The sequence below is a fragment of the Streptomyces sp. NPDC036822 genome (genome assembly GCF_055609145.1).
On sequence record NZ_JBVJPY010000014.1, the window covers coordinates 112,220 to 169,195 of the forward strand.

General features: G+C 72.1%; 48 protein-coding genes and 3 pseudogenes (1 of these 51 running past the window's edge). 24 read left to right on the forward strand and 27 right to left on the reverse strand.

Going from position 1 to position 56,976, the window contains the following annotated elements:
* Positions 1-174: 174 nt before the first annotated feature.
* Positions 175-555, reverse strand: a complete 381-nt coding sequence (locus tag ACZ68P_RS27555; protein ID WP_471010771.1) for a DUF6223 family protein — start codon at positions 553-555, stop codon at positions 175-177.
* Between the two features lie 206 nt (positions 556-761).
* Here ACZ68P_RS27555 and ACZ68P_RS27560 point away from each other — a divergent pair, with 206 nt between their 5' ends.
* A complete protein-coding gene (locus ACZ68P_RS27560) occupies positions 762-1,892 on the forward strand; it encodes a sensor histidine kinase (protein ID WP_471010773.1) in 1,131 nt (376 codons plus the stop codon).
* Positions 1,889-2,548, forward strand: coding sequence for a response regulator (locus ACZ68P_RS27565; protein WP_471010776.1), 660 nt, complete (start codon positions 1,889-1,891; stop codon positions 2,546-2,548). Before ACZ68P_RS27560 ends, ACZ68P_RS27565 begins: the two co-directional genes overlap by 4 nt.
* 85 nt (positions 2,549-2,633) lie before the next feature.
* On the opposite strand, the gene ACZ68P_RS27570 is transcribed toward ACZ68P_RS27565, so the two are convergent.
* The 6 genes from ACZ68P_RS27570 to ACZ68P_RS27595 all read right to left on the reverse strand — a co-directional run bounded on the left by ACZ68P_RS27570 (position 2,634) and on the right by ACZ68P_RS27595 (position 10,933).
* On the reverse strand, positions 2,634-4,976 hold the full coding sequence (locus ACZ68P_RS27570; protein WP_471010777.1) for a SpoIIE family protein phosphatase: 2,343 nt from the start codon (positions 4,974-4,976) through the stop codon (positions 2,634-2,636).
* A 210-nt stretch (positions 4,977-5,186) separates the two neighbouring features.
* Positions 5,187-6,161 (reverse strand): MBL fold metallo-hydrolase, encoded by a 975-nt coding sequence (locus ACZ68P_RS27575; RefSeq protein ID WP_471010780.1) that lies wholly within the window; start codon positions 6,159-6,161, stop codon positions 5,187-5,189.
* Positions 6,162-6,332: 171 nt separating this feature from the next.
* Positions 6,333-7,643 (reverse strand): MFS transporter, encoded by a 1,311-nt coding sequence (locus tag ACZ68P_RS27580; RefSeq protein ID WP_471010782.1) that lies wholly within the window; start codon positions 7,641-7,643, stop codon positions 6,333-6,335.
* Between the two features lie 44 nt (positions 7,644-7,687).
* On the reverse strand, positions 7,688-8,611 hold the full coding sequence (locus ACZ68P_RS27585; protein WP_471010785.1) for a TauD/TfdA dioxygenase family protein: 924 nt from the start codon (positions 8,609-8,611) through the stop codon (positions 7,688-7,690).
* A gap of 271 nt (positions 8,612-8,882) precedes the next feature.
* Positions 8,883-9,485: a TetR/AcrR family transcriptional regulator gene (locus tag ACZ68P_RS27590; RefSeq protein ID WP_471010787.1), complete on the reverse strand. Its 603-nt coding sequence runs from the start codon at positions 9,483-9,485 to the stop codon at positions 8,883-8,885.
* A gap of 95 nt (positions 9,486-9,580) precedes the next feature.
* Positions 9,581-10,933: a DUF2254 domain-containing protein gene (locus ACZ68P_RS27595; protein WP_471010789.1), complete on the reverse strand. Its 1,353-nt coding sequence runs from the start codon at positions 10,931-10,933 to the stop codon at positions 9,581-9,583.
* 384 nt (positions 10,934-11,317) lie between these two features.
* Here ACZ68P_RS27595 and ACZ68P_RS27600 point away from each other — a divergent pair, with 384 nt between their 5' ends.
* Entirely contained in the window at positions 11,318-13,168 is a 1,851-nt protein-coding gene (locus tag ACZ68P_RS27600; RefSeq protein WP_471010791.1) for a glycoside hydrolase family 15 protein, read from the forward strand.
* 36 nt (positions 13,169-13,204) lie between these two features.
* On the opposite strand, the gene ACZ68P_RS27605 is transcribed toward ACZ68P_RS27600, so the two are convergent.
* The 7 genes from ACZ68P_RS27605 to ACZ68P_RS27635 all read right to left on the reverse strand — a co-directional run bounded on the left by ACZ68P_RS27605 (position 13,205) and on the right by ACZ68P_RS27635 (position 22,143).
* Entirely contained in the window at positions 13,205-14,980 is a 1,776-nt protein-coding gene (locus ACZ68P_RS27605; RefSeq protein WP_471010793.1) for a cation:proton antiporter, read from the reverse strand.
* Between the two features lie 52 nt (positions 14,981-15,032).
* A complete protein-coding gene (locus tag ACZ68P_RS27610) occupies positions 15,033-16,106 on the reverse strand; it encodes a cytochrome d ubiquinol oxidase subunit II (RefSeq protein ID WP_471010795.1) in 1,074 nt (357 codons plus the stop codon).
* Positions 16,103-17,608 carry a cytochrome ubiquinol oxidase subunit I gene (locus ACZ68P_RS27615; RefSeq protein WP_471010797.1) on the reverse strand — a complete coding sequence of 502 codons (1,506 nt, stop codon included), beginning with the start codon at positions 17,606-17,608 and terminating at the stop codon, positions 16,103-16,105. The genes ACZ68P_RS27610 and ACZ68P_RS27615 overlap by 4 nt, the downstream gene beginning before the upstream one ends.
* Before the next feature lie 35 nt (positions 17,609-17,643).
* Positions 17,644-18,477, reverse strand: a complete 834-nt coding sequence (locus tag ACZ68P_RS27620) for an SDR family oxidoreductase (protein ID WP_471010800.1) — start codon at positions 18,475-18,477, stop codon at positions 17,644-17,646.
* A 160-nt stretch (positions 18,478-18,637) separates the two neighbouring features.
* The gene (locus ACZ68P_RS27625) at positions 18,638-20,218 is read right to left on the reverse strand and encodes a GMC oxidoreductase (RefSeq protein ID WP_471010803.1); all 1,581 of its coding nucleotides are present in this window, start codon (positions 20,216-20,218) and stop codon (positions 18,638-18,640) included.
* Positions 20,219-20,377: 159 nt separating this feature from the next.
* Complete coding sequence (locus ACZ68P_RS27630) at positions 20,378-21,292, reverse strand: cyclase family protein (RefSeq protein WP_471010805.1); 915 nt, start codon at positions 21,290-21,292, stop codon at positions 20,378-20,380.
* Positions 21,293-21,729: 437 nt separating this feature from the next.
* Positions 21,730-22,143 (reverse strand): DUF7144 family membrane protein, encoded by a 414-nt coding sequence (locus tag ACZ68P_RS27635; RefSeq protein ID WP_471010807.1) that lies wholly within the window; start codon positions 22,141-22,143, stop codon positions 21,730-21,732.
* 369 nt (positions 22,144-22,512) lie between these two features.
* On the opposite strand from ACZ68P_RS27635, the gene ACZ68P_RS27640 reads away from it, so the two are divergent.
* From ACZ68P_RS27640 to ACZ68P_RS27650, 3 genes are all read left to right on the forward strand, one after another.
* Entirely contained in the window at positions 22,513-22,698 is a 186-nt protein-coding gene (locus ACZ68P_RS27640; protein ID WP_471010809.1) for a hypothetical protein, read from the forward strand.
* 319 nt (positions 22,699-23,017) lie between these two features.
* Positions 23,018-23,320: an ArsR/SmtB family transcription factor gene (locus ACZ68P_RS27645; protein ID WP_365716218.1), complete on the forward strand. Its 303-nt coding sequence runs from the start codon at positions 23,018-23,020 to the stop codon at positions 23,318-23,320.
* Positions 23,317-23,706, forward strand: coding sequence for a VOC family protein (locus ACZ68P_RS27650; RefSeq protein ID WP_471010812.1), 390 nt, complete (start codon positions 23,317-23,319; stop codon positions 23,704-23,706). Before ACZ68P_RS27645 ends, ACZ68P_RS27650 begins: the two co-directional genes overlap by 4 nt.
* 28 nt (positions 23,707-23,734) lie before the next feature.
* Here the strand turns inward: ACZ68P_RS27650 and ACZ68P_RS27655 are convergent, their stop codons facing one another.
* Both ACZ68P_RS27655 and ACZ68P_RS27660 read right to left on the reverse strand, forming a co-directional pair.
* On the reverse strand, positions 23,735-24,238 hold the full coding sequence (locus tag ACZ68P_RS27655) for a DUF3291 domain-containing protein (RefSeq protein ID WP_471010814.1): 504 nt from the start codon (positions 24,236-24,238) through the stop codon (positions 23,735-23,737).
* Positions 24,239-24,270: 32 nt separating this feature from the next.
* Positions 24,271-24,960 carry a helix-turn-helix transcriptional regulator gene (locus ACZ68P_RS27660; protein ID WP_471010817.1) on the reverse strand — a complete coding sequence of 230 codons (690 nt, stop codon included), beginning with the start codon at positions 24,958-24,960 and terminating at the stop codon, positions 24,271-24,273.
* Between the two features lie 123 nt (positions 24,961-25,083).
* On the opposite strand from ACZ68P_RS27660, the gene ACZ68P_RS27665 reads away from it, so the two are divergent.
* On the forward strand, positions 25,084-25,950 hold the full coding sequence (locus ACZ68P_RS27665; RefSeq protein ID WP_471010819.1) for a PhzF family phenazine biosynthesis protein: 867 nt from the start codon (positions 25,084-25,086) through the stop codon (positions 25,948-25,950).
* A 155-nt stretch (positions 25,951-26,105) separates the two neighbouring features.
* Here the strand turns inward: ACZ68P_RS27665 and ACZ68P_RS27670 are convergent, their stop codons facing one another.
* Positions 26,106-26,642: a Dps family protein gene (locus tag ACZ68P_RS27670; protein ID WP_471010882.1), complete on the reverse strand. Its 537-nt coding sequence runs from the start codon at positions 26,640-26,642 to the stop codon at positions 26,106-26,108.
* 535 nt (positions 26,643-27,177) lie between these two features.
* Between ACZ68P_RS27670 and ACZ68P_RS27675 the strand changes: the two genes are divergently transcribed.
* The 5 genes from ACZ68P_RS27675 to ACZ68P_RS27695 all read left to right on the forward strand — a co-directional run bounded on the left by ACZ68P_RS27675 (position 27,178) and on the right by ACZ68P_RS27695 (position 29,892).
* Positions 27,178-27,837, forward strand: a complete 660-nt coding sequence (locus tag ACZ68P_RS27675; RefSeq protein WP_471010885.1) for an alpha/beta fold hydrolase — start codon at positions 27,178-27,180, stop codon at positions 27,835-27,837.
* Between the two features lie 166 nt (positions 27,838-28,003).
* Positions 28,004-28,744 (forward strand): hypothetical protein, encoded by a 741-nt coding sequence (locus ACZ68P_RS27680; protein ID WP_471010820.1) that lies wholly within the window; start codon positions 28,004-28,006, stop codon positions 28,742-28,744.
* 70 nt (positions 28,745-28,814) lie between these two features.
* Positions 28,815-28,994 (forward strand): DUF6480 family protein, encoded by a 180-nt coding sequence (locus ACZ68P_RS27685; protein WP_365716207.1) that lies wholly within the window; start codon positions 28,815-28,817, stop codon positions 28,992-28,994.
* A 150-nt stretch (positions 28,995-29,144) separates the two neighbouring features.
* Positions 29,145-29,546, forward strand: coding sequence for an SRPBCC family protein (locus ACZ68P_RS27690; protein WP_471010822.1), 402 nt, complete (start codon positions 29,145-29,147; stop codon positions 29,544-29,546).
* Positions 29,539-29,892, forward strand: coding sequence for a PRC-barrel domain-containing protein (locus ACZ68P_RS27695; protein ID WP_471010887.1), 354 nt, complete (start codon positions 29,539-29,541; stop codon positions 29,890-29,892). The genes ACZ68P_RS27690 and ACZ68P_RS27695 overlap by 8 nt, the downstream gene beginning before the upstream one ends.
* Before the next feature lie 81 nt (positions 29,893-29,973).
* Here ACZ68P_RS27695 and ACZ68P_RS27700 read toward each other — a convergent pair whose 3' ends face one another.
* On the reverse strand, positions 29,974-30,411 hold the full coding sequence (locus tag ACZ68P_RS27700; RefSeq protein WP_471010823.1) for a glutaredoxin domain-containing protein: 438 nt from the start codon (positions 30,409-30,411) through the stop codon (positions 29,974-29,976).
* A gap of 244 nt (positions 30,412-30,655) precedes the next feature.
* Here ACZ68P_RS27700 and ACZ68P_RS27705 point away from each other — a divergent pair, with 244 nt between their 5' ends.
* Both ACZ68P_RS27705 and ACZ68P_RS27710 read left to right on the forward strand, forming a co-directional pair.
* A complete protein-coding gene (locus tag ACZ68P_RS27705) occupies positions 30,656-31,192 on the forward strand; it encodes a hypothetical protein (protein WP_471010825.1) in 537 nt (178 codons plus the stop codon).
* A gap of 499 nt (positions 31,193-31,691) precedes the next feature.
* A complete protein-coding gene (locus ACZ68P_RS27710) occupies positions 31,692-32,882 on the forward strand; it encodes a glycoside hydrolase family 6 protein (protein WP_471010827.1) in 1,191 nt (396 codons plus the stop codon).
* Positions 32,883-33,010: 128 nt separating this feature from the next.
* Here ACZ68P_RS27710 and ACZ68P_RS27715 read toward each other — a convergent pair whose 3' ends face one another.
* Both ACZ68P_RS27715 and ACZ68P_RS27720 read right to left on the reverse strand, forming a co-directional pair.
* Complete coding sequence (locus ACZ68P_RS27715) at positions 33,011-34,831, reverse strand: ABC transporter ATP-binding protein (RefSeq protein ID WP_471010830.1); 1,821 nt, start codon at positions 34,829-34,831, stop codon at positions 33,011-33,013.
* Between the two features lie 286 nt (positions 34,832-35,117).
* Positions 35,118-36,515 (reverse strand): GH1 family beta-glucosidase, encoded by a 1,398-nt coding sequence (locus tag ACZ68P_RS27720; RefSeq protein ID WP_471010889.1) that lies wholly within the window; start codon positions 36,513-36,515, stop codon positions 35,118-35,120.
* 230 nt (positions 36,516-36,745) lie between these two features.
* On the opposite strand from ACZ68P_RS27720, the pseudogene ACZ68P_RS27725 reads away from it, so the two are divergent.
* The 3 genes and pseudogenes from ACZ68P_RS27725 to ACZ68P_RS27735 all read left to right on the forward strand — a co-directional run.
* A pseudogene (locus ACZ68P_RS27725) lies at positions 36,746-37,693 on the forward strand (ROK family protein); the annotation flags it as partial.
* A 232-nt stretch (positions 37,694-37,925) separates the two neighbouring features.
* On the forward strand, positions 37,926-39,164 hold the full coding sequence (gene manA / locus ACZ68P_RS27730) for a mannose-6-phosphate isomerase, class I (protein WP_471010832.1): 1,239 nt from the start codon (positions 37,926-37,928) through the stop codon (positions 39,162-39,164).
* A 336-nt stretch (positions 39,165-39,500) separates the two neighbouring features.
* Positions 39,501-40,481: an acetylxylan esterase gene (locus ACZ68P_RS27735; RefSeq protein ID WP_471010833.1), complete on the forward strand. Its 981-nt coding sequence runs from the start codon at positions 39,501-39,503 to the stop codon at positions 40,479-40,481.
* A 108-nt stretch (positions 40,482-40,589) separates the two neighbouring features.
* On the opposite strand, the gene ACZ68P_RS27740 is transcribed toward ACZ68P_RS27735, so the two are convergent.
* Positions 40,590-41,621: a LacI family DNA-binding transcriptional regulator gene (locus ACZ68P_RS27740; RefSeq protein WP_471010835.1), complete on the reverse strand. Its 1,032-nt coding sequence runs from the start codon at positions 41,619-41,621 to the stop codon at positions 40,590-40,592.
* Entirely contained in the window at positions 41,618-44,017 is a 2,400-nt protein-coding gene (locus ACZ68P_RS27745) for a glycoside hydrolase family 2 protein (RefSeq protein WP_471010837.1), read from the reverse strand. Before ACZ68P_RS27745 ends, ACZ68P_RS27740 begins: the two co-directional genes overlap by 4 nt.
* 280 nt (positions 44,018-44,297) lie before the next feature.
* Between ACZ68P_RS27745 and ACZ68P_RS27750 the strand changes: the two genes are divergently transcribed.
* From ACZ68P_RS27750 to ACZ68P_RS27760, 3 genes are all read left to right on the forward strand, one after another.
* The gene (locus ACZ68P_RS27750; RefSeq protein WP_471010840.1) at positions 44,298-45,623 is read left to right on the forward strand and encodes an ABC transporter substrate-binding protein; all 1,326 of its coding nucleotides are present in this window, start codon (positions 44,298-44,300) and stop codon (positions 45,621-45,623) included.
* Between the two features lie 80 nt (positions 45,624-45,703).
* Complete coding sequence (locus ACZ68P_RS27755; RefSeq protein WP_471010843.1) at positions 45,704-46,702, forward strand: carbohydrate ABC transporter permease; 999 nt, start codon at positions 45,704-45,706, stop codon at positions 46,700-46,702.
* Positions 46,699-47,568: a carbohydrate ABC transporter permease gene (locus tag ACZ68P_RS27760; RefSeq protein WP_471010846.1), complete on the forward strand. Its 870-nt coding sequence runs from the start codon at positions 46,699-46,701 to the stop codon at positions 47,566-47,568. Before ACZ68P_RS27755 ends, ACZ68P_RS27760 begins: the two co-directional genes overlap by 4 nt.
* A gap of 78 nt (positions 47,569-47,646) precedes the next feature.
* On the opposite strand, the gene ACZ68P_RS27765 is transcribed toward ACZ68P_RS27760, so the two are convergent.
* Positions 47,647-48,699: a LacI family DNA-binding transcriptional regulator gene (locus ACZ68P_RS27765; protein ID WP_471010849.1), complete on the reverse strand. Its 1,053-nt coding sequence runs from the start codon at positions 48,697-48,699 to the stop codon at positions 47,647-47,649.
* A gap of 328 nt (positions 48,700-49,027) precedes the next feature.
* Here ACZ68P_RS27765 and ACZ68P_RS27770 point away from each other — a divergent pair.
* Positions 49,028-49,941: pseudogene (locus tag ACZ68P_RS27770) on the forward strand (ABC transporter ATP-binding protein); the annotation flags it as partial.
* Between the two features lie 226 nt (positions 49,942-50,167).
* Here the strand turns inward: ACZ68P_RS27770 and ACZ68P_RS27775 are convergent.
* Positions 50,168-51,472: a cellulase family glycosylhydrolase gene (locus ACZ68P_RS27775; protein WP_471010852.1), complete on the reverse strand. Its 1,305-nt coding sequence runs from the start codon at positions 51,470-51,472 to the stop codon at positions 50,168-50,170.
* Between the two features lie 640 nt (positions 51,473-52,112).
* Here ACZ68P_RS27775 and ACZ68P_RS27780 point away from each other — a divergent pair.
* The gene (locus ACZ68P_RS27780) at positions 52,113-52,421 is read left to right on the forward strand and encodes a hypothetical protein (RefSeq protein ID WP_471010855.1); all 309 of its coding nucleotides are present in this window, start codon (positions 52,113-52,115) and stop codon (positions 52,419-52,421) included.
* A 32-nt stretch (positions 52,422-52,453) separates the two neighbouring features.
* Here the strand turns inward: ACZ68P_RS27780 and ACZ68P_RS27785 are convergent, their stop codons facing one another.
* Both ACZ68P_RS27785 and ACZ68P_RS27790 read right to left on the reverse strand, forming a co-directional pair.
* Positions 52,454-53,713 (reverse strand): SLC13 family permease, encoded by a 1,260-nt coding sequence (locus ACZ68P_RS27785; protein ID WP_471010891.1) that lies wholly within the window; start codon positions 53,711-53,713, stop codon positions 52,454-52,456.
* A 217-nt stretch (positions 53,714-53,930) separates the two neighbouring features.
* Positions 53,931-54,770 (reverse strand): ANTAR domain-containing protein, encoded by an 840-nt coding sequence (locus tag ACZ68P_RS27790; protein WP_471010858.1) that lies wholly within the window; start codon positions 54,768-54,770, stop codon positions 53,931-53,933.
* 419 nt (positions 54,771-55,189) lie between these two features.
* Here ACZ68P_RS27790 and ACZ68P_RS27795 point away from each other — a divergent pair, with 419 nt between their 5' ends.
* Complete coding sequence (locus tag ACZ68P_RS27795; protein WP_471010860.1) at positions 55,190-55,711, forward strand: ATP-binding protein; 522 nt, start codon at positions 55,190-55,192, stop codon at positions 55,709-55,711.
* A 241-nt stretch (positions 55,712-55,952) separates the two neighbouring features.
* On the opposite strand, the pseudogene ACZ68P_RS27800 reads toward ACZ68P_RS27795, so the two are convergent.
* A pseudogene (locus ACZ68P_RS27800) lies at positions 55,953-56,592 on the reverse strand (maleylpyruvate isomerase family mycothiol-dependent enzyme).
* Positions 56,593-56,873: 281 nt separating this feature from the next.
* Between ACZ68P_RS27800 and ACZ68P_RS27805 the strand changes: the two are divergent.
* Positions 56,874-56,976, forward strand: the start of a protein-coding gene (locus ACZ68P_RS27805) for an alpha/beta hydrolase (RefSeq protein ID WP_471010861.1). It continues 1,097 nt past the right edge of the window; 103 of the gene's 1,200 nt are visible here — the first part of the coding sequence; its start codon is at positions 56,874-56,876; its stop codon lies beyond the right edge, outside the window.

Genomic DNA, 56,976 nt, shown 5'->3' on the forward strand with positions numbered 1-56,976 from the left:
GACTCCTCGGTTCGGTCCGCCTGAGGATCTCTTGCGCAGCGTGCCGGGTCGACCTGATTTCAGGCGGGTTGATCTCCGCTGCTCCGAGCGGACCGGGTTCGCTGTGCACTGCGCCGAGGTCGACGGCCACCAGGACCCGGCCGCCGCCCCCGCATCCGTGCCGGCGGCCGACGGTCACCGCGGCACGCGCGAGCGGGTGTGGGCCAGCCCGCCGAGGATGAGGGAGGTCAGGCCCACCGCCAAGGCCACGAAGGCACCGCCGCGCCCGTTGCCGGTGCCGATGCCGGTGTCGGAGGTGGCGACCACCAGCGCACCGAGGGCCATGGCGATCGTGCCCGCGACCAGGGCCACCACCGCCCGGCTTCGCGCGAAGCCGACGGGGGTGCGGCCGGCGGAACGCAGAGCCCAGGTTCCGGCGGCCACACCGGCCAGTCCCACGAGCCCGGCCACGACGGACCCGAGTCGTCCGCCGCTCATGGCGAGGACGTCGGCGGCGAGGGGCTGGAAGGTGGCGTACGCGGACTCGGGTGCGGCGGGACCGAAGCGGACGGGCATGGAGTGCTCCTTCTACGGCGACTGGATTCGGCGACTGGACACGGCCCGAGCATGCCCGGCGGACCCGCCACCGGTCGTCCGGCGCGCGTGGGCATTGCGCACTACCGCGGACGTGGCAGGCGCCGCGGACGTACCGCGCCTGCGGTAGTCGACCCCTCCTGCCCGGGCGGGACGTCGGCGCCGCGGGATGCGGCTAGGGTGCGCGCATGCGTACAGGTCGATTCGGTGTTCGAGCCGACGTCAGAGACGGGTCGGTCGCCGTCGGGGTGACGGCGGCGCTGCTGATCACCGGCCTGTCCGGGCGGCACCCCACCACCGGCACCGGTCTGCTGGGCTACGTACTGCTGACGGCCGGTGGCCTCGCCCTGGCCGCCGGCCGCCGGGCTCCCGTCCCCGTCCTGGTCGCCACCGGCCTGTGCGCCGTGGGGTATCAGGCGGCCGGTTTCGACGTGCCCGCCGTCGCGTACCTGTTCGCGGTCTACGCGGCGATGCGGTCGGGACACCGACTCCCCACGGTGGTGACGAGCGTGGCCGTGCTGGCGGCGCTCCCGCTCGCGGCCCTCGCCTCGGGGCTGCACGACACGGGCGAGGCGTTCGCGCGGGCCCGGGGCGCCCTGGAGATCGCCTGGCTGATCGCCGCCGGCGCGGCGGGGGAGGCGCTGCGGCAGGCCGAGCGGCGGGCGGACGAAGCCGAGCGCACCCGCGAGGAGACCGCGCGCCGCCGCGCCGACGAGGAGCGGCTGCACATCGCGCGAGAGCTGCACGACTCGCTCACCCATCAGATCTCCGTCATCAAGGTGCAGTCGGAGGCCGCCGTGCACGTCGCCCGCAGGCGAGGTGAAGAGGTGCCCGAGGCCCTGCTGGCGATCCGGGAGGCGGGACGTGAGGCGGCCCGCGAGCTGCGGGCGACGCTGGAGGCGCTGCGCGACGACGACACCGCGCCGCCGCACGGGCTCGAACAAATCCCGGAGCTGGTGGAACGGGCGGGAGCGGCCGGCGGCCTGGAGACGACGCTGACGATCGAGGGACAGCGGCACGACGTGCCGTCCGCGGTGGGCCGGACCGCCTACCGCATCGTCCAGGAGGCGCTGACCAACGTCGCCCGGCACGCCGCTGCCACGACGGCGTCGGTGCGCATCGACTACCGGACGGACGCGCTATCCCTGCGCGTCGACGACAACGGCAGGGCCAGGCCGGACGTCGCCCCGGAGCCGGGGATCGGGATGCTCGGCATGAGCGAGCGCGTCACCGCCCTCGGGGGCCGCCTGCGGGCGGCGCCCCGCAGCGAGGGCGGCTTCTCCGTCCAGGCCGAGCTGCCCGTGGAACGAGCGTCGTGATCCGAGTTCTGCTGGTCGACGACCAGCCGCTGATCCGCAGCGGATTCCGCGCCCTCCTCGACCTCGAGGACGACATCGAGGTGGTGGCAGAGGCCGGAGACGGTCTGGAGGCGCTGGACCTCATCCGAGAACATCTGCCGGACATCGCGCTCGTCGACATCCGGATGCCGGTCCTCGACGGCATCGAGGCGACCCGGCGCATCGCCGCCGACCCGGCCCTCGCCCAGGTGCACGTCGTCATCCTCACCAACTACGGCCTGGACGAATACGTCTTCGACGCGCTGCGCGCCGGCGCCGCCGGATTCCTGGTCAAGGACATCGTGCCGGAGGACTTCCTGCACGCCGTACGCGTCGCCGCGCGCGGAGACGCCCTGCTGGCACCCTCCATCACCCGCAAGCTCATCGACCGGTACGTCACCCGCCGGCCCGACACCGGCACGCACACGGCGCTGGAGGAGCTGACCCACCGCGAACGCGAGGCCGTCACCCTGGTGGCGCGGGGCCTGTCCAACGACCGCATCGCCGAGACCATGGTGATCAGCCCCGCTACCGCGAAGACCCACGTCAACCGGGCCATGACCAAACTCCATGCCCGCGACCGCGCCCAGCTCGTCGTCCTCGCCTACGAGTCGGGCCTGGTGACGCCCGGGCAGTGACCTCGCGGACGGGGCTCAGAGGAGCCAGGAGCCGGAGCCCCGCCCGCCGCGGCGCATCGAACTCGGCCCCGAGCAGAATCGTGGCTCAGTCCGGCAACTCCTGCTCGACCCAGATCGTCTTGCCGGTGGCGGTGTAGCGGCTGCCCCAGCGCAGGCTCAGCTGGGCGACGAGGAAGAGTCCGCGGCCGCCTTCGTCGGTGGTGCGGGCGCGCCTGAGGCGGGGCTGTGTGCTGCTGGGGTCGCTGACCTCGCAGATCAGCACGGTGTCGCGGATGAGACGCAGCCCGACGGGTCCGCCGGCGTAGCGCATGGCGTTCGTCACGAGCTCGCTGACGATCAGCTCGGTGGTGAACGCCAGGTCGTCCAGGCCCCACGCGGCGAGCCGTTCCAGCACCGCCGCCCGGGCGTCGGCCACCGCCGAGAGGTCGGCGGGGAAGGGCCACTGGGCGATGTCGTCGGGGTCCAGCGGACTGTTGCGGGCCAGCAGCAGAGCCGTGTCGTCCCCGGCGGCGGGCCGCGCGGAGACGAGGGACCGAGCGGCCTCCTCCAGAGGCTGCCGCGAGGTCTGGCAGACCGAGAGCCTCTCGGCCAGGTTCCGCAGCGCGGCGTCCACGTCCGCTTCACCGTCGTCGAGCAGGCCGTCCGTGAAGAGGGCCAGCATGCTCCCCGGTTCGAGGCGGACCGTGGTCGTCTCGAAGGGGAGCCCGCCCGTGCCGAGCGGAGGGCCGGGGCGCAGGTGCACGGTCCGCGCCTTCCCTTCCGGGGTCACCACGATCGGCGGGGGGTGTCCGGCGCTGGCGAAGGAGCACTGCTCCGTGACCGGGTCGTACAGCGCGAACAGGCAGGTCCCGCCGACGACATCGCGGTGCTCCGGCTCGGCTTCCCCCGCGAGTCGTGTCACGAGGTCGTCGAGGCGAGTCAGCGTCTCGTCCGGTGGCAGCTCCAGATCCGCCAGCGTCTGCACCGCCGTCCGCAGGCGTCCCATGGTCGCCGATGCGTGCAGGCCGTGGCCGATCACGTCGCCGACGACCATCGCGACCCGCAGGGAGGGCAGCGGGATGGCGTCGAACCAGTCGCCGCCGATGTCCGCGCCGCTGCCCGCGGGCTGGTACGTACCCGCCGTCTCCACCGCCGTGGTCCGCAGCGGGCCCCACGGGAGCAGGCGCCGTTGCAGAGCCACGGCGGCGCGGTGTTCGCGCGTGTAGCGGCGAGCGTTGTCCACGCTCAGCGCGGCGTGCGCGGCGATCTCCGACAGCAGTTCCGCGTCCTGCGCGGTGAACGGCGCGGCCGGTTCCGTGCGCCATACGGCGATGACGCCCAGGACCCTGCCGCGTGCCGCCATGGGGGCGACGGCGACCGAATGGCCCTTGTCCGGAACGACCAACGCGATCAGCGAAGGGTCGGCCAGCGCGCGTTCCAGTGCCGCCCGTTCGACGACGACGGTGCGTCCCTCCTGCAGCTGCCGGATTCCCGGTCTGTCAGGCAAGGGGGGCACCGCGGCATCGGGCGCGAGGAGCGCGGCGGGCCACGCGCCGGTCGAGGACCGCGCGGCCGTCCGGCGCAGGTGCAGGTCCCCGCCGCCGAACGACCGGGGCGGCTCGTCGCCGTCGAGCACCGCCTCCGCGAGGTCGACCGAGACGAGAGCACCGAAGTCGGGGACCAGCAGATCGGCGATCTCCGCCGCGGTCTGCCGTATGTCCAGAGAGTGTCCGATCGTGACGGCCGCCGTGTGCCGCAGCCGGAGCCGCTGTCCGGCGAGCCACTGCTCCGTCCCGTCGGTCAGCAGCACCGCGACGCCCGTCGGATCGCCCTTGCCGTCCTCGAGCCGGACCACCGACACGGAGAGCGACCACTCGCAGAGGGGAGGCGACAGGGAGTGCACATGGTGCTCGCGCGCGACGACGGGATCGCCGGTGTCCAGCACCTCCCGCAGCGTCGCCTCCGCCGTGGCGGCGTCCTCCCGGGACATGACCGACCTCAGACTGCTCGCGACCGGGAGCAGGGGCATGGAGGCGACGGTGTTCGCCGCCCGGACCCGCAGGTCGGTGTCCCGTACGACGAATCCGATCCGGTCCTGCGTGAGCAGGGCGTGCAGGAGGGCGGAGCCCAGTTCGGCCTCCTTCGCGGCATCGGGGGACGTGAGCAGCATCAGGCGGTACGGCGATCCGGCCATCGGTGCCAGCCGGTAGAGGACCGGCGTGGGCGCACCGGAGACGCGCCGCGGCATGACGGTCCCCGAGGCGGGCGGATCGGCGGACACGCCGGGGAACAGCTCCGTGAGAGGGAGGCCGCGCACATCGTCCGCTCCGCGGTCGAGGATCACCTCGGCGGCCCGGGTCACCGCTGCCACGTTCCCCTCCGCGTCGACCAGTACGGTCGCGGGCTCCGGCGGCGCCTCCGTGCCGTCCTCACGTTCCAGGGAAGTCATCCCAGGTCCTCTCTGGGTGGAGCCGGACCCCCAGTGCCTCCCATTCGATGCTAGTTCGTCGGCCGGATCCTGCCCTGCGGACGACCCGCGAGAGGCGGCCGGACGCAGGGCTCCGCACGTCGCCGCCACCGCGGCGCCGCTGCGCGTGCCGCAACCGGCGGAGTCGTCGTCCGCCCGAGGACGAGCGGAGGTTCCGCCCGGGGCCGGCGGTCAGACGGCGTCCGGCTCCGCGCGGGTCGTGAGGCGCCCGGCCGCTTCGAGCCGGGACAGCCGGCGGTGCTCCCGGGCGGCCCATCGCCGCACCCTGTCGGTCTCCAGGGGGGTGCCGTGCCCGACGTGGAGCCGGGTGGGGTCGAGATCCAGCATCCTGCGCAGGCTCGCGAGGTTGCGGAGTGGATCGTCGTGGAAGGGAGGGTTGGCCGGCCTGCCCGGGATGAGGCCCATGAACGAGTTGGCGATCAGGTCACCGGCGACGAGGTCCCCGTCGTCGGTGAGCACGGAGACGGAGCCGGCGGTGTGTCCGGGGGTGGGCATGATGCGCGCCGCGATCCCGAAGTCCTCCAGCGCCGTCTCCCCGTGGATGAGGACGTCCGGTTCGAGCGGCTCGGCCCGGACATGGAGGTTCCTGTTCCTGGCCAGAAGCCGCCCCATCGGGCCGGTGGGCAGATAGGGCTTGCGTACCCGGCCGGTTCTGTACGGTCCGAGGTCGGCGACGTGACCCGCCACCGGCGCTCCGGTCAGGCGCTGCAGTTCGGCGGCGGCGCCGAAGTGGTCGAGGTGGCCGTGGGTGAGGACGATCAACGAGACGTCGGTGGGGTCGACACCGTGGGCGGCCACCTGGTCGTGGATCCTCCGGCCGCTCCCCGGCGCCCCGGCGTCGACGATGACGGGCCGTCGGCCGAGCAGCAGGTAGGCGTTGATGGCGTGCCGGCCCATGACGGGCAGGGGGATGACGTCGGTACGGGACACTGACTTCTCGGCGGCCCAGGGGGAGTCGGGGCCGTACCCCTTCGCCCGGGCTCCGGCGGCGGCCACCTCGGGGGCGTGGGAAGCGATGCGGGGGAGGAGCCGCTCCAGCAGGGCGATGCGTTCGGCGAGCGGGGTGGCGGACCAGGACTCGGCCCTGGCCCGTGCCCCCGCCACGACGTGGTCGAGGGCGGTGGTGTCGAGGGTGTGGGTATTCACGGCGTCCCTTACGGAAGGCGGGGGAGCGGGCGGGGGGTCGCTCCCCACGGCGGTGGTGCCGGGGGAACGGCGAGGGGCGCGAAGGAGCCGGGGCGGGAAGGCCCAGGTTGCGGAGGGACATGGGCGAGGAGGGCCGTGGGCCGGAAGGGCCGGACGAGGCCATCCGCGGGGTCAGAGGGACAGGAGGCGCCCGTCGCGCCGCGGGTCGATCAGCGTGACGGCGGCGATGCCGCCCATCAGGAGCAGGGTGCCGGTGATCAGGACGGCCTGGTCGTATCCGGACGGGCCGTGGAGGTCCACGAGGCGGCCGACGAGCACCGGAGCGATCAGGCCCGCGATGGTGACGACGGCGTTCATGAAGCCGAGGGTGCCGCCGCGGCGTTCGGCGGGTGCCATCTCGGTGACCGTGGTCACCGAGACGCTGACCATCGCGCCGGCGAAGCCGAAGCCGGTGACCAGGAGGAGCACGGTCGCCGTACCGGCCGGTGCCGACGGGAGCGCGAGACAGGCCGAGGCCGCCACCAGCAGCAGGATGCCGCCGACCCTGCCGCGAGCCCACCGGCTGGTCGCTCCACGGCGCATGAGCCAGCCGGTCAGCGCGGCCTGTCCCAGGATGACGGCGGCGGTCAGCCCCCACACCAGGACCAGGAGTCGCGCGGAGGAGGCCGAGGAGTAGCCGAGGCCTTCCTGGAGGTAGGAGGGCAGCCAGACCAGGACGAAGGCCGCGACCCAGTAGGAGCTGAAGTACGCCGCCGTCGAGCCGATCCAGGTCCGTGTCCCGAGGATGCGGCGGTACGGCACGCGCCGGGGCGCCGTACCGGTCGCCGGGACGCCGGGCGAGGTGGCGGCGGGATCGGCCGCGTACGGACCCTCCGCGCCCAGCACGACCCACAGCGCGGCCCAGAGGACTCCCACCACGGCCACCGCGGCGAACGCCGACCGCCAGCCGTGGTGCTCGACGAGCCATGTCACCGCAGGGGCGGCGAGGACCACGCCGAAGGTCGTCCCCATCACGATCAGCGCGCCGGGAAGGTTACGGCGGTGGTTCGGGAACCAGGACAGCGTGGCCTGCTGGGCGACGGGGAAGGCGGGGCCCTCGGCCGCGCCCAGGACGATCCGTGAGGCGATCAGCGCCGCGAGCCCGCCGCCGAGCGCCAGTGGCGCTTGGGAGACGGACCAGAGCACAGCCATCGTCAGCAGCAGCCACTTGGGACGGACGCGGTCGGCGAGCAGCCCCACCGCCGCCCCGCACAGCGAGAAGAGCAGGAAGAAGGCGCTGTTGGCGAGCCCGAAGGCGGACGCGGAGAGGCCGAGGTCCTCGCGGATCGGGTCGGCGGCGAGTCCGAGCACGGACTTGTCGGCGAAGTTGATCATCATGAAGACGGCGAGGAGCGCGGTGACGCTCCACGCGCGGCGTCTCGAACGGCTCGGCGCCTTCGGGGGGCCGGCGGGCACAGCGGGTGCGACGTCGGTGTCGGTCACAGGGGCTCCGCGGGGACTGGGGAGGGAAGAGGGGCGGGAACCGGTCAGGACAGCGGAACGCCGGCGATCGCGATGCGCTCCATGACGCGACGCTGCGGGAAGTAGTCGCTGATCGCGTAGTGCTGGGTGGCGATGTTGTCCCAGATGGCCACGGAGCCCGGCTGCCAGCGGAAGCGCACCTGGTACTCGGGGATGCGCGCCTGGAGGACGAGCTCGTCGAGCAGCTCGCGGCTCTCCCGGTTCGAGAGGCCGACGATCCGGGTGGTGAAGGGCTCGTTGACGTAGAGCAGGCGGCGGCCGGTGCCGGGGTGGCGGACGACCACGGGATGCTCGACGGCGGGCAGGTTCTCGCGGTGGGCGGCGACCTGGGCCTCGGTCATCATCGAGCCCCAGCTCGGCACCCAGTCGTGGACGGCGGTGAGGTCCTCGACGCGGTCCTTCAGCGCCTGCGGGAGGTTGTCGTACGCGGCCGCCATGTCCGCCCACAGGGTGTCGCCGCCGGCGGAGGGGACCTCCACCGCGCGCAGGACGGAGCCGAGGGCGGGCGCGGCCATGAACGAGTGGTCGCTGTGCCAGATGTTCTCGGTGCCGATGGTCATGGCGTCCTTGGCCAGCCGGGAGACGCCGACCGTGCTGCCCTTCGGGAAGAAGGGGTTGGGCTCCGGCTCGCCCCACAGACCGGCGAGGGCGAGCTGGGAGTCGGGGGCGAAGGCGTGCTGGTCGCGGAAGAAGAGCACCTTCCATTCCAGCAGGGCCTGGCGCAGCTCGTCCGCCAGCTCGTCCCCGATCGGCAGGGAGAGGTCGACCCCCTCGACCTCGGCCCCCATGTGCGGAGTGAGCGGGCAGATGTCCAGGAGCCGGTAGTCGGGCTGGTCCATCCCGGGCGCGACACGCGTCAGGGTGCGCGTCCCGTAGTGCATCAAGGGCTTGTCGAGCGCGGGGGCGGGGGTGGTGACGACGCTGTCCATGGGTCCTCCGTGTGAGGCGGCCGGAAAATCGTTACCGGAAGTATTGTTATACGGGTGTGCCGAGGCAAGGGGCCTGGGGGCAGGAAATGCGGAACGGTTCGAACGGCGTCCGGGGGCGGGGCCGATGGGCGGCGCTCGAAGCCGGAGTCCGGGGAACGGCGTCGGCAAGCGAGGCCGGAGGCCCGGAGCCCGGCGAAAGCCGACGGAGAACGTCAGGCCGCGGGCCGTCGAGCAGGCCGTGAAGCGGGCCGTGGACCGCCCGGGGGGAACGTCAGGCGGCCGGGCCGACCGCGCGGGCGACCAGGTCGACCAGCGCGTCCACGAATCGGTCGTCGGGCATCTCCTGCTCACCGATCAGACGGAACAGCAGGGGCGCCGCGACCAGCGTGGCCGCGGCCCTTACGTCGGTGTCCGGGTCCACGTCGCCGCGGGCGATGCCCCGTTCCAGGATGCGCCGGGTCTCGCTGGTGATCCGCGCGGTGTAGTCGGCGTACTGGCCGCGCACCGCGCCCGTCTCGGCCGCCGCCCCGATCAGCCCCGCGATGAGCCGGTCCGACCCCGGCAGCCGGTACGTCTCCAGGCGGGCGGCGAGCACGAAACGCAACTCGGCGCGGAAGTCGCCCAGGTCGGGCACCGACAGGGCGCCGATCCGGGTCTCGGCCGCCGCGATGACGAGGTCCTGCTTGGTGGGCCACCGGCGGTAGATGGCGGGCTTGCTCACCCCGGCCCGGGCGGCGACCGCGTCCATCGTGACCGCTCCGATCCCCTGCTCGGTGGCCAGGTCCACGACGGCGCGGAGGACGGCGCCGGTGACCCGCTCCTCTCGCGGTCGTCCGGGTCCTCGTACCGTGTCGCGCGGTTCCCTGCCCACCATGCCCCGAGCCTACGGCCGCCCACCCCGTCGGCGGAGACCGGGTGCCCCGCGCTCGGGTGGTGGCGGGCGCGGCCGGGATTGGGCGAGCGACTCGGCTACGTCCCCGTGTCCAGCGAGGGGGAGTATCCGCCGATGCCCTGACGGTCCGCCCGCTCCGCGATGGCGCGGCGCGCCGCGTCGGGGAAGCTCCGCCCGAGCGCCTCCCGCAGCAGTCCCAACTCCTCGCGCACGGCGGGGTGCCGCTCCGGCGGCAGGGTGTCCAGCAGCCCCTCGAGCAGCGCGCGGAGTCGCCGACAGACCTGCACGGAGGACGATCCGTAGTCGCGGATCTCGCAGACGGCGAGTTGGAGGTAGCTCTCCCAGTCACGTCCCGGCAGCACGAGCCGGGGATGACCGTCGTGATCGGCGAGCACGAAGCGGCCCGGAAGGCGCACGCTGCCGACCCTGTGCAGGAAGGTCTCGATGTGGTTGAGCACCTGCACGGCGGTCGTGGGATCGTTCACGGCGGGGGAGAGCGCCCGGATCGCGATGTCGACGAGGATCCGCAGCGCGAAGGCGGGATCCTGCTCGATGGTGCGCTCGGCCCCGAGGGCGACACGACCGGTCACCCGGTCCGGCGCGGGTCGCGACGTGCCGCCGTGGACCTCGACGAGCACGGCCCCGGGCGGTACGAAGTCACCGATCAGCCGGGTGACGACCAGGACGCAGTCGTGGCGCACGGCCTCGGCCACCAGTCGGCGCAGGTCGAACGCCTGGATGGCGCCGCCATGTTCGGAACGGATGCGCAGTGCCGGAGGCCCGGTCGGCACGACCTCGTTCGGATGCGGCGCCGCGCCGCGGATCGCCGTGGCTCCCCGGGTGAAGACGTCCTGCCCCATGCGCACGACCAGCTCGGCGATGGCCACGGGCCTCAGGCTGTGCGTGAACCGGTTCAGATAGATGAGCAGCAGGACGAGACTGACGCCGACCGCCGCGCCGGCCAGCGTCACCCCGAGGTCGGGCACGGAGTCGTCCTCGATGCTGCGCAGGAGCGAGAAGGCGAACGCGAAGGTCCCCGTGAACGTCGCGAGGACCACCTTCTGCAGCCGGTCGCGGTACCACAGGCGCATGTACCGGGGGGAGAGGGTGCCGGTCGCCTGCTGGACGACGAGCACGCCGATCGTGACGACGAACCCGAGCAACGCCACCATCGCCCCGACGATGGCGGTGAGGACACCGCTCGCCGTACTCGCCGAGTAGTGCCAGCCGCTCGGCGGCCGGCCCGTACGGTCGGCGGCCAGGGCCCATTCGGCGAGCATCCCGCCCAGGACGAGTCCGAACAGCGGCACGATCCAGAGGCTGGCCTTGATGTACTGCCGGGCCCGGAATCTCGCCGCCCACGACATCACGACACCCACCTCACGTCCCTTCGCCCGGACCGGCCCGGCGTACCGGGACACGGGACGCATCCGGCTCCGTTCGTCCGCGGGGCCCGCTGTGCCCCTCCACGGTAGAGCCGTTCACCACGGGCCGCAGCGGCAGCGGGGCGCCCGCTCCGGTCCCCCGTCGACGGCTTCTCACTCGTCCGGAGTACACCCGCCGACGTCCTTCCGGACCGTCCCGCGTACGAGGGGCGCTCGGCCGTCCCGGGTACACCCCGGCGGCGGTCTCCCGGCCCCCACGCACCACGGCGGCGCTCGGCAGGACGGCGTGCCGAGGGCGGCCTAAGCTGACGAAACGGCACCGAACGCAGCCCTGTGCGTGGTGCGACCGGCGGGATCCGCCCTCTCGTGCGAGCCGCACCCGGCCCACGGGACGGATCCTTCGCCGGGCCGGGCGGAAAGGGGCTCGCGATGGATGACTACCCCCTCATCGAGAACCACGGGCTGATCGGCGACCTGCAGACGGCCGCGCTCGTCGGCACCGACGCGACGATCGACTGGTTCTGCTGTCCACGCTTCGACTCGCCCAGCGTCTTCGGCGCCCTGCTCGACCGGCGCGAGGGCGGGCACTTCAGTGTCAGACCGTCCGTCGACTCCTACTCGACCAAGCAGCTGTACCACCCCGACACCGCCGTGCTGGTGACCCGGTTCATGACCGAGGCGGGGGCCGGCGAGGTGGTCGACTTCATGCCCGTCACCGGGGCGACGGCCACGGACCGGCACCGCCTGGTCCGCATGCTGCGCTGTGTGCGCGGCACCATGACGTTCGTGGGGGAACTCGCCCCGCGCTTCGACTACGGCCGTCAGCCGCACCAGGTCCATCTCACCCCGCACGGTGCCCTGTTCACGTCGGAGAGCATGAACCTGGCGGTGCACCCCGTCCGGGAGCCGGGCGACGACCGGCTGCTGAGCCTCGTCTCCGCCGACCGGGACCTCCGCTTCACCCTGACCCTGGAGGCGGGCCAGCAGCGCGGCCTGGTGATGGAGTCGTCCCCCGACGGCCCGCCACACGAGGTCCGGGTGGAGGAGTTCCAGCAGCTCTTCCACGAGACGGTCCGCTTCTGGCGCTCCTGGCTCGGCCAGTCCACCTACTCGGGCCGCTGGCGCGAGGCGGTGGAGCGCTCGGCCATCACGCTGAAGCTCATGACCTACGCCCCGACCGGCGCCCTGGTCGCCGCCCCCACGACGGCCCTGCCCGAACAGCTGGGAGGCGAGCGGAACTGGGACTACCGCTTCACCTGGATCCGTGACGCGTCGTTCTCGGTGTACGCCCTGCTGGGCCTCGGCTTCAAGGAAGAGGCCGCGGCGTTCATCAACTGGCTGCACGACCGGGTCAAGGAGGAGGCGGGCCAGGGCAACGGCACCGGCCCCCTGAACATCATGTACCGGGTCGACGGATCCACCGATCTGGTCGAGGAGGAGCTGAGCCACTGGGAGGGGTACCGCGGCTCCGCTCCCGTCCGCATCGGCAACGGCGCCGCCGACCAGCTCCAACTGGACATCTACGGCGAGGCGCTGGACAGCATCTACTTCGCGCACCAGCGCGGCATCCACCTCGACCACAAGGGCTGGACCGCGCTGCACACCCTCCTCGACTGGCTGGCCGGCCACTGGGACCAGCCGGGAGAAGGGCTGTGGGAGACCCGGGGCGGCCGGAAGGACTTCACCTACGGTCGCGTGATGTCCTGGGTGGCCTTCGACCGCGCCCTGCGGATCGCCTACGACGACGGCCGCCCGGCGGCCCGCGGCCGCTGGACGACCGAGCGCGACAAGCTCTACGAGCAGGTGTTGGCCAAGGGATGGGACCCGGGGAAGCGGGCGTTCGTGCAGCACTACGGCAGTGACGTGCTGGACTCGTCGTTGCTGCGCATGCCGACGGTGGGCTTCATCATGCCCGACGACCCGATGTGGCAGTCCACCCTGGACGCCATCGACCGCGAGCTGGTCAGCGACAGCCTCGTCTACCGCTACAACCCCGAGGCGTCACCGGACGGCCTGACCGGCTCCGAGGGCACCTTCTCCCTGTGCACCTTCATGTACGTCGACGCCCTGGCGCGGGCGGGCCGCACCGACATGGCGCGACTTGTGCTGGAGAAGATGCTCACCTACGCCAACCACCTGGGCCTGTACTCCGAGGAAATCGACCTGACGGGTCGCCAGCTCGGCAACTTCCCGCAGGCCTTCACGCACCTCGCGCTCATCGACGCGGCGATCACTCTCGACAGAACGCTCAACCAGGGGCCGCACGGCACGATGCCCTGACCCCTCGGCAGGGCGGCACCGGCGCCGCAGGCCGCCCTACGGTCGCACCGCGCCGTCGGCGGAGCCGAGCACCACGAACTTGTCGCCTTCCTCGGGCTTGGCACTCTGCCGGTCCGTGACCGGCTCCACGCTGCGGTCGGCGCGTACGACGAAGAGGGTGTCGTGGGCGGCGGGCAGCGGGGCGGAGGCGGGCAGCACCGTGAACCGGGCCCCCCGCTCGTACCGCTCCGCGAGGACGTGACGTACCAGAGCACCGCCGAAGAGGATCTCGCCGCCGGTGTACGGGGCCACGACCCCGTGGCTTCCGTGCGGCGGCCCCACCCGGTACACGTGCCCCTCGACGCTGTCCTGCATCACCACCGACGCGAGCGCGTTGAAATCGTCGTCGTCGGTGGCGAGGAACACGGCCGTGACCCCCTCCAGACGCGCCCCGGGGTTGGTGGCCGTGGCCAGCAGGTCGCCCGTGGCCAGCTCGACGCCCGCGTCGCCGATCCGCTCGCGTTCCGCGTCGGACCCCGCCCACATCAGCACGTCCAGGCCGGCGTCCCGCAGGGCCCGGCCCAGATCCACCACCCAGGGCTGCCCGCCCACCAGCAGGATCCGGGCGCCGGAAGGTTCCGTGATGCCGAGCCGGCGTGCCACCGGCGCCGCGGTCAGCGCGTACAACAGCACCGTTCCCACGATGACCAGGAAGGTGACGGGAAGGATGCGGGACGCCCCAGCCACCCCCCGGTCGACGAGCCCGGCCGAGAACGCGGAGGCCGTCGCGGCGGCGACGATGCCCCGCGGGGCCATCCAGCCGATGAAAGCCCGCTCCCCGGTGGACAGACCGGAACCGGTCGTCGACAGGAAGGCCACCAGAGGCCGCACGACCAGCACGAGGAGGGCGATGAGGGCCAGCGCCGGCAGCAGCACGGGGACCAGCGAGGCCGGCGTGACGCTGGAGGAGATCGAGACGAACAGCAGCCCGATGATCAGCTGGGCCATGGTCTCGAAGAAGGGCCGCCGTGCCGGCATGTCGAAACCGCGGATGTTGCTCACGGCCAGACCCACGACGATCGCGGCGATGAGTCCCGTGTCGTCCCGGACGATGTCGCACAGCGCGGACACGGCGACCACCGTGGCCAGCTGCGCCAGCGTGCCCAGCGTCTCGCCGAGCCGCATGACGCGCAGGGTCAGCCACAGCAGGGCCGTCCCCACCGCCCCGCCCGCCAGACCCACGGCCAGGCTGAGGGCGAACTGGCCCAGCTGATAGCCCCGTCCGATGTCGACCTGGTGGGACGAGGCGATGGCGTGGAACACGAGCGCGCCCAGGATGCCGCCGATCGGATCCGTCAGCGTCCCTTCCCAGATCAGGATGCGCCGCACCTTGTCGCTCGGCCGGACGAAGTCGAGCAGAGGGCCGACGACCGTCGGGCCGGAGACGACCAGGATCACCCCCAGCATCGCCGCGACCCGCAGCGGCATGTCGAACATCGCGGGCGCCACCGCCGACGTGGCGAAGAACGTGAGCAGCACGCCGAGCAGCAGCAGCCGGCCCACCAGCCACCGCGTCCGCCCCGTCAGCTTGCGCAGGTTGAGCCCGAGGCCCGCGTCGTAGAGGATCACCGCGACGGCCATCGACACGAGGGCGGAGAAGTTCTGCGCCGCCAGTCTGTCGGGATGGATGACATCCGTGACCGCCCCCGCCGCGAACCCCGCAGGAAGCAGGATGATCAGGGCCGGCACCCGCAGCTTGTTCGCCAGGATCTGGGATCCGGTGGCGAGCGTCACCAGCAGAGCGATGCCGAAGAGGATCTCGTCGTCCGTCACGGCCCTTCCCTTCGTCGGAATCGAAGCGCGCCGGCGATCCAGCCGTCGGGAGTCACGCGGTACCGGTGGGACGCTCGCCGTCCGCCCCGCCCCGTGGGTCCGTGGCCCCCCGCAGCAGGTCGGCGTCCCCGAGCTCCTCCAGCTCGCCACGGGCGTCCAGCCAGTACAGAAGGGCGACCGCGGGGAAGACGAGGACCACGGCGACCGCCGTGACCACGATCAGCCACGTCAGCGTGGCGGGGGCGCCCGCCCCGTCGGCCACGGTCAGCGAGGTGGGGAGGAGGTACGGACGCTGGGCCATGCCCCAGGCGAACACGGCGCACGCGATCACCCCGACGGCCGCGACCCGCACCCATACCCCCGGAACCCGCAGGAGCAGCCCTACGGAAGCGAGGGCGGCCACGCCCGCGGCGACGACGAGGCCCAGACCCAGGCCGTGGGTCAGCCCGTGCCACACGTGCGCGCCGTCCTCCCGGGTGACGAACAGGGCGATGACGGCCAGCACGGCCAGCACCGCGAGGGCGGCGAGCGCCCGCCCCCGGAAGTAGCCCACCAGATCGGGGGCTCCCAGCCGCCGGGCGTCCCCCGACAGGAAGACCGCGCCGAGGAACGCGGTCCCGGCGACGGCGATCAGCCCGAACATCAGGGAGGTGGGGTTCGCCCAGGCGTCGGCCGAGGCCTCCGTGCCCGGCGCGACCCGGCCAGAGGCGATCCCGCCGACGGCCGTGCCGAGGAAAAACGGCGTGACGAGGGAGGCGACGGCGAACACGGCACCGTACAGGCGCCGCCCGGCCAGCCGGCGGGCCGGCTTGCGGAACGCGAACCCGGCGCCGCGCAGCACCATGCCCACGGCGGCCAGGGCCAGCGGCAGCCACAGCGCCGAGAACACGGTCTGGAAGAGGACCGGGAAACCGGTCCACATGAGGACGAGGATGAAGATCAACCAGACGTTGTTCACCTCCCACACGGGAGCCATGGCGTGGTCGATGAGCCACCGGGGGCGCCTGCCCCGCTCTGCGCCGCCCGCGGTCAGGTCCCAGAACCCGGCGCCGTAGTCGGTGCCGCCCGCGCAGGCGTACGCGGCGACCGCGAGGAGCAGCGTGAGGGCGATGACATCGGCGGTCACGGCCGGCCCTCCCCGGTCCCGTCGCCGGCGCCGGCGCCGCCCGAGGGGGCACGCCGGTCGTCCGCGCCGCCGGAGGGCGGGACGGCACCGGCCGGGGCGGGCTCCCTCGGGCCGTAAGGGCTGTCCGCCTCCGGTGCGTGCGCCGCCCGTCGTTCGTCGGCGAGCCGCCAGCGCGTGCGCATCGTGAGCAGGACCGCGAGCAGCGAACCGAAGATGAGCACGTACACGACGACGACCACCCCCAGCATGATCCACAGCGTGGTGGAGCGGGTCGACGTGACCGCCTCGGCGACGCGCATGTTCTGGTAGACGATCCAGGGCTGGCGACCCACCTCCGTGGCGATCCAGCCGCACTCCACCGCCACCACCGACGCGACGCCCGCGCACGCCGCGCCGCGGTAGAACCACGGCGAGGCGGGCGGCCGGCGGTGCCGCAGCCACACCAGGCCGTACCAGAGGGCGAGCAGCACGAGCGCGGAGCCGATGAAGACCATGAGGTCGAAGGCCCAGTGGGCGATGGTCGCCTGCGTGGCGGTCGGCCGCTCGTCCGCCGGCACGGAGGTCAGTCCGACCACCTCGGTGTTCGGACTGAACCCGGCGAGGAAGGAGTCGAGCAGCGGGATCTTGATCCCGCCCGAGATCGACCCGTCCGGATGCAGACGGCCGAACAGGTACTCCGGAACCCGCGTGTCCGTCTTCCACACGATCTCCATCGCGGCGAACTTCACCGGCTGCTTCTCGAACACCGACCGCGCGATGGAGTCGCCGAGGACGAACTGGACCGGCGTGGCGATCGCCGCGACGGTGAAGGGGACGGTGAAGCCGAGCCGGTGGTACCGGTCCCTTCGCCCGCGCAGCCATCCCACGGCGTAGACACCGGCGACCAGGTAGCCCGCCGTCAGCAGCATCGCCACGACGAAGTGCCAGTACTGCGGACCGAACATGGGCGTGAAGATCGCCTTCCACACGTCCACGTCGACCGGTCTGCCCGCGGAGTCCAGGGTGAACCCCTGAGGCGTGTTCATCCAGGAGTTGGCGGCCAGGATGCCGAAGGCGCCGAGGAGCGCGGTCGCCGGCAGCGGCAGCCCGAGCAGGAAGTGCGTACGCGGTTTCAGCCTGCGCCACCCGTAGAGGTAGATCGCGATGAGCACCGCTTCCAGGAAGAACGCCCAGGCCTCGACACCGAACCCGATCCCGAAGACGTCACCCCACCGTCCCATCAGACCCGGCCAGAGGAGTCCGAACTCGAAGGAGAGCACCGTTCCGGTGATGATGCCGACCGCGAACTGCACCGCCATGACGGCCGACCAGCGCCGCGCCAGCAGCAGCGCGGTCGCGTCCTTCGTCCGCAGCCCGCGGTAATGCATGATCAGGGTGATGAGGGGGAGCGCCACGCCGAGGGGCACGAGGATGATGTGCGAGGCCAGGGTGAAGGCCATGAGCTCGCGGGCCGGCAGGAGTTGCGCTGGGGCGTCCGCCGCCAGCCAGACAGAGGTGTGCATCGACGCCTTACCGTTCGTGGCGTACGGAGGGAAGCTCAGCCACCGGTCGCGAAGCCGGGGAAGAGGGTCATGCCGCCGTCCACGTACAGCGTCGTGCCCACGACGTAGTCCATGAGGTCGGACGCGAGCGCGACGACGGCGTGGGCGATGTCCTCCGGGTCACCGATCCGGTCGTAGGGGATCAGCCGCAGGAGGTCCTTCCGGGCCTCGGGCGTCTCCCAGGCGCTGCGGTTGATCGGTGTCCTGATCGCGCCCGGCGCGACCGCGTTCACCCGGATCTTCTCCGGCGCGAGCTCCTGGGCCAGTGTCTGCATCATCATCTGCACACCGCCCTTGGAGGACGCGTAGTTGACGTGCCCGGCCCACGGGATGAGCTGGTGCACCGAACTCATGCAGATGATCTTCCCGGCCGCGCGGGACACCTCGGGGACGACACCGCGGCGCCGGAACTCCTTGGTCGCCTCCCGCGCGCACAGGAACTGGCCGGTGAGATTGACGTCGAGCACCTTCTGCCACTGCGCCAGCGTCATGTCGGTGAACCGTGCGTCGCGCTGCAGACCGGCGTTCGCGACCATGATGTCGATCGTCCCGAACTCCTCGACCATCCGGTCCACCATGGCGGTGACCTGGTCCTCCCGGGACACGTCCGCCTCGTAGGCCGCCGCGCGCACGCCGTGGGAGGCGATCTCCTCGACGACCTTCTCGGCGGCGTCGCGGTCCGCGACGTAGTTGACGACCACGTCCGCTCCGGCCCGGCCCAGACCGATCGCGGTGGCCATGCCGATGCCCGAGTTGGCTCCGGTGACCAGTGCCTTCTGGCCCTTCAGCAGATCCGCCGGAACGACCTGGGGCGCTTCGCTGGTACTCATGACCCTGTCTCCTCAGCTGCGCGGCGGGCGCGAGCGCCGGTCCGGCGGTCCGGCACGGAGGTCACGCAATCACCGGCGGCGCGTACCGGCATGTGCGCCGGGTCGGCGTTGGGCCGTCCGGCCGACCATGTTCGTCCGGACGGCCCAGCGGTCCCCGACGTCAGCCGAGCCGGGAGAGCAGGTGGTCGCCCACCCGCAGGGCGTTGGCGATGGCCGTCAGGGACGGGTTGACCGCGCCGATGCTCGGGAAGAAGCTCGTGTCGACGACGTACAGGTTGTCGAGGTCGTGCGCCTTGCAGTCGACGTCCAGCGCGGAGGAGGCCGGGTCGGTGCCGAAGCGGACCGTGCCCGCCTGGTGGGCGGTCGCCCCGATCGGCATCCCTTTGTGCAGGTAGATGCTCCGCGACAGCAGCCGGTGCGGGTGCATGCCCAGGTGCCCCAGCATGCCCTGGAGTTTGTGCCTCAGCCGCTTCAGGCCCTCGATGTTGTTCTTCTCGTCGAGCGCGAGCCGGATCCGGCCGTCGCCGTCGAGGGTGACCCGGTTGCCGGCCACCGGCAGGTCCTCACCGCACAGCCAGAAGTCGACGGCATGGTGCGCCAGCACCTCGAACGGCATGTCGGGGGCGACCGCACCGGCCCACCGCGGGGCCTCGCCGTGGATCTGCGCCGCGTCCGACTTGCCCAGCATCTGGATGCCGCCCAGGGGGTAGTCCCAGTCGTCCGCGCCCAGATACCAGTCGTGCAGGGCCAGGGTCTTCTGGAACCGCGTGTCGTTGGGCTCCTTGGAGACGGCCATCAGGGCGAGGTTGTTGTGGCGCATGTAGTAGCGCCCCACCACGTCGGAGCTGTTGGCGAGGCCGCGCGGGTGCCGGTCGTTCGCCGAGGCGAGCAGCAGGGCCGCGGAGTTGACCGCGCCGCAGGAGACCACCACCACGTCCGCGGTGAACCGCGCCTCCGATCCGTCGGCGAGCCGTCCCACCACGGCGTCCACGGTGCGTCCGGTCGCGTCGGTCTCCAGCCGGACCACCTGGGTGTCGGTCATCATCTCGACGCCCGGGTGGCGCAGGGCCGGCTCCACGCAGATCACCTCGGCGTCGGACTTGGCCCGCAGGAGACAGGGAAAGCCGTCCACCCGGTCGCACCGGATGCAGACGCTCGAGTGCAGGGCACGGCCGTCGCCGTCCTGGCTGAGGTTCACCCCGATCGGGAGGTGGAAGGGGTGCAGGCCGCGCCGCTCCAGATCGTCGCTCAACTGCTGGATGCGCGGTTCGTGTTCCACCGGCCCGTACGCGTACGGGGCGCTCGCCGTTCCCTCGCTCGGGTCCTCCCCGTGCCGCCCGTGCACGAGGTACAGGTGCTCGGCCTGCGTGTAGTACGGCTCCAGCTCCTCGTACGTGAGGGGCCAGGCGGGGGAGAGGCCCCCGTGATGCCGGATCTCGCCGAAGTCCTGCGGCCTGAGCCGGAAGAGCGCGGCCCCGTAGAACTTGGTGTTGCCGCCGACGTAGTAGTTGACCTCCGGCGGGAACTCCGTACCGTGCCGGTCGAGCCAGAACTCCGGCGCACGGTACTTGGCCTTGACGAACACGGCCGTCGAGTCCCAGTTGTCCCGTTCACGGGGCAGGTACCCGCCGCGTTCGATCAGCAGCACGCGTGTGCCGGACGGGGCGAGCCGGTGGGCGAGAGTGCCGCCGCCGGCACCGGTGCCGATGATGATGACGTCGTAGTGAGGGAAGTCGCCCACGACGACCACCGTCCTCGCGCTCGCGGCCCTGACCTGGCGTCGGAGCCTGTTCCCCCACGTGGCCCCGGGCAAGCGGCCGTTCCGTTCGAACGTAACCGCGTTCCCGGTGCCCGGCGACCGCACGACGGCCGCCTCGACCCGGGGCCGTGTCCGCGCCGCTCACAGCACGGCGATCGGGTTGACGGGGGACCCGGTGGCGTCGGGCAACCGCAGCGGAGCGAGCAGGCACAGGAAGCTCCAGCGCCCGGCGTCGGCGCACACGGCAGCGAGCTCCTCGAAGTGCAGATAATCCATCAGATGCACGCCCATGGCCTGCACGGCCAGGACGTGCACGGGGAACGCGACGCCCTCCACCGCACTGGGGGCGGTGTCGTTGTTGCCGTCCCCGCCGAGGACGGCGACCTTCCGGTCGGCCAGGAACTCCATGGCGGACGGATGGAGACCCGCGCGTGCCTCGGCCGCGTTCCAGGCCCCGAGCTCCCGACGGCGGCGGCGGTGACCCACCCGGACGAGGAGGATGTCCCCCGCGCCCACTCGAACCGACTGGGAGGACTCGGCGGCCGTAAGGTCGTCCGCGGTCACCTCGTCGCCCGGCTCCAGCCAGTCCGTACCGCGCAGCCGCGGGATGTCCAGCAGGACGCCACGGCCGACGAGGCCGTCGGCGGCCAGGTCCACGGAGAGGGCACGGGCCCCCTTGGACGTGACGGCGGCCTCGGGGATCCCGCCGTACATCTCACCGTCGAAGAGCACGTGGCAGAGCGCGTCGAGATGGCTGTCCGCGTCCCCGTGCACGTTCATGGCGAAGCGGTCGGTGGCGAACCGCACCGCCTCCGCCGGACCGCCGTCGCCGACCGGGCCGGTCATCCAGTGGCCCGCGGGGTCGGGATTGTCCGGGCCCTGGCGGGTCTCGATACGTGCCGCGAGCGACACCGTGCGACCCAGCCGTACCTCGGCCGCGGCCGCCGCAACACGCTCGGGCGTGACGTGGTCGAGCGCCCCGCGCTCGCCGGCCCCGGCCGTCGTGGCCCGCTCCCGCAGGCGCCGATGGAGCGCGCGGAACGCGCCCTCGTCCATGCGTTGGGATGGGCGGCCGTCGGCCACGTGCGGGACGGAGGCGCGAGGGCCGGACGAGTGGCCGGGCGCCCCGCTCACCGGGACCCCCATGGCCTGCGACCCCGTCGAAGGACAGGGGCGGGGGTGAACCCGTCGAGCCACGGCCGGTCTTCCGCCGTGCGGACCCGCGCTGCCCCGCCCGGCCGGACGACCTGGGCGCTCCGCCGGTCGTGGTGCGCCCGCCTCAGCTCACCGGTCGGAAGGGACGGCACCGACGACTCCTCGGGCGGGTGCGACGGACCGGTGACCGGCCCGGAACGCGCCTCGAAAGGCAGGACGTGCTCGTGCCGGGCCGCTCACGCGGGACGTCGGCCGCGAGCGGACGGGTGCGCGGAATCCGCGCGCACACGGCCCGGCGACGCCGACGACGAGCACCGCCTCCGGTGCTGCGGCGGACGTCAGTCCCATCGCGGCTTGGGAGCCACGCACAGCGCCCAGATGACGAAGGCGTCGATCGCGATGAAGAGCAGCGCCCACCACGGGGTGTAGGGGAGCCACATGAAGTTCGCGATCATGCTCAGACCGGCCAGCACCACACCGACGATCCGGGCCCAGGTGGCGCCCTTGAACAGGGCGACGCCCGCGAGGGCGATCACGATGCCCAGGATCAGATGGATCCAGCCCCACCCCGTGAGGTTGAGCTTGTACACGTAGTCGCCGGTTCGGACGAACACATCGTCCTTGGCGATGGCCGAGATGCCGCCGAGCAGCGTCATGATGCCGCTGAAGACCATCATGACGGCGGCGAACACGAGCCAGCCGCTCCCGTGTCCCGACTCTCTCGTGCCGGCTTCCCTCGCGTGCGTTGTCATGACAGGTTCCTCCTGTCGTGGGGCCTGCCCGCCGCCGTTTCCGACGCCGGGCCGAATACCTCCAATCTGAACCCGTGCGTCACACAGCGCATGTCGACGGCGGATCGGGCACGGGGCGCGCGAGGGTGGCGTACGGCCCGGGGCGGATGTCCTGGGGGACGAGGTACGTGCCTTCCCCGTACGTCTTCGTGGCCTTCTGCGGGCCGGGCCTTTCGGCGCGCGTGCCGCCGCCTGGCCGGCGGGCGCGCCCGCCGAGGACCTCGTCGACGCCCTGTCGGCCCTCGCCCCGGCGCAGGCCACGGGCGGCCTCTGATTTCCCTTCCGAGAGGCGGGTAGGAGTTGCGTGTGAGCGTCCGAGGAGGGACCGGCATGAGCGCCAAGGAGAAGGTCAAGGCGAAGGCGGAGCAGGTCGTGGGCAAGGCCGTACGGAAGACGGCCCACGCCTGGGGCAAGGAGACGACGGCCGCCAAGGGTGCGGCCCTGGAGACGCGCGGCAGGGCCCGGGAGGCCAAGGAAGAGGGCAAGGACAGGGGCAAGGGCTTCTTCGGGCGCTGAGCGCCCGGCGCCCCCGGCGCCCCCGGCGGGCCCCACCCCGGCGTCCCCCAGGGTGGGGCCCGCGGCCGCTCGCCCCGGACCGGACCGGGACGCGGTCGGGTCCGAGCCGACGCGGCACCGGGCCCCGTCCGTGTGTGGCTCCGATGCGGTGGACGGCCCGCCGCCCCACGCCTCCTGCGCTGCGCGGCGCCTTCGATGCGGTGGACGGCCCCCTCGTCCCGGCGTGCGGCGTCGCCCACAGGCGCTCCGAGTCGGCGCGAGACCCGACGCGTCGCGCCTCCGCTTTATAGGCAAGTGAAGAGTTGCCTATGCTGAGGTTGTGGCAGACGACCTGTACAAGGCCCTGGCCGACCCCACCCGCCGCACCATTCTCGACGAGCTGGCGGAGAAGTCCGGGCAGACACTGTTCGAGATCTGCTCGCGACTGAGCATGAAGCACCAGCTCGGCCTGTCCCGCCAGGGTGTCTCCCAGCACCTCGCCGTGCTGGAGGCCGCCGGACTCGTCGAGACCAGGCGGGAGGGCCGCTACAAGTTCCACGACCTGAACACCGCCCCGCTGCGGCAGATCACCGAGCGATGGCTCACGCCCGACCCATCCGGACCGGAGAGAAGAACCCCATGAAGATCCACCTGACCAGCGTCTTCGTCGACGACCAGGCCAAGGCCGAGCGCTTCTACACCGAGATCCTCGGCTTCGTGAAGAAGCACGACGTCCCGGTGGGCGGACAGGACCGGTGGCTGACCGTCGTCTCGCCCGACGAGCCCGAGGGCACCGAACTCCTCCTGGAGCCCTCCGGCCACCCGGCGGTCAAGCCCTACCGCGACACGCTCGTCCAGGACGGCATTCCGCTCGCCCAGTTCGCCGTCGACGACGTGAGGGCGGAGTACGAGCGTCTGACCGCCCTCGGCGTCCGCTTCACGCAGGAGCCCCTGGAGATGGGCCCCGTCACCACCGCCGTCTTCGACGACACCTGCGGCAACCTCATCCAGATCGCGACCAAGCCGTAAGGGCGTCCGGCCGTGCCGCCCGGGTGCGTCACTCGGGCCGGACGGACGGCGCCGGCTCGAGGGGCCCGGCGGCCTCGGCGGCGGTGTAGGACGAGGCGAAGGTGAACGCCTGCGGCGACGGCCCGTGCGCCCGCAGGTCCGTCAGCCGCTCCAGAGCCTCGGCGACGGTCGGAAGGTGCCCCGCGGGCACCCACCAGAGCACCAGGTGCGCCTCGACGTGCCGTTCGAACCATTCGCGGCGCCGGCGCATGACCTCCAGATGGCCGCTGCGGTAGCTGAAGTCCCACAGGGCCTCCTGGCTCTCCCACACGGTCAGGTTGACGATCACGTTCTCGCCTGCCGGGCGCAGTCCGGTGGCGTCGGCCGCCCCCTCCTCCACGAGCCGCCACACGAAGCCCGGCGCGCTGTCGGCCGCGGCGTTGACCGGGTCGAGCATCTCGACGAACGGCGCGATGCGCGGGTCGTCGAGGGGGTGCCGCAGTGTGGCGACGTTGAGTTGGGCGAGATGGGCGGCGTGCGCGGATGCGGTCATGGCCTCATCCCAGCACGGCCCGCTTTTCTATGTCAATCCTCATTGTTTTTAGAAGGCTCGATCACCACGCAGCACTCGCCCGGCCGGGCGTCCATGCGAGCGCGGAGAGGGCCGCCCTGGCCGAGCAACCCCTCCAGCAGCGCGAGATTCATGCCGCACACGAGAGGCGGGAAGCGTTCGGCGACCGCGTGGAAGGGGCAGTTGCGCATGCGGATGAGGGGTGCGGCCGTCCCGCTCGCGGACTCGGTGGCCTCGGTGCCTTCCACGCGCGGTTCGTAGCCGCGCGCGGCCAGCAGCGTCATGGCCTCGTCGAGGTTGCCGCAGGGCGCCTCCGCGCCCCGAAGGGCCTCGCCCCGACGGCGCGCGGCCGCGCAGAGTCCGGCGTCCAGCCCCGCCTCCTCGGCTGCCTCGGCCAGGAGTTCTGCGGCCGTGCGGTAGTCGCGGCCGGGCAGCGACACCGACCGCTCGGCCGGCGCCCGCGTGTACACCTTGGCGGGCCGGCCCGCACCCGGCCCCGAGCGGCCCGTCAGCCGGCGACTCCCGCTCTCCAGCAGTCCGGCCTCGGTCAGCTTGTCCAAGTGGTGCGCGGCGAGCGTGCGCGCGACCCCGGCCGCCTCGGCGGCCTCGTTTCGCCCGACCTCGCGGCCCTGCGTGGCGACGTACTCGTACAGGCGGCGCCGCACCGGATCCTGCAACAGCGCGATCGCGTCGATGTCCTTCATCCGGCCATTCTAGGAACAACGCAGGTTGGAGATAGAAAGAGGCGGTGTCGGCGACGGGCCGGGGCGCCTGTCCCTTCCCCCGGTGGCAGGAACAATCCGCCTGACGGCGGAGTTGAGTCGATCATGACGACACCGCCCGCAGTTCTGCGCTTCACCGCCTTCTCCGACGACCCTGAGGGCGGCAACCCCGCGGGGGTCGTCCTGGACGCGGCCGGACTCGACGACGACGCCATGCTCGCCATCGCCGCGGAGCTCGGCTACAGCGAGTCGGCATTCCTGACCGCGCCGCCCGAGGGCCTCGGTGGCGCGGAAGGGCGTGCCTTCACTATCCGGTACTTCAGCCCCAAGGCCGAGGTCCCGTTCTGCGGTCACGCCACCGTCGCCGCGGCCGTCGCCCTCGGTGAGCGCGTAGGCCCCGGCGACCTTGTCTTCGCCACCCGGGCGGGGACGGTGTCGGTGAGCGTGACGCGGGACGCCGGCGCCCTGCGGGCCACGCTCACCACCGTCGAACCGCACATCGAGACCATCGCCGACGCGGACCTCGCCGAGGCGCTCGCCGCCCTCGACTGGCCCGCCGCCGACCTCGACCCCGCCCTTCCCTCGCGCATCGCCTTCGCGGGGGCCCGCCACCTCGTCATCGGTGCGGCGACCCGGGAGCGGCTCGCGAACCTCGCGTACGACTTCCCGCGGCTCGAGGCGCTGATGCACCGGCTGGACCTGACCACCGTTCAGCTGGTGTGGCGCGAGTCCCCGGCCGTCTTCCACGTCCGCGACCCCTTCCCGGTCGGCGGGGTCGTGGAGGACCCGGCGACGGGCGCGGCGGCCGGTGCCTTCGGGGCGTACGCCCGCGAACTCGGCCTTGTCGAGGCCGCGTCGGTCCTCACCCTGCACCAGGGTGCCGACATGGGCCGACCGGGCGTGCTGACGGTGGAGCTGCGTGACGGCGACCCGAGGGTACGGGTGAGCGGTATGGGCGCCCGCATCGCCTGAGCGCCGGGCGGCTCGGCCCCGGCCGGCGCGCGCAGGCGCCCGCCCGGGGCGCTCCGGCCACGACGGGGAGGCCCTTCTGGCGCGTCGACACCGCGAGCGGCCGGCGGAGGAGTACGGCCATGCCGTCGAGGCCGAGCCGGGCGACCGCCGTCCGGTCAGGGCTGCTTGCGCGCCTGGTCGGTCGCCTGGTCGGCCGCGGCGGTCTCCGTCTTGGCGCCCGCCGTGCTCAGCCGGCCGCCGGTGGACTCGAGGTGGGCCCGTACGAACCACTGGAACAGTTCCAGCCCGCGCAGCTGCTCGATGAGCATGTCCTGCGTGACCGGGTCACTGGTCTCGGTGGCCTGCATGGCCTCGCGGTGATCCTTGATGATCGACGTGTAGACGAGGTCGAGGGCGCCGAGGTGCGCGATCGACTCGGCACGACCGATCGAGTAGTCGTTCCAGGTGCGGTCCCGGACCAGCGCGCCAGGGGTTCCGTTCGGCTCGCCCCCGAGCGTGGAGATCCGCTCCGCCAGGTCGTCGGTCATCGCGCGGACCTGGTCGACCTGCGGGTCGATCATCTCGTGCACGGCGATGAAGTGCGGGCCGACGACATTCCAGTGGATGTGCTTCAGGGTCAGGGTGAGGTCGTTGAGGGAGTGCAGACGCATCTGGAGAAGCGTGATGATCTCACCGCTGTCCTGCTCGCTCATTCCCGGCACGGTGTACGAGACACCCGGTTGCTGTGACGCCACGGCGGAGCTCCTTGCGAGGTGATGTGCAGAGGTCCGCAGCCAATCAGCCCCTGAAGACCTCCGCCGTTCGGCCGCGCGTGACGGGGCGGCGATTTCACCGGAGCGGACGCAGAAGCCCGCGGTCGGGGGTGAGAGGCCGGGAGCGGAGGGGCTTGGGGGGAGGGCAGGCAGGCAGCGGCGCGATGTTCCCGGCTGCGTGGCCCCAAGCCGGACGCGGCACCTCCACGCGTCGGTGCAGTCTCGACGCGGCACCCTCCGCACGTCGGCGACTCCCCTGGGGCGGGGCCTACCCGGCCGCCCGCGCGACCTGGCAGACTGCGGCGCTCACACGTGTCTCTCCGGGAGGCGAGCGCCCTGCGCGCATCCGGGGGAGTGGTCAACGGCTCCTGGAGGACCCCGCATGGCCGAACGCCGTGGCCGACGACACGCGCACGAGCGGATTGCTTCCTCGCCCACCACGGTCGCCTCGCCCACGGCTCCGGGCGGTCGGCGGATGACCGCCGACTCGGCCTGCGGCACACCGGCGAGGTCCGCGGGTGGCGAGCTGATACTCCGGAAGGCCCCCGCGGCCCCGGCGGCGGCCGTGCTGCTGCTGCACGGTGGCCGCGCGGACGGTACCGAACCCCCGCCCGCCCTGAACCTCCCCGCTCTGCGTATGCGCCCCTTCGCCGGCGCCGTGGTCCGCGCCACCCGGGGGCGCGACGTCCTGGTGGCGGAGGTGCGCTACCGCCACCGGGGCTGGAACGGCACGCGGTGCGACGCCGCCGCCGACGCCACCGCCGCCCTGGCCCGCCTCCGGGAGCGCGCCGGTGCGGTGCCGGTGATCCTCATCGGCCACTCCATGGGCGGTCGCGCGGCTCTCCGGGCAGCCAGGGAGCCCCTCGTCCTTGGCGTGATCGCCCTCGCTCCCTGGTGCCCACCCGACGAACCGGTCGATCACCTGGCCGGCCGGAGGCTCTTCCTCCTGCACGACGAGCGCGACCGGATCACCTCCGCGTCCGAGTCGTGGCAGTTCGTACGCCGGGCCCGGACCGCCGGCGCCGATGCCGTCGGCGTCCCGATGCCCCGGGGTGGTCACGCCATGCTCCACGGCGCCGGCGCCTGGCACCGACGTACGGCGGAACTCACCGTGTCCCTGCTCACCTCCCGATGACGGGCCGCGGCGGGCCCGCGTGGAGGAAGCCCGTCGCCCCGCCCCTCGCCCCGCACGATGCCCGGGGGCGGTACGGTGACGATCATCGACCGTGCCCGTGACAGGTCCGTCGGCCGCGGCGGGCGGGGACGGACATCACCGTGGGGGACAGGGAGGCCGACCGATCATGGACACGGGGGTCGACGACTCGGCCGCCACCGGCGCCGGACCGCTGCCGACTCGCGCTCTCACCCGTGAGTCCGAGCGGGCTCGGCGCCTCCTGGACGCCGGCCACTGGCATCCGGCTCCGGCGGACACCCACGCGATGGCCGCCGTCCTCGCCCGCCTCGCCGCGCCGCTCCCGACACGGAAACACCCCTCGGAGAAAACGCGGCTCACCGATCGGGACCGGCGGCTCCACCGCGTGCTGCGCAGTGCTGTGCACCATCTCGACGCGGGCGCCGTCGAGCCTCCGACCGCCGCCCTGCTCGCCTCGGTCGCCCGCGCCTTCCTGTCGTGGCACGCCACCCCGAACCCACCGGCCGCCGCCGCCGCGCCGAGATACGGGGGCGCGCGCGGGACAGCGTTGGAGGCGCCGACCGCAGCGGGAGAAGCCCTGCTTCCGGACCTGATCGCCCTCTTCACCGACCTGGCGGCATCGCAACGGGCCGGTCGTCCCCGCGCGCTCAGGCCCCCGCTGGAGCCATGGCGGGTCCGGCACTCGGGCCGGTTCCGTCACTACGGCAGACCCTTCCCGGGAGTGTGGACGGCCACGACCTTCCGCTGCCCGGGGTGTGAAGGCGCGGCCGGACCGTGGACGGTGACCTGCGACTGGCGGCTGCTCGCGCTGGGCTGCCCGTGCGGCGTGGTGACCGACGACCACGGCCTCACCCTCTCCGAGGTCTGGCTCTGCCTGCCGGACGCATGACCGGCCCGCCGATGGCCCCAGGGGACGGCGCCGACGTGCGTGATGATCGCCGACGACAGACCCTGAAGTCATGAGCGAACCACTTGTACCTCCAGAAGAGACGCCTCCCGTGGAGGGCTCCACGGCCGAGGCGCACGAGGAACGCAAGGACGGTGGGATATGGGAGCACCCCATGTTCTGGCTGGGCCTGATCGTCGCCGGCGCGATCCTGGTGGGCGCCTTCTTCCTCGTCCGCATGATCGACCTCTAGGGCCTGACGTACAGATCCTTCCGACCTGATCCCGAGGAGGGCGCGCGGTGGACCGGCCCGGAGTGAGCGACGAGGCCACGTGCGACGTGGCGAGCCGCGGCGGACCGCGGCAGTCGGGGCGGCTGGACCGGTGAGCGCTCGATGGCGGTCATGACGCTGCGAGCGGCCGGCGAGGCCGCGGCCGAAGACGTCTGGGCGCGCTATGTCAGGCCCGCCTGCTGGCCGGCGTGGTCCCCCCAGATCAGGGCGGTGCGCGTGGCCGGTGACCGGATCACCCCGGGCATGAGGGGAGAGGTGGTCTCCCTGTTCGGTCTCACCACGCGGTTCGTCGTGGAGTCGGTCGACGAGGAGCGGCGGCGGTGGGTGTGGCGGGTCCGCCTGGGGCCGGTGCGTCTGCGGCTGCACCACGCGGTCTTCGCCGCGTCGACGGGATCCCTCACGACCCTGCGGATCGAAGGCCCGACGATCGCGGTCCTGGCGTACGCCGGTCTCGCACGGTGGGCGTTGGGCCGTCTCGTCCGTGGAACAAGGAAAGGGCATGGCTGTGAGTGACAGGGAGATGTGGGGCTACCACCCGGACGCCGGCCACGAGGAAGGCGGCGACATCGTCGGCTACAAGGTCGAGGCGCTCGACGGCGCCATCGGCACGATCGACAAGCACTCCGACGTGGTCGGCGCCTCCTACCTCGTCGTGGACACGGGCAAGTGGATCTTCGGCAGACACGTGTTGCTGCCCGCCGGGACGGTCGAGCGGATCGACCCCGCCGAGAAGAAGGTCTACGTCACGCGGACGAAGGAGCAGATCAAGGACGCCCCGGAGTTCGACGACGCGAAGTGGGCGGGGGAGCCCAGCTATCTGGAGCAGTTCGGCCGCTACTACGGCCAGCCGCACATCTAGCCACGGCGGCGGGGCAGGCAGTCGCCCGGCCGGCCCGGACAGATCCCTGCCGAGCGGAGCCACCCACGGCGAGCCGCGTGATCACGTGGAGGGCGACAGATGGTCCCGCACCCACGCCGGGTCGGGGTTGACGTGCGCTCGGCCCCCCACGAAGACGGTCGGCACGGTCTCGTCGCCGTCGTTGACCGCTCGCACCGCCGCGGCTCCCGCCGGGTCGCGCCAGATGTCGACCCAGTACAACCGGCGTGCGTTCCGGCCCAGCCGAAGGCGCATGCGCATGCAGTACGCGCAGCCCGGCCGCCAGTAGACGACCGGCCGGCCGTCGGCCGCGCTGCGACGCTGGGCCTCCGACGCGCCGACCGACCTGGGGAAGACCAACGGTGAGTTGAGGCCGGCGAGCACCACGAGCAGCAGCAGGAGCGCGGCGGCCTCACCTGGACTTCCCCGGAAGACCAGGGCGGTCGCGACGGCCGATCCGCTCAGGAGAAGGAGTACCGGCAGGAGCCACGCGCGCGTCATGAGACGCAGGCTACAGGCGGGTCGCCCCTGGCCCTCGTACAACCGTACGGCCGTACGTCTGGGAGCATCGGGCAACTGCCGTACGTCCGACGCCTCCGGCCGTCCCGCCGGGCGGTGAGGGCAACGGCGGGGCACCGGCAGCCCGTCAGGTGGCCTTTCGCCGGGATCCGCCCGCGGCGACAGGCCGGCGGTCTACGGTACGGACATGCCGCGCCGCCTGCCGCGGTCACGTGAGGAGGACCCTGTGGCATCGTCCTGCGATCCCCGACACGCGCCCGCCGGTGATGTGGGCGCGGCGCTCATGATGATCGACTCCCGGCTCAAGTCCATCTACGACGGCCAGGCGCAGCCGGATCCCGAACAGCAGCGGCTCACCGCCCAGTTCACCGCGTCGTTGGGCCCCACGGGCGCCCACGACCTGCTGGACGGCGCCTGCACGATCATCTTCATGTTCACGCAGTGGCTGCGGATGGCCTACGAGGACCACGGCAAGGACGCCCTCGCGTCCGTGGTGTCCGACCTGGTGGCCGCGCTGCGCATGATGCCGAAGAGCGTCCACCCCGACGCCATCCCCACGATGGCCGGCCTGGTCGTCGCGGCGGGCACCGGACTGAGCCCCAGTCTGTGGCGCCGGCAGTACGGGGACTGGACCGAGGAGGAGATGAACCCTCTGGAAGCCACCGCCTTCCTGCTCGCCGAGCACATCAACCGCCTCACCGACGACCGCGACTTCGCCACCCGCCTCATCACCACCGCTCTGTCCGACGCGGAACAGGACTGACGGGCCTTCGTCATGTCGAAGTGACGCACCACCCACCTCGCCAGGGCGATCGGCCCCTCCGCCACGCCTCCGAGGCACCCGTTGCGTGGGCACTGGGTCAGTCGGCGCCCGTGTCGTGAGGAGCGGGACGCTCGTCCACTCCGTGCCGGGCCCGTCCGCCCGATGCCGCCCGGTGCGCGGCCTGTCGGCGGCTCGTGCGCCGGTCACGACGAGGCGTGGCGTCCGTCGCGGCGCGTTCCGGCGAGTCCCCACCTCCGCCGACGTGCAGGAGGTGGGGACTCTGTCAGGGAATACCGCCGATCGGTGCGCTTTGGATGCGCCCGGAGCGCGCGGATCCGAGAGGGGTGCGGACCGGGCCCGCCGGCGGCCGCAGCTTTTCTCCGGCTGGGGCCGTGCACGGGGCTTGACGGGGTGCCAGGGACTCCACAAGCATCATGGGAGCGCTCCCATATGACAGGGGGGCGTTCAGGGAACGTACCGTCGACGGAGGCCCCCGCTCATGCGCCGCAGAACCGCCGCCCACGTGCTCGCGCTGCCCATCGCTCTCGCAGCCGCCCTGCTGGCGGGCCCTCAGCCCGCTGCCGCCGAGGACCCGGCGAGCTCCTCCCGCTCGCACGGGACTCGTCTCTACACCCCGAAGGCCAACCCGGACGCGTACCGGCAGGCCGCCGGGCTGGTGCAGGACGGCCGGTACGCGGACGCCGCCGGCATCCTCGCCATGGCCCACACGCCACAGGCCGTCTGGTACGGCGACCAGACGCCGGCCGAGGTCGAGCGGCAGGCCCGCGCGGTCGTCCGGGACGCCGCCCGCAAGCGTGCCGTGCCCGTCATCGCCCTCTACAACGTGCCCGGCCGCGACTGCTCGAACTACTCCGGCGGAGGAGCGTCGACCACGGCCGAGTACCAGGCATGGGTGGACGCCGTCGCGCGAGGCATCGGCGGCCACGACGCCATGATCGTCCTCGAACCCGACTCGCTCGCCCTCCTGCCCGCCGACTGCGGCCAGGACGACGCACAGGGGACGAAGACCACCGCCCGCTACACCGAGGTCAACTACGCCGTCGACACCCTGGAACGGCTCGCCCGCACCAAGGTCTACCTCGACACCGGCCACCCGGGCTGGCACAGCGTGACGTCCATCGTGCCGCGCCTGGTCCGCGGCGGCGTCGGCGAGGCCACCGGCTTCTTCACCAACGCCTCCAACTACCGTACGGAGGAGGACAGTCACTGGTACGGCACGCTGATCTCCTCCTGCATCGGATACGTGGAGGACGGCGGCGCCGCCGCCGACTGCCCCGACCAGTACTGGCCGCGCGCCGACGCCCAGGCGTGGATCGCGGACCACGTGAAGACGCCCCTGTCCCGGATGAAGCACTTCGTCACGGACACCAGCCGCAACGGCCTCGGACCGTGGACCGCTCCCGCCGGCAAGTACACCGACGCGCAGGACTGGTGCAACCCTCCCGGCCGAGGTCTCGGCGACCGTCCGACCACCGTCACCGGTGACCCGCTGTACGACGCCAAGCTCTGGATCAAGATCCCCGGCGAGTCGGACGGCCTGTGCCTGCGCGGCACCGCCGGCCCCGAGGACCCCGAGCGCGGCACCGTCGACCCCGCGGCCGGCGACTGGTTCCCCGAGCAGGCGCTGGAACTCGTACGTCTCGCCCAGCCGCCGCTCCTGCGCCGCTGAGGCGACACCCCGGCGGCCCGCAGGGCGTCGCGCCCGCGAGGCGCGACCGCCCCGCCGGGCGCCGGCGTGGCCGGCGTGCGCCGCGCTCCCGCCGGCGATGCCGGAGCGCGACGCACGGCGGCCCGCCCTCAGCGCACGTCGGCCCGCGCGGTGGTGTCGTCGAGGAAGCCGCCCGACTGGTGCGCCCACAGCTTCGCGTAGGCCCCGTCCGCGGTGAGGAGCTCCTGGTGCGTGCCCTGCTCGACGATCCGCCCGCGGTCGAGGACGACGAGCCGGTCCATCGTGGCGACCGTGCTCAGCCGGTGCGCCACCACGAGCGCGGTCCGCCCGTCCATCAGCCTCCACAGGGCGTCCTGCACGAGGATCTCGCTCTCGGAGTCCAGGGCGCTGGTCGCCTCGTCGAGCAGCAGGATGGGCGCGTCGCGCAGGATGGCCCGCGCGAGGGCGACCCGCTGGCGCTGTCCGCCGGACAGCTTCACCCCCCGCTCGCCCACCATCGTGTCGAAGCCGTCGGGGAGCGCGTCGGCGAACTCCGTGACGTGCGCCGCCTCGGCCGCGCGGCGGATCTCGGCCTCCGTGGCGTCCGGCCTGGCGAACGCGATGTTCTCCCGCAGGGTGCGGTGGAACATGGCCGGGTCCTGGGGCACGTACGCGATGAGGCTGCGCAGGTCGGACTGCCGGAGCCGGCTGATGTCCTGCCCACCGATCAGGATGCGCCCGCCGTCGATGTCGGTCATCCGCAGCAACAGGCGGGAGAGCGTGGTCTTGCCGCCGCCCGACCGGCCGACGAGACCGATCTTCGAGCCGCCGGGTACGGCGAGATCGAGGCCCTCGAAGAGCGGACCCGCGCCCGCGTGGGCGAACTCCACCCGTTCGAAGCGCACGTCGGATCCTTGGGAGAGCAGCGGCTCCGGGGCCGGCGGGTCGACCACGGTGGGCTGTTCGAGGAGGAGTTCGGTGAACTGCGCGGCCTCCGTCATCGCGCTTTCCAGGCGGCGGTAGATCTGGTTGAACTCGAACATGATCCGCGTCGCGTTGGCGTAGTAGGTGAACGCGACGACGACCGCCTCCACGCCGTGCTCACCTCCGCCGAGGGCGACGGCGAGCAGCAGGCCGAGCACGTTGGTCAGGACGGACATCGGCGCGACCAGGGTGTCGATGCGCAGGTTGCCGTAGTCCCACGACCGGAGCGTGAGCCGCCGCGATGCGGCGACACGGGTCCGGTGTTCGGCGGCCTCGCGTCCCTCGGCGGCGAACGACCGGACCGTGTCCATGTTCATCAGGCTGTCGGCGACGTGCCCCGCCACTCGGGCGATCGCCTGCTCGCGGCGGGCGACGAGCCGCTGACGGCGTCGGATCAACGGGGTCACGCAGAGCCCGGTGAACGCGATCAGCGTCAGCAGTCCGACGACGAGCAGGGGGTCGTACTGCCACAGGACCACCGAGGCGAACACCAGGGGGACGAAGCTGCCCATCACCGAGAACGTCAGCGTGTCGACGAACTCCTCGAAGCGGGAGGCGAAGCTCAGCACCCGTTTGGTCAGCGAACCGGCGAAGTTGTCGTGGAAGAACGCGGCGTCCTTGGCGTACAGCTCGTCCATGCCGATCACGTACAGGTTCTCGATGCCGCGGGCGTCGAGGCGGTTGAGGCAGTGCAGTCCGACGCGCCAGAGGGCTTCGGCGAGCAGCAGGACGCCGGCGAATCCGAGGACGTAGGGGAGCATCGGGCCGGCGCCCGAGGACGGGCCGTCGTCCCCGGCGATCCGGCCGACGAGCTTCGCGACGACCAGCGGAGCGATGTAGAAGATGCCGATGTTGCCCAGCGCCGGGAGCAGCATCGCAGGGGCGGTCAGCCACCGGAGCCGGAGGAGTTCGCGCCCGTAGTGGCGCAGGGCGAGGCGCACCGAACCCTTGCTCGGCAAGCCGTCGCGCGATGGTGCTGTATCCATCCCAACCCTATGATCTCGGACCGAAAGGTGAGCAAAGGGAGTGTCCCGTGCCGATGCCCGTCCGGTCCAAGCCTTTTCCGCGCGACGGCGGGGCAGCGGGGCGTCGGGACGGCGGGCCAAGGGGCCGGCGGGGCTGAGGGTTTACGGATGGGCGGATGGGCGGCTCTGCGTCGGCGAGGACCGCATACGGGCATCGCGCACTGCAGGGGAGCAGGAGCGGTGGGCGACAGGTGGCCGAGCGGGCGCCGCGCTCGGCCGTGTCGTAGGGCGTGACCGGCTCCGACGCTCAGCGGCCCGCGCCCGAGGCGGCCTTCGACGCGGCGATGGCCGCCTTGTACCAGTGGTAGGAAGCCTTGGGGGTACGCCTCCCGGTCGGGAAGTCGACGTGCACGAGGCCGAATCGCCTGCTGTGGCCGAAGGCCCACTCGAAGTTGTCCAGGAGCGACCATGCGGTGTAGCCGCGCAGGTCGACGCCGTCCGCCACGGCTTCGGAGGCCGCGCGGAGGTGACTGTCCAGATAGGCGATCCGTTCGGTGTCGTGCACGATGCCGTCGGCGGCCGGGACGTCGTGCTCGGCGGACCCGTTCTCCGTGATGTGGAGCGGCGGAAGGAGGGCGCCGTAACGATCGCGCAGCGAGGTGAGGAGCTGCCGCAGTGCGTCGGGAAGCACGGGCCAGCCCATGGCGGTGTGGCGGACGTCCGGGAGGGCGACCCCTTCGAAGCGGTTGTCCATCGCCGTACGCAGTGCAGGGTCGGGCTCGCGCCAGGGGGCCGCGCGGACGGTAGACGGCGTGTAGTAGTTGAGGCCCAGGAAGTCCATCGGGGCGGAGATCAGGGCGAGGTCCCCCTCCCTGCGGAAGTCCTGACGCTCGATGAGCGCGCCGAACGTGTCGCTCTCGGCGGCGGCGTAGCTCCCCCGGAGCAGGGGGTCGGTCCACATGAGGTTGCGCTGGGTCTCGGCGCGCAAGGCGGCGGCGGCGTCGGCGGGGTCCGGTGTGGCAGGGGAGACGCGGTCGAGATTGAGGGAGATGCCGGCTTCCCGGACCCCCGCGGCGCGCAGGGCGCCCATCGCCCGTCCGTGGCCGACCAGCAGATGGTGGGCGGCGGCGAGCGCGGGCGTCCCCTCGGACGCGCCGGGGGCGTGCTCGCCGTTGGCATACCCCAGGAAGGCGCTGCACCAGGGCTCGTTCAGGGTGATCCACCTCGGTACGCGATCCCCGAGCTTCCCCGCGACCAGCGCCGTGTACGCGGCGAATCGCTCGGCCGTGTCCCGTGAGCGCCAGCCGCCCGCGTCCTCCAGGGGCTGGGGCAGGTCCCAGTGGTAGAGCGTCGCGACCGGCGTGATGCCGGCGTCCAGCAGATCGTCGACCAGGCGGGCGTAGAAGTCGAGCCCCCTGCTGTTGACCGGGCCCGAGCCGGTGGGCTGGACGCGCGGCCAGGCGACGGAGAAGCGGTACGTGGTCACGCCGAGGTCCGCGAGCAGCGCCACGTCCTCCCGGTGCCGGTGGTAGTGGTCGCAGGCCGTATCGCCGGTGCTGCCGTCCGACACGGCGTCGCCGCGCCGGGTGAAGGTGTCCCAGATCGAGGGCCCGCGCCCGTCCGCCGTCGTCGCACCCTCGATCTGGTACGCGGAGGTGGCGGCGCCGAACTCGAAACCGGACGGAAAGGCCGGGAAATCACTCAGGGGCATGGAAATCCTTCATGCGCGGTGTCGGGAACCGGCTTTCGAGCATGAAGGGCTTCATCCGCTCAGTCCAGGGAGATCGATGCGGTCGCCGGTGGTTTTACTGAACCGGGGCTTTACTGAACCGGTTTACTAGACAACGTTGTCAAGCCTGGGCAGAGTGGCTGCCGCGGATGCCGGACCAGGGGCCGCGAAACCGCCACGAAGCTGCCACGGAAAGGTTGGACACGATGGTGTACGGAGCACTCGACGTCGGGGGCACGAAGATCGCCGGGGCCCTCGTGGATGCCGACGGGCGGCTCCTGACCAGGTCGCAGCGGCCGACTCCGGCGCAGGGCTCCGCGGAGGCGCTCATGGCCGCCGTCTCGGCGGTCGTGGACGACCTCGCGGCGCACGCGCGATGGGCGGCCCTGTCCTGCATGGGCATCGGCAGCGCGGGTCCCGTCGACACGGTCGCGGGAACGGTCAGCCCGGTCAACATCCCCGCCTGGCGTTCCTTCCCGCTCGTGGACCGGGTGCGGGCGCACCCGGCGATGCCCGCCGGGATACGGCCCGTTCTCGTCGGGGACGCCGTGGCGATGACCGCGGCCGAGCACTGGCTGGGTGCGGCCAAGGGCGTCGACAACGTGCTGTGCATGGTGGTCTCCACCGGCGTGGGCGGCGGGCTGGTCCTGGGCGGGGAGCTCCACGCGGGGGCCTCCGGGAACGCGGGCCACATCGGGCACATCACCGTCGACCAGAACGGCCCCCTGTGCCCCTGCGGGGCACGGGGCTGCGTGGAGCGCTTCGCCAGCGGCACGGCGATCGCGGCCCACGCCCTGGAATCCGGCTGGACCCCTCCGGCGGGGGCCCCCGCGACGGCGAAGGAGGTCGAGGCGTCCGCCCGCGCGGGCGATCCGCGTGCCCTCGCCGCGTTCGACCGGGCGGGACGTGCCCTGGCCGCGGGCATCGCGGCGACGACGGCCCTGGTCGAGCTCGACCTCGTGGTCGTGGGCGGCGGCGTCGCCGAGTCCGGCGAGACGCTGTTCGGGCCGCTCCGGCATCACCTGGCCTCGTACGCGGTCCTCGACTTCACCCGGGGCGTACGGGTGGTGCCCGCCGGCCTCCGCCTCGACGCGGGCCTGATCGGGGCCGCCGCCGCGGGCGCCGCGGCAGCGGGGGTGCCGCAGTCGGCCGGAGCGCCGGGGGCGGCCGGAGTGTCGCATGCCGCCGCGGCGCCGCAGGTGCCCGGAGCGCCAGGGGTCGTCGGAGCGCCGGGGGTGGCCGGAGCGTCGCCGCTCGTCGGTCTGCCGCAAGCGGCCCGAGCGTCGCAGGCGCCCGCCGGCCCGACCCCAGGGTCCGTGACCTGAGGGGCACCTTCCCTCGCGTCACCCCTTCGCGTCCTCGCGTCCCTCACCCCAGGAAGACATCGTGGATCTGCTGCTCAACACCGTCCAGTCCTACGACTGGGGCTCCGTCACCGCCCTGCCGCGCCTGATGGGCACCGCACCCAGCGGGCACCCTCAGGCCGAGCTGTGGATGGGAGCCCACCCGGCCGCGCCGTCCCGGGTCCCACGCGCCCGTGAACCGCTTCCCCTGGACCGGGTCATCGCCGCGGACCCGCTCGCGGAGCTGGGGGCGGACACCCTGCGCCGGTTCGGGCCCCGGCTGCCGTTCCTGCTCAAACTGCTGGCCGCCGACGCGCCCCTCTCCGTCCAGGTCCACCCCGACCTCGCGCAGGCACGCGCCGGATTCGCGCTCGAGGACGCCCTCGGCATTCCCCTGACCGCCCCGCACCGCAACTACCGGGACGCCCACCACAAACCCGAGATGATCGTGGCCCTGGACCGGTTCCGGGGGCTGTGCGGCTTCAGGGCGCCACGGCAGTGCGCCGACCTGCTCGACGCACTGCGCGTATCCGCACTGGGCCCCCACGCCGAGGCGCTGCGCGCGCTGCCCGAGGCGCAGGCTCTCGCCGAGGTCTTCACGGCCTTCCTGAGCCCTCCCGCCGGTCTCGTCGACGCCGTCACCCGGGCCGTCGAGGCGGCGTCCGACCGGGGCGGCCCGTACCAGCGGGACTTCGTCGCCTACGCGGGCGTCGCCCGCGCCCACCCGGGCGACCCGGGGCTGCTGCCCGCCCTGATGCTGCGCCACGTCGAGCTGGAGCCCGGTGAGGCCCTCTTCCTGGGTGCCGGGATCCCGCACGCGTACCTCTCGGGCCTGGGGGTGGAGATCATGGCGAGCTCCGACAACGTCCTGCGGTGCGGGCTGACGTCCAAGCACGTCGACGCGGCCGAACTCGTCAAGGTCGTACGGTTCACGGCGATGCCCACCCGCGTCCTCACCCCCCACGAGGAGGACGGCGAGGAGGCCTACCCGGCCCCGGTCGACGACTTCCGCCTGTCGCGGTTCCGGCTGCGACGGGACCAGCCGCCCCGGCGGCTCGCGGCCGGCGCTCCGCAGATCCTCCTCTGCGTCGACGGCGAGGCAGAGGCGACCTCGGCGTCCGACACCGTGCGCATCGGGCCCGGGCGTTCCGTCTACGTCCCCGCCATGTCCGAGGTCTCGCTCACGGGCGCGGGGACGGTCTTCCGGGCCACCGTGGGCCTGGGCGGCGCCGGAACACAGGACCGCACGCGCGCGGACAACCCGACCGCCGACCGGACTTAAGCGGTTCCGTGCTCGCTCTTGCCCGGGGTGTGCCTCCCCTTTAGTCTCGATATCCGTCGGGGCGCCCGCCGAGGAATGCACACGCCATTCCACGCGACCGCCGATTTCCCTTCCCGCTCCGAGAGAGGCACCCCGGCGACAAACGCAACTCGTCGTGGCAGTCCCGGCAGCCGGGACAGCAGGCAGCAGGAGCGCCCCCCGACGGGCACGCCCCCTCGCTCCCGCGGACTGGTCGAGGCCCGGGAGCCCCGCCACCCATGTCAGGCATCACCGCACCCCCGCCCGCCCGGGACCCAGCGTCCTCGGGCGTGCGGACGCGAGCTGGAGGAACCTCCCTTGCCGTACGCCGATCTGCCCCCCGACCACCCGGCCACCCTGGCCAAGCCCCCCGTCGAACCGGACGACTTCGACGCTTTCTGGGCGGGGACCTTGCGCACAGCCCGACAGGCGGGCGGCGCACCGGAACTCCACCCCGTGCGCGACTCCCTCCTGAAGACCCTCGACGCCTACGACGTACGGTTCCCCGGATGGGCGGGGGACCCCGTCGCCGCATGGTTCATCGTGCCCTCGGAAACCGAGGGGCCCCTGCCGACGGTGATCACGTACCTCGGTTACAGCGGCGGGCGTGGCCTGGTGACGGACCATCTCCTCTACGCCTCCGCCGGCTACGCCCACCTCGTCGTCGACAGCCGGGGCCAGGGCCACGACACCCCGGACCCGCACCCTGACGCGGGAACCCAATGGGTGCACGGCTTCATGACCAGGGGCATCGAGGGCCCGCACGCCCACTACTACCGTCGCCTGATCACCGACTGCGTACGCGCCGTCGACGCCGCGCGCGCGATCCCCCACGTGGACGGCGACCGGATCGTGGTCCAGGGCGCCAGTCAGGGAGGCGGTCTCGCCCTCGCCGTGGCGGGGCTCTCCGGCGACCGTGTCGCCGCCGCCCTTCCCGACGTGCCCTTCCTGTGCCACATCCGGCGCGGCGCCGAGACCGCCACCGACGGGCCCTACACCGAACTCGTCGCCTATCTGCGCCACCACGCCCCCTACGAGGCCGAGCGGGCCTTCGCCACCCTGGCGCACTTCGACGGGGCGCACTTCGCCCGCCGGGCGACGGCCCCCGCCCTGTTCAGCGCCGGACTGATGGACCCGGTCTGCCCGCCGTCCACCGTCCTGGCGGCGTACCGGAACTACGCGGGGGAGAAGGACATCAGGGAGTGGCCCTTCGCCGACCACGCCGGCGGAAAGGGAGCGACGGCCGTCGAGCAGCTGCGCTGGCTGCGCCGGCACGGGCTCGCCCCCGCGGAGCGGTAGAGGGATTGGGCCGGGACCGTCCCCGCTGAGCGGTGGAGGGACGGGGCCGGAACGGACAGGGGCTGTACCTCCCCCGTGGAGGTACAGCCCCTTCGCCGTTGCCGGGTGTCAGGCGCGCCGGGGCGGCCCCGTGGAACCACGCGGTGCCAGCGCCGGCGTCGGCACCTGGTGGTTCCCGTCGTGGGTGCCCTCGATCACCTCGAACAGGGCCCGCGCGACCGCCTCGCCGAACTGGTGCACGTCGTGGCTCATGGCCGACAGCGGCGGGTGCGTGAGCCGGCACAACTGCGAGTCGTCCCACGCCAGCAGCGACACGTCGTCCGGCACCACGAGCCCCATCTCCGAGGCCACCGCCGCCCCCGCCACGGCCATGATGTCGTTGTCGTACACGATCGCCGTCGGGCGGTCGCGGGAGAGGAGCAGACTCCTCGTCGCCCTGGCCCCCTCCTCTCCCACGAAGCCGGTCGCGACCTGACGGCAGTCGCTCAGGCCGAGTTCCGCCATGGTGGCCTCGAACGCGGCGGCTCTGATGCCGCTGTGCCCGAGGCTCGCGGGGCCGCCGACGCGTGCGATGCGCCGGTGGCCGAGCGCCGCCAGATAGCGCACCGCGTCCGCGGCCGCGGACGCGTCGTCCGTCCACACGGAGGGGAAGCCTCCGGTGAGCGACGGATGCCCCACCGCGACGGCCGGCATCCCGAGGGCGCGCAGCGGCGCGATGCGCGGATCGTCGCGGTGGAAGTCGACCAGGATGGCCCCGCCGATCGTCCGGCCCCGCCACCACTCCTCGTAGAGGGCCGCCTCCTCGTCCAGATCCCGCACCAGCCGCAGGAGCAGCGAGCACGAGCGCTCCGCCAGCACGTCCTCGATGCCGGAGATGAACTCCATGTAGAAGGGTTCGAGGCCGAGCATCCGGGCCGGGCGGCAGATCGCCAGGCCCACGATGCCCGCGCGTCGGTTCGACAGGCTCCGGGCGGACTGGTGCGGGGTCCAGCCCAGCTCCCGGGCGATGTCGAAGATGCGCTCGCGTGTCGCCCGCGACACTCCTGGGCGGTTGTTGAACGCCATGGAGACGGCGCTCTTCGACACCCCGGCCCGTGCGGCGACGTCGTTGATGGTGACGCGAGCGGCTGGGGCGGTCACGCCGGTTCCACGCTGAACAACGCGTCCCGTACGGCTGCCACGTCGGTTCCGCTCCAGCCCCTGACCACGATCCGCGCCTCTTCACCGGGGAGCAGGGTGAGCAGGCCGCGGTCCGCGCGGGCGCCGGGGGCGAGCCGGTCGGGCTGCAGGAGGAGGTCGCGCACCAGGGTCCGGGCCGTGACCACCACGTCCACGGTGTCGCTCCCGGAAAGGGTTTCGACGCGGACGTCGTACGCGGCGGCCGGGTAGGCGAACTCCTTGTCGGGGACGGGGAAGTGGACCGCGCGCAGCCCGTCCGCGTCGGCGACGAGGAACTCCTTGGCCGATCCCTGCGGGGGCAGCACCTCGGCCGGCAGCGTCGGCCTGGCGACCGAGCGCGGGGCCGCCTCGACCTCCACGACGGCCTGGCGCAGGACGGTGCCGTCCGCTCCGGTCCGGCGCAGGGTGAGGGCCGTCCGCCACGGGGTGGCGGACTGGTTGTCGACCACGAGCACCGGCCCGTCCTCGCCGGGTACGAAGGTCAGCAGACGGTCCGCGTAGACGCGGCGCAGCTCGTGGTAGAGCGGCTTGAGGTGCCCGTCGCCGTCGATCGCGGCCCAGGAGCTCACCGGCCAGCAGTCGTTGAGCTGCCACACGACGGTGCCGGCGCACACCGGCCAGTTGGCCCGCCAGTGCTCTATGCCGGCCGCGACGGCGCGGGCCTGGACGACCTGGGCCAGGTAGTGCCAGCGGTCGAAGTCGTTCTCCGGCAGCTCGAAATGGCGCTCGATGCCGCGATTCAGCTTGCCGTTGCCGTCCTCCGCCTTCTGGTGGTGCAGCATGCCGGGGGAGTCGGGGGCGAGGTCCTCGCCGGGCAGGGCGCGCCGCAGCGTCGCGAGGGCGGGGGGCGCCTGCCAGCCGAATTCGGCGACGAAGCGCGGCACGTCCGCCCGGTACTCCGCGTAGTCCTGACGGTTCCACACCTCCCAGGAGTGGTGGGTGCCGTGGGCCGGGTCGTTGGGGTGGTGGTCCCAGGAACCGGACCAGGGGCTGCCCGCGGTGTAGGGCCGGGTCGGGTCGAGTTCGGCGACGATGCGGGGGAGCAGGCCGAGGTAGTACCCCTCCCCCCAGGAGTCGCCCGCGAGGGCCGGCTCCCAGTCCCAGTCACGGAAGCCCCAGAGGTTCTCGTTGTTCCCGTTCCACAGGACCAGGCTGGCGTGCGGCATCAGACGGACAACGTTGTCACGCGCTTCGGCCTCGATCTCGCCGCGCAGCGGCTGTTCCTCCGGGTAGGCCGCGCAGGCGAAGAGGAAGTCCTGCCACACCATGAGTCCGAGCTCGTCGCAGACGTCGTAGAAGGCGTCGTCCTCGTAGATGCCGCCGCCCCAGATGCGCACCAGGTCGACATTGGCCTCGGCCGCCCGGGTCAGCCGGGACCGGTAGCGCTCCGGTGTCACGCGGGAGGGCAGGACGTCGTCGGGGATCCAGTTGACCCCGCGGGTGAAGATCCGCACGCCGTTGACGACGAAGGTGAAACCGGTGCCGTGCTCGTCCGCGGAGCGGTCGATCTCGACGGTCCGGAAACCGATGCGGCGCTCCCAGGTGTCGAGCGGGCGGCCCTCCTCGTCGAGGAGGGTGACGTCGAGTCCGTACAGGGGCTGCTCTCCGTGGCCGCGCGGCCACCACAGCTCCGGCTCGGGGACCTCCAGGCGCAAGGCCGCCTCGTCGCCCTCGAAGGAGACCTCGCCCTCCACCCCTCGGACGCCGGCGCGGAGGGTGAGCGGGCGGCCGGTGCCGCTCGCGGTGCGGGTGACGCGGATCCGCAGCTCGACCCGGCCGGTCGTCCCCTCGACGGTGACGAGCGGGCGGACCTGGGCGAACCGGGCGGTCGACCAGCGCTCCAGGCGGACCGGGCGCCACATGCCCGCCGTCACGACGGTCGGGCCCCAGTCCCAGCCGAAGCTCGAGGCCATCTTGCGGATGTACTGGAAGGGCTCGGGATAGACGTTCGGCCGCTCCCCGGTCAGGGCCCGGACGCGGTCCGCCTCCTCGTAGGCGGAGGCGAACCGGACCTCCAGCGCGCCCGAGCGGCCGGTGACGTCGAAGCGGTGGACGCGGTGCATGTTGCGCGTCGTGCCGAGGCTCTCGCCCGCGAGGACCACCTCCGCGGCGGTGTCCAGACCCTCGAAGACCAACTCGGCGCGCTCGTGCCCGCCCGCGGGGTTCAGCTCCGTGACGTAGGACCACCCCCGGCGGCCGACCCAGGCGATCTCCGTCTCGTTGTGGCCGATGAAGGGGTCGGGTATGACCTGCGCGGCGAGCAGATCGGCGTGGACGCAGCCGGGGACGGTGGCTGGAAGCAGCGCGTCCTCGTGGCGCAGTCTCCAACCCTCGGTCAGCTGGGTGACGTCCTTCATGATGTGCGGCTCCAATCGCCGGGCAGGGGGGCGGGGTGCGTGTACGAGGCGACAAACTATCCGCACCGTGAGGTGGCTGTCCATGAACCGGTAAAGCAAACTCCAGCTCACAGATGGTTGTCGCCCCTGCGCGGGAACCGGGTCGTCCTAGGGCTTTCCGGCTGTCACGGTAACGATTGAGTATCGCGCAGGAAATCTGCACTTTACCGGTTCACGTACGCCTGACATAGTTCCGTCATCCCACCGCAGACCTGAGCCGTAACCCTGAAGGAGTTGGGCAATGGGGAAGAAGTCGATGGCGCTCACGGGCGTGCTTCTGTCCGCCGCGATGCTGACCGTGGCCGGATGTGGCGGGGGAGGGGGCGCCGTCACGGGACAGGCGGCCACCCCTCCCGCCGACCCGAAGGAGGTCTCGGGCGAGATCAAGGTCCTCACGCACCGGACCGACCTCGTCCAGAACGGTGCCATGAAGGCGTATGCCGCCGAGTTCAACCGGGTCTACCCCAAGGTGAAGGTGAAGTTCGAGGGCATCACGGACTACGAGGGGGAGGTGAAGATCCGCCTCAACGCGAAGTCCTACGGCGACGTGCTCGGGATCCCCGGGGCCGTGGCCAAGAACGACTACCCGAAGTTCTTCGCCTCGCTCGGGACCTCCGCCGAGCTGGGCAAGAAGTACCGCTTCGCGGACAAGACCGAGGTGGAGGGCAAGTCCTACGGCATCGCCCAGTTCGGCACCGCCAACGGCTTCGTCTACAACAAGGCCCTGTGGAAGAAGGCCGGCGTCACCGAGTGGCCGAAGACCCCGCAGGAGTTCACCGCCGCCCTGAAGGCGATCAAGGACAAGACGGGCGCCATCCCGTACTACACGAACTTCAAGGACGGCTGGCCGCTCGTCCAGTGGAGCGCCAACCACGGCGCCGTCAGCTGTGACGCGCAGGCGAGCAACGCGCTGGCCGGCCCGGTCTCTCCCTGGAAGGCCGGCAGTGAACTCCGGACGATCGACACCCTGCTCCACGACATCGTGAAGCAGGGACTCTCGGAGAAGGACCCCACCACCACGAACTGGGAGACCTCCAAGGCCCTGCTCGCCGAGGGCAAGATCGGCACGATGATGCTGGGCTCCTGGTCCATCGCGCAGATGCAGGGGGCGGCCAAGGACGAGGGCGTGTCTCCCGAGGACATCGGCTTCATGCCCTTCCCGACCCAGAAGAACGGCGCGTTCTGCTCGACCGTGACCTCCGACTACCAGCAGGCCGTCAGCATCTACTCCGAGAACAAGCCCGCGGCGCGCGCCTGGATCGACTGGTTCACCGAGAAGTCCGGCTACTCCGAGAAGGAGGGCGTCGTCTCCGCGGTCAAGGCCGCGCCGATGCCGGCGACCCTCAAGGACTTCGTTGACAACGATGTCATACTGGTCGATCGTTCCGAGGCTAAGACCGCCACGGTCAACGACATCGACGAGGCGGCCGAGATCGGCCTCACCAAGCCCGACTACCGGCAGCGCCTGGTCGACACCGCCCGTGGGGCCCAGAAGGGCAGCCTCGAGGACCTCTTCGCCGAACTCGACAAGAGGTGGGACGAGGCGGCGAAGACCGCCGGTTCCTGACCGACCGGCGGAGCGGGCCCCGGCCGTACGACACCGGCCGGGGCCCCTGGACCCCGCAGTCGCGGACACGAAAGGCCGACATGACCGAGACAACCGACACCGTCCCCAGGGGTGCCGCCGTGAAGAGGCGATCCACCGCGGGCTCCCCACGCGGGAAGAGCCGGCCTGCCGAGCGCCGGGCCCCGGGAGGCGGCACGCCCCGCTCCTGGCGCCACTCCCCGCTGCGCCGGCTCACTCCCTGGTTCTTCCTGGCGGCGCCGCTCGCGCTGCTGATCACGTTCACCTACATACCCGTGGCGAGCATGGTCTCGTACAGCTTCACGGACTGGGACGGGGTGAGCCCGGACAGGGAAGCCGTCGGCTTCGACAACTACGTACAGATCTTCACCCGCCCCGAGCTCTTCCGCGTCTTCTTCGTCAGCGGCTACTACCTCGCCGCCTCCGTCGTGCAGATCGCCGTCGCGCTCTACTTCGCCACCGTCCTGAGCTTCGACCTCAGGTTCCGGAACTTCTTCAAGGGGATCCTCTTCTTCCCCTACCTCATCAACGGCGTCGCCATCGGATTCGTCTTCCTCTACTTCTTCCAGGACGGCGGCACTCTCGACTCCGTACTGTCCTGGCTCGGCGTCACCACCGACCACCCCTGGCTCGGGGACCCGACGTCGGCGAACATCTCCCTCGCGGGGGTCTCCGTCTGGCGCTTCACCGGCCTGACCTTCGTTCTCTTCCTCGGCGCCATCCAGTCCATCCCGGGCGAGCTCTACGAGGCGGCCCAGCTGGACGGGGCCGGCAAGTGGCAGCAGTTCCGCCACATCATCGCCCCGAGCATCAAGCCCGTCCTGAGCCTCAGCATCATCCTGGCGATCTCCGGATCCCTGTCCGTTTTCGAGATCCCCTACATCATGACCGGCGGCGCGACCGGCACCTCGACCTTCGTCATCCAGACGGTCAAGCTCGCGTTCCAGTTCAACAAGACCGGCCTGGCCTCGGCCGCCGCCGTGGTGCTGCTCCTGATCATCCTCCTGGTCACCTGGATCCAGCGCCGCCTCGTGCCCGACGACAAGGTGGACCTCGTATGACCCCCGACCTCACCGCGGCCCCGGCCCGCAAGCGGCCCTCCCGCCGCCTGCCCGTCGGAACCGTGCTGACCTACGTGTCGCTGCTCGCGGCGACCGCCGTGGTCCTGCTGCCGCTGGCCGTCGTCTTCCTCACGTCGCTCAAGACGTCGCAGGAGGTCAACGACGGCGGTGCGCTGTCGCTGCCGGGCAACTGGCTGAACCTCGACAACTACGTCACGGCGTTCACCGACGGCAACATGCTCATGGCCTTCTGGAACACCGCGTTCATCCTCGTCTTCTCCATCGGCGGCACCGTCGTGATCGGCTCGATGACGGCCTACGCCATCGACCGCTTCGACTTCCGGGCCAAGAAGCTCGTCATGGCGCTCTTCCTCGTCGCCACCCTGGTCCCCGCCGTCACCACCCAGGTCGCCACCTTCCAGGTCATCAACAGCTTCGGCCTGGTGGACACCCGATGGGCCCCGATCCTGCTCTACATGGGCACGGACATCGTCTCCGTGTACATCTTCCTGCAGTTCATCCGGGGCATCCCGATCTCGCTGGACGAGGCGGCCCGGCTCGACGGCGCCCACGCCTTCACCATCTACCGGAAGATCATCTTCCCGCTGCTCAAGCCGGCGATCGCCACCGTCGTCATCATCAAGGGCATCACCACCTACAACGACTTCTACATCCCGTTCCTCTACATGCACTCCGAGGATCTCGGGACGATCTCCACCGCCCTGTTCCGCTTCAAGGGGCCCTTCGGAGCGCACTGGGAGGCCATCTCGGCGGGAGCCATCCTCGTCATCCTGCCGACGCTGGTCATCTTCCTGCTGCTCCAGCGCTGGATCTACAACGGCTTCTCCCAGGGAGCCACCAAGTAGCCCCTTGGCTGTCGTCCGGGGCGGGCGGACGAGCCGGTAGGGCGGGTCGGGCAAGTCCCGCCCCACGGCCGGACGACGCTACCTCCGAGACGCGTCCCGGAGCGCTTCCGCCTGCCCGCCCGGCGGCGGACACGTGCTGCCTCGGGGGGCGAAGTGCGCATAGCCCTCGCGGATGTGGCCGACCGTCTCGCCGGCGATGAGGGCGAGCAGGGCGTTCGCCGCCCGGGCCCCGTAGGCCGGGATGTCCCGCGTGACGGCCGACAGCACGGGCCGGACCACCTGCGTCAGCGGAGACTCGTCCCACGCGACGAGGGACAGGTCGGCGGGGATGGAGAGACCCAGTTCCTGCGCCACCGACAGCGCGGCCACGGCCATGATGTCGTTGTCGAAGACGATGGCGGTGGGCCGCTCCGGCGCGATCAGCAGCGCCCGGGTGGCACGGGCCCCGGCGTCACCGGTGTAGTCGGTGTGGACCACGCCCGCCTCGGGAATCCCGGCCTCCTGGCAGGCGGCGCGCAGCGCCTCGTCACGGATCCTCGTGTGGGACAGCTCGGCCGGGCCCGCCACCCGGGCGATGTGCCTGTGGCCGAGCACCGCGAGATAGCGCACGATCTCGTGGACGCTCTCGCCGTCGTCCGACCAGACCGCGGGCAGCGAACCGGCCGCCTCGGGCGGCCCGACGACCACGGTCGGCAGGCCGAGGGCCTCGATCGCGGGCACGCGCGCGTCCTCGCCCAGGAGGTCCATCAGGAAGACGCCGTCGACCCTCCGCTCGCCCCACCAGCGCCGGCACACCTCGATCTCGGCGTCCTGCGAGGCGACCATCTGCAGCATCAGCGCGTACGACCGCTCCGAGAGGGCGCTCTCCACACCGCTGATGAACTCCATGAAGAACGGCTCCACGCCGAGCGTCCGTGCGGGGCGACGCACCGCGAGACCCACCGCCTGCGCCCGGCCGCCGGTCAGGGCGCGAGCGGCGCTGCTGGGACGCCACCCCAACTCCGCGGCGATGCTCTTGACCGCCGCGCGCGTCGCGTCGGACACTCCCGGCTGGTCGTTCAGCGCGTACGAGACCGCCACCTTGGACACGCCGGCGCGGCGTGCGATGTCCGCCATGGTCGGTCGCTTCACGCCCCACCTCTGTCCTATTCCGGTTCCTCGGCGGTGTAGACCTTACCGCCCGTCCGCGCCGCCACGAGAAGCCGTGGGGGCGGGCGCCCCGCCGCGTCCGACGGTCGCCCCGTGCGCCCTTCCGCCTCGGCCGGCCGGGAGGCCGGAGAGGCGGAGCGGACCGCAAGTCGGCCTGACCGACAGCGCGTTGCAGGCACGAGCCGGCTCGGCTACGGTTCCCGGGCGCCGCGCAGTGAACCGGTTAACGGCCATGGCGCTCTCGCACTCTCCCGAGGACGTGGGACGTGCGGGGCGACGGGCGGGCGCGGGCGCCCACGGATGGACATCGGTCACCCCCGGCCAAGTCGTCATGCTCAGCGCCTACTTCTCCACGCTCACGGGCACGGTGACCAGCCTGCTGACACTGGCGCCGGTCGTCGGCAAGTCCGTGGAATCGCTGAAGTCCGTCGGAGAGATCCTCCAGGCCCCCGACCTCGAGGAGAACGACGGCAAGGTCGACGTGGACGAGGTGGTGGGCGAGTTCCGATTCGAGAACGTCAGCCTGTCGTACGAGAAGGAGGACGGCCCCGCGCCGAGCGGCGTCGACCTGGTGATTCCGGCGGGCCGGACCGTGGCGATCGTCGGCGGATCCGGGGCCGGGAAATCGACTCTCCTGAACCTCGTCCTCGGATTCCACCGGGCGACGAGCGGACGCGTTCTTCTGGACGGACGCGACATGAGCGAGCTCGACCTGCGGAGCTATCGGCGTTTCGTGGCCGTCGTGCCCCAGGAATCGGTCCTCTTCGAGGAGGGAAGCGTGCGGGAGAACGTCACGTACGGAATGCCGCACGTCGACGAGGACACCGTGCGCCGCGCCCTGCGGAACCGAACGCCACCGAATTCGTCGACGCGCTGCCTCTCGGCCTCGACACGGTCGTGGGGGAACGGGGGGCGCGGCTTTCCGCAGGGCAGCGTCAGCGGCTCGCCATCGCGAGGGCGCTGATACGCGACCCCCGCGTCCTCGTCCTGGACGAGGCGACCTCCGCACTCGACGCCCGCTCAGAGGCGTTGGTCCAGGAGGCGCTGGCCCGCCTGGTGGCCGGCAGAACGGTGTTCGTCGTGGCGCACCGTCTCTCGACCGTCCGGAACGCCGACCGGATCGTCGTACTGGACCAGGGTCGCGTCCTGGAAACCGGTACCCACGCCGGACTCCTGGAGAAGGGGGCGGCCTACGCCCGTCTGCAGGCGACCCAACGCGCCTGATCCGGCGGGAGGGAGGCGTCCGGCGGGCGGCTCCCTTCAGTGGTCCCGGAGGGCGCGAGGGGAAAGGGACGCGCTCGGTACCCGCCTGCGGGCGGCGACCCCTTCACCTGCCTCCGGAGGCCGAGAGGGCGCGTCCGGCGGCCGCCGCGCCAGGGCGTCGCCCTTCCGCCCGCACGGGCCGGAAGGGCGACGCGGCTCTCCCGCGCGTGCGGGAGAGCCGCGGGGATCAGCGGTCGGCCGAGCTGCCGCGGACGACGCAGGAGCGGCTGTTCTCCCAGCCCCATCCGTCGCCGTCGGGGTCGGAGGCGGTGCCGTGGACGCAGTACGGGTAGCCGTTGGGAGCGGTGCCGCCCGTGTTCCCTCCACCGGAGCCGGTGTCCGCCGAGCTGCCGCGGACGACGCAGGAGCGGCTGTTCTCCCAGCCCCATCCGTCCCCGTCGGGGTCGGAGGCGCTGCCCTGGACGCAGTACGGGTACCCGTTGGGCGCCGTGCCCCCGCCCGTCCCGCCTCCGTTGCCGCCGCCCCCGTAGATGGTGGCGGCCTTGGAGGTCGTGGAGATGCCGTTCGCGCCGTAGATCAGGCGGTTGCCCCAGGCGGTGAGGGAGCCGGCGTCGAAGCCGTTGACCATGTCGAGGTACTCGACCCCGCTGCCGTTGCCGCTCCACGACCAACCGAGGTAGCCCACACGGAGGGCCTGGGCGGTCGCCATGATCGCGTTCTCGTCGGGGTTGCCGTCACTGTGGGCGTCTCCGAACTCGCCGACGACGAGGGGGATGCCGTTGCTCACGAAGTGGTTGAGGTAGTCCCGCACCTCGGCGGCGGTGTCGTAGACCCCGTACATGTGGATCGAGAAGATGGTGTTCCGGTCCGGGTCGGAGGCGAAGACCGACGCGGCGTTGCTCCGCATGGTGTGGGACCAGTCCTGGCCCCAGTTGGGCGCGTCCACCATGAGCGCGTGGTTGATGCCGGCATTCCGGATCTTGCCGATCGCGCTCTTCGTGGCGTTCGTCCAGGCGCCGTAGTTGCTGTTGCCGAAGGGCTCGTTGCCGATGTTGACGACGACGTAGTTCTCCTGGCCCGCCAGCGCGCCCTTGATGCCGATCCAGTAGTCGGCGGCCTTGTCCAGCGACGCCGCGGCACCGTCCTCGCCGTAGCCGGTCGTGTCGTGCACCTCGAGCACGCAGATGACCTTGCTCGCCTTGCACTGGCCGATCAGGGACGAGACCTCGGCCGCACCGGTCCTGGTCCACCGGTCGCCGCTGCTGAGGACGACGCGGACGGTGTTGGCGCCCTTGGCGGCGATGTCGGCGATCGAGCCGGTCCGGTCCGGATACCAGGTGTGCGCGTGGTTGACCCCACGCATCACGAACTCCGCGCCGTTGGCCTCGTAGACGCGCCCGTTGCTGACGTGGATTCCGGTGGCGGCGGCTTCGGCCGCTCCGGCAGGACCGACGACGGGCAGCAGAAGGCCGACGACGCCCGCGACGGCGGTGCCGAGCGCCGTCCACCAGGTGCTTCTTTGCTTGTTCATGCCTCTCCTCGAGGGATCGGAACGGGGGGCCGGCCCGGGGGATGCCGGGAGAGCACTCGTACGGCAGGGCAACCCGGTGGGGGTTCGCCTGGGTGCCGGCTCACGGGGGTCGTCCTGGTGAGACAACGTTGTCAGAGTGCTGGACGAGGCCCCGATCGGCAGTCGTCCGAGGGGTTCCTGCCTGGGTGTGGCGGGATCCCCGCTGGTGCCGATCGGGCAGGCCGGAAGTTCCTCACCATGAGGCGCCGCCTGTTTGCTCCATGTCAATAGAAGTGACCACGATGTTTCCCTCTGACGGTAATTCAGCAGAGTTTAGTGCGGGTAAACTCCGACTAAACCAAAGTCGTTCCACCCGGGTGGTTGTCCCGCGTCCGAACTCCCTTTACCTTCGCTTCTCGGTTGTCCGGAAAGGGGACGTACGGCCCGTCCCTTTCCCAGGCTCCCGTGGCGTCCCGAGGCGCACGCACCGGCAGGCTCGATACGTGTCGAGGGTGCGGGCCCGCCCGTCCCGCAGATGACAGGGGGGCATACGGGGCGCCCGGACGCTCTCGCCAGGGCACGGCATGGCCGAGGCGGGTTCGGCACGGAGAATGAGGGAAGCAGGACGACACGCAAGCTCCGTCCCATGCGAGGAGTCGCCATGACCACCTTCGTCATCACCGTCCCCGGCACGTTCGTCTCGGGCATCACCGACTCCGCGCGCTCGGTCCTCGAACGGCAGCTGGCGTCGCAGCACACCGACGTGAGCGAGAGCGAGGGCCTGGACCTGCTCACGCTGAACGACGGCGGCACCTTCTCCATCCGGCTCGAAGTCGACGCCGCGGACAAATACGAGGCCGAATTGGACGCCACCAGGCTCGTCTCGGCCGCTCTGAAGGAAGCGGGCATCGCGGAAGCCGATGCCCCGCTCGGCCCGCCGGCCGTCACCGGTATCGACAGCGACCTCTGAAGCGCGGGCCCGCGCGGGCCCCTCGTCGAGGCTCAGGCGCCGATGACGTTCAGCGCGCCCCACAGGCCGACGACGGCCGCGACGACCGCGGCGGGCGTGACCAGCACTCCGAGGCGGGTGAACTCGCCGAGGGCGACGCGATCCTCGTGCTCGTGCACGATGCGCCGCCACAGGAGGGTGGCGAGAGAGCCCGCGTACGTCAGATTGGGGCCTACGTTCACGCCGATCAGCACGGCCAGGACCGGGCCGGGGCCGATCGGGGCCACGAGCGGGAGCAGGGCGAGCACCGCGGGCAGGTTGTTGATCAGGTTGGCCAGGACGGCCGCGACGCCCGCGAACGCGAGGAGCGCAGCGAGCGAATCGCCCTCCGGCAGCACGGCCGCCAGGCCCTGGCCGAGCCCGTGATCGACGACCGCGCCCACCACGACGCCCAAGGCGAGAACGAAGAGGCAGAACCCGGGCGCGGTCGCCGCGGCCAGCTGCCGGGGCGTGGTCGTACGGCGCCGCAGCGCGCGCACCGAGAGGACGAGGACTCCGGCCAGCGCCGCCCAGGCGGGGCTCGCGCCGGCGAACGAGGCCACGGCGAAACCGGCCAGGGTCAGTACCAGCACCGCCAGCGGGAAGCGCGGCACGGGCGTGCGGTGTTCCGTATCGTCGGGCAGGTGCACGGCCTTGGCCAGATCGGCCCGGAAGAAGCGGCGGAACACCACGTACTCGACGGCGATGGCAGCCGTCCAGGGCAGGGCCATCAGGGCGGCGAAGCGCGTGAAGGACAGCCCGCTCGCGGTGAAGGCGAGAAGGTTGCTCAGGTTGGAGACCGGAAGGAGCAACGAAGCCGAGTTCGCCAGGTGCGCGGTCGCGTACACATGAGGGCGCGGCGCGGCGCCGATCCGGGCCGCGGTCGCGAAGACGACCGGTGTGAGCAGGACCACGGTCGCGTCCAGGCTGAGCGCCGCCGTGGTGACGGACGCCAGCACGAACACGCCACCCAGCAGCGTCCGCGGGTTACGCCCGCAGCGCCGTGCGACGGCGTCTCCGGCCGCGCGGAACAGCCCCTCGTCCGCGCAGAGCCTCGCCAGCACCAGGATCACGGCGAGAAACCCGACCACCGGCAACAGCTCGCGTACCTGCCGCCACGCATCGGCCGGCGCGACCGCCCCGACCGCGACGAGCATCCCCGCGGCGGGTACGGCGAAGACCGCCTCGGGCAACCCCCGCGGCCTGACGACCGCGAAGGCGAGGACACCGATCAGGAGGCCGAGCGACAGCGACTCGGCCAGGACACCACTCAGCACGAGCTCCCGGCAACGAACATCAACCCCGGCCGGACAGCGGTCACGACCCGCACCAGGATGCCATCCACGACGGAGCACTCGTCCGCCCGGGCGGGACGGCGGCGGAGGCGGGGTCGCCGGCTTCCTGCGGCGTCCGGCCGTGCGCGTACGTCGGCGAGGGAACGCGAGGCGGTACCCGTCGGGGCGGACAAGCCGTCGGCCCGCTGGTCGTTCCTCAGCTGGTCGCGGTGGCGTGGAGGTGATGGAGCGCGTCGACGACGGCGGTGTTGCGGTGCCAGGTCAGCCACCGGCCGACCTGTTGGCCCAGCTGGTGCAGCTGGGTGAGCTGGGCGGCGGAGAGGTCCTGCAGGGTCTGTTCGTGGTGCGAGGAGATCATGCCGACGACGGCGCCCCTGGGGCTGAGCAAGGGGACGCTGTGGCAGGCTTGGCTGCCCGCCTGGAGGATGGCGTGCCGCGAACCCTCGTCGAAGGTCTCGGAGGCGCCGACATCCCTCACCGTGACCTGCCGGGATTCCTCCGCCGCCTGGGCGCACGAGGTGGTGGAGGTCTCGATGAAGGCGAAGTAGTCGGTGAAGTGGCGATTGAGACCGGTGTGCTTGTCGATGCGCAGCATCCCGTTCTCCACCAGTTGCACGTTGCCCATGTCCGTGCCGGTGATCTCCAGGGTGTGGTGCAGAGCGGCCTTCAGGACGGCGCCGTGGGTCGTCGGTGGCGTTCCGTTCGCGGACAGCAGGGCGGACAACTGAGGCGGATTCCCGTGCGCCGTGGCTGCCGGCCGCCGCGGAGCGTTCCCGGACGGCGCGGGCAGGCGGACGGCGACGTCGGCGAGTGTCTGCATCTTGATGTTGAACCGCTGGGAAGCCTGGCGCATCAGCCCGAACGCCTCTTGCCGGGAGGTGAGCCCGTAGCGCTTCATGAGGACTTCCTCGGCGCGGGCGACTCCGGCATGCGCCAGCCGCCGGTTGCGAAGTTCGACGGCATGGTGCAGCGCGTCCTCCGCGGCCGGGTGCGGTCCGGCTGTCGGTGGATCGGGTGGACCGGAGTGCACAGTCACCGGCGGGCATCCTCTCTTGCCGAGATCCGCGAACCTCCCGTGGCGTGGACGAGCCGTGGGCGCGGGCATGACGGGGTGCTCGTCGGCGAAGCACCTGGCCCTACTGTACGGAGGCTCGGCCCGGCATTCCCGGGGTGGTCGGGAGGGCGTCCGATGTGACCTCATCACGTGCGATGATTCCGCCCCCTCTGCGAAGATCCGGGCGGCGCCTGGGGCCCGGGGGCGCCAGCGGTGGGCGGAGCCGACGAGAGCCGGCGTCCGGTGCGCCACCCGAAGGAGCGACGGCACCTCATCGGCGATCCGTGGCAGCCCCTGTCGCCCGGTACCGGCGCCCTGCCGCGTGTGCGTGATCAGTAGCAGGGTAAGCGAGGGGCACACAAGCGCCGAGAGCGTCGAACACAATAACGAAAGATTCCCCCATGGTCATCCCGCTTAGGAAGCAGGCGGCAGATGAGCAGGGCCCGGCCGAGTGCGCCCCGTGGCGCTACGACGCGACCTGGGACGACGGCGCGGCTCATGCCGCGGACGCTCGCCAGGTCCTGCGTGATTTCCTCGCCCAGGCCCCGCGCACCGGCCGCCCGGCAGTGCCACCCGCCGTGGCCCTGGACGCCGAACTCGCCGTCAGTGAACTCGTCACCAACGCCCTCCAGCACGCTCCGGGCCCCTGCGGGATGACCTTGCGGCGGTCGGGTGAGGAACTGACGATCACCGTGTGGGACACCTCCGCCGAGAGGCCGTGTCTGAAACCGGCCGACCCGCACCGCGTCGGCGGTCACGGACTGCACCTGGTGCACGCCGTCAGCACGCGGGTCGTCGTCGCCGTCCACCCCAAGGGGAAGGACATCACGGCCCACCTGCCTCTGGGGCCGAACCACGACACCACCCTGGAATGGGCAGTCCTGCCCACCTCGCTGTCGGGAAGAACGCGGAAGGATGCCTGACCGGTCAAGTCGACCCAAGGAGCCTTACAGCTGCCGCTTCTGACGGACCACCAGCTCAAGCGGACCCCCGGTGACATGCCAGGCAGGCTGGTAGCGGTCTGCCGCCGGACGCGTACAGCCGCGGATGAACGAGGGACGGCGGAAGGCTGCCCGGGGTGCCCCGAGCGGCCTGCCGTGTGAGCGTGCGGTGTCACGGCACCAGGTCAGGTCATGGTCTCCCCACGCGGGCGGGGACCCGTCGTCATCCGTGCTCCGCCAGTGTGCCGAGCCCCGGGCCGGTGAGGTCGTCGAGCGCCGCCCGCCGCCCCGAGACGGCGCGGGGCCGCTCACGTGTGGGCCGGTACCGATCGACACGTCGGCGTCCGTCGCGGTGAGCCGCACGCGGCCAAGCAGCTCCTTCGCCCCGCCGAACGAGGCGGGAATACGCGCCTGGGGCCTCAGCGCCCGGACGACCGCCTCCTGCGGGTAGGCGTGTGTCAGGCCGAGGGGCCTGCGGATGTCCTCGCCGTGGACGATCTCCTCGACCAGCCGGCTGTCCAGCGGAGCGGGCGGGGTCGAGGTGCGGGGCGCCACCCGCCGGAGGCGTTCCAGCGTGACGTGAGGCGTCGCCCCCCGTTCGCGTTCCACGCCGGCGGTGTTCTGACGGTCGAAGGCGAAGCGCGCTCGCGCGGGGCCGATCACGAACCCGAGGCGCGTCGTCCTGGCCGTGTCCACGAGGTGGGCACCACGTCGTGCACGTCCCACCCGTCGCAGAGTGACGGCGTGCCCCACCGCGCTTCGTCGAGGCGCGCGAGGTCGTCGACGAGTGCCGTGCGTTCCGCGTGCACCAGGGCCCAGACGTGTGTGCTCACGACATCTCCTCCATCGATCTCCGGCGTCATGACGTGAGACTCCCCGAATGGCGAGAACTCATCGCGGAGCGTGTGCGGACAGCGCCCTGTGCCAGCCCCGCGCCCGCCCCCTGGCGCCCGGCGTCGGCGCTCGGCCGTCCTCCTGTCAGCCGACGCCGCTCGGGCATGTGTGCGCTCCGGCGTACGCCCGTCCGATCGGGTCGGCCGTGCGGAAGCCACGGCCCGTCGCAGGTTGCCGACACCTCCCTGTGCGGACCATGGGCGGGCCGGGGCGCTCGCCGGTCCCGGCCCCCCATCGAAGGGAACGTCCCGTGGCATCGTCCGCCCGAACCTCCGCCGCACCCGTCCTCACCGACCATTACGTCGAGCACGACTCCACCATCCCGGCGAACGAGGGCGAGAGGATCAAGCTCT

Excerpts from the sequence above, each read along its gene's own strand:
- ACZ68P_RS27615 (WP_471010797.1), bottom strand. The coding sequence starts at position 17,608 with ATGCACACCTCTGTCTGGCTGGCGGCGGACGCCCCAGCGCAACTCCTG.
- ACZ68P_RS27670 (WP_471010882.1), bottom strand. The coding sequence starts at position 26,642 with ATGAGCGAGCAGGACAGCGGTGAGATCATCACGCTTCTCCAGATGCGT.
- ACZ68P_RS27760 (WP_471010846.1), top strand. The coding sequence starts at position 46,699 with ATGACCCCCGACCTCACCGCGGCCCCGGCCCGCAAGCGGCCCTCCCGC.
- ACZ68P_RS27780 (WP_471010855.1), top strand. The coding sequence starts at position 52,113 with ATGACCACCTTCGTCATCACCGTCCCCGGCACGTTCGTCTCGGGCATC.
- ACZ68P_RS27755 (WP_471010843.1), top strand. The coding sequence starts at position 45,704 with ATGACCGAGACAACCGACACCGTCCCCAGGGGTGCCGCCGTGAAGAGG.
- ACZ68P_RS27750 (WP_471010840.1), top strand. The coding sequence starts at position 44,298 with ATGGGGAAGAAGTCGATGGCGCTCACGGGCGTGCTTCTGTCCGCCGCG.
- ACZ68P_RS27570 (WP_471010777.1), bottom strand. The coding sequence starts at position 4,976 with ATGACTTCCCTGGAACGTGAGGACGGCACGGAGGCGCCGCCGGAGCCC.
- ACZ68P_RS27745 (WP_471010837.1), bottom strand. The coding sequence starts at position 44,017 with ATGAAGGACGTCACCCAGCTGACCGAGGGTTGGAGACTGCGCCACGAG.
- ACZ68P_RS27690 (WP_471010822.1), top strand. The coding sequence starts at position 29,145 with ATGACGCTGCGAGCGGCCGGCGAGGCCGCGGCCGAAGACGTCTGGGCG.
- ACZ68P_RS27640 (WP_471010809.1), top strand. The coding sequence starts at position 22,513 with ATGAGCGCCAAGGAGAAGGTCAAGGCGAAGGCGGAGCAGGTCGTGGGC.
- ACZ68P_RS27685 (WP_365716207.1), top strand. The coding sequence starts at position 28,815 with ATGAGCGAACCACTTGTACCTCCAGAAGAGACGCCTCCCGTGGAGGGC.
- ACZ68P_RS27635 (WP_471010807.1), bottom strand. The coding sequence starts at position 22,143 with ATGACAACGCACGCGAGGGAAGCCGGCACGAGAGAGTCGGGACACGGG.
- ACZ68P_RS27715 (WP_471010830.1), bottom strand. The coding sequence starts at position 34,831 with ATGGATACAGCACCATCGCGCGACGGCTTGCCGAGCAAGGGTTCGGTG.
- ACZ68P_RS27775 (WP_471010852.1), bottom strand. The coding sequence starts at position 51,472 with ATGAACAAGCAAAGAAGCACCTGGTGGACGGCGCTCGGCACCGCCGTC.
- ACZ68P_RS27620 (WP_471010800.1), bottom strand. The coding sequence starts at position 18,477 with ATGAGTACCAGCGAAGCGCCCCAGGTCGTTCCGGCGGATCTGCTGAAG.
- ACZ68P_RS27700 (WP_471010823.1), bottom strand. The coding sequence starts at position 30,411 with ATGACGCGCGCGTGGCTCCTGCCGGTACTCCTTCTCCTGAGCGGATCG.
- ACZ68P_RS27560 (WP_471010773.1), top strand. The coding sequence starts at position 762 with ATGCGTACAGGTCGATTCGGTGTTCGAGCCGACGTCAGAGACGGGTCG.
- ACZ68P_RS27555 (WP_471010771.1), bottom strand. The coding sequence starts at position 555 with ATGCCCGTCCGCTTCGGTCCCGCCGCACCCGAGTCCGCGTACGCCACC.
- ACZ68P_RS27630 (WP_471010805.1), bottom strand. The coding sequence starts at position 21,292 with ATGGACGAGGGCGCGTTCCGCGCGCTCCATCGGCGCCTGCGGGAGCGG.
- ACZ68P_RS27585 (WP_471010785.1), bottom strand. The coding sequence starts at position 8,611 with ATGGACAGCGTCGTCACCACCCCCGCCCCCGCGCTCGACAAGCCCTTG.
- ACZ68P_RS27655 (WP_471010814.1), bottom strand. The coding sequence starts at position 24,238 with ATGACCGCATCCGCGCACGCCGCCCATCTCGCCCAACTCAACGTCGCC.
- ACZ68P_RS27660 (WP_471010817.1), bottom strand. The coding sequence starts at position 24,960 with ATGAAGGACATCGACGCGATCGCGCTGTTGCAGGATCCGGTGCGGCGC.
- ACZ68P_RS27710 (WP_471010827.1), top strand. The coding sequence starts at position 31,692 with ATGCGCCGCAGAACCGCCGCCCACGTGCTCGCGCTGCCCATCGCTCTC.
- ACZ68P_RS27795 (WP_471010860.1), top strand. The coding sequence starts at position 55,190 with ATGGTCATCCCGCTTAGGAAGCAGGCGGCAGATGAGCAGGGCCCGGCC.
- ACZ68P_RS27665 (WP_471010819.1), top strand. The coding sequence starts at position 25,084 with ATGACGACACCGCCCGCAGTTCTGCGCTTCACCGCCTTCTCCGACGAC.
- ACZ68P_RS27590 (WP_471010787.1), bottom strand. The coding sequence starts at position 9,485 with ATGGTGGGCAGGGAACCGCGCGACACGGTACGAGGACCCGGACGACCG.
- ACZ68P_RS27595 (WP_471010789.1), bottom strand. The coding sequence starts at position 10,933 with ATGCGTCCCGTGTCCCGGTACGCCGGGCCGGTCCGGGCGAAGGGACGT.
- ACZ68P_RS27600 (WP_471010791.1), top strand. The coding sequence starts at position 11,318 with ATGGATGACTACCCCCTCATCGAGAACCACGGGCTGATCGGCGACCTG.
- ACZ68P_RS27680 (WP_471010820.1), top strand. The coding sequence starts at position 28,004 with ATGGACACGGGGGTCGACGACTCGGCCGCCACCGGCGCCGGACCGCTG.
- ACZ68P_RS27675 (WP_471010885.1), top strand. The coding sequence starts at position 27,178 with ATGACCGCCGACTCGGCCTGCGGCACACCGGCGAGGTCCGCGGGTGGC.
- ACZ68P_RS27650 (WP_471010812.1), top strand. The coding sequence starts at position 23,317 with ATGAAGATCCACCTGACCAGCGTCTTCGTCGACGACCAGGCCAAGGCC.